This window comes from Mesorhizobium sp. WSM4306 (genome assembly GCF_007003975.1).
Lineage (GTDB): Bacteria > Pseudomonadota > Alphaproteobacteria > Rhizobiales > Rhizobiaceae > Mesorhizobium.
Genome location: NZ_VFTC01000002.1, coordinates 53813 through 108976 on the forward strand (window position 1 = coordinate 53813; position 55164 = coordinate 108976).

Annotated in this window: 60 protein-coding genes and 1 tRNA gene (2 of these 61 only partly in view); 40 read left to right on the plus strand and 21 right to left on the minus strand. The window is 62.3% G+C overall.

Annotation, left to right across the window (positions count from 1 at the left end):
* Together FJV77_RS03905 and FJV77_RS03910 are read left to right on the plus strand one after the other, a co-directional pair.
* Positions 1-284 carry the final stretch of an NAD(P)/FAD-dependent oxidoreductase gene (locus FJV77_RS03905; RefSeq protein ID WP_142865559.1) on the plus strand. 982 nt of this gene lie to the left of the window's left edge, so 284 of the gene's 1266 nt are visible here — the last part of the coding sequence; its start codon lies beyond the left edge, outside the window; the stop codon is at positions 282-284.
* Positions 285-413: 129 nt separating this feature from the next.
* Positions 414-2393 (plus strand): bifunctional 2',3'-cyclic-nucleotide 2'-phosphodiesterase/3'-nucleotidase, encoded by a 1980-nt coding sequence (locus tag FJV77_RS03910; RefSeq protein WP_142865560.1) that lies wholly within the window; start codon positions 414-416, stop codon positions 2391-2393.
* A gap of 41 nt (positions 2394-2434) precedes the next feature.
* Here FJV77_RS03910 and FJV77_RS03915 read toward each other — a convergent pair whose 3' ends face one another.
* Positions 2435-3685 (minus strand): cyclopropane-fatty-acyl-phospholipid synthase family protein, encoded by a 1251-nt coding sequence (locus tag FJV77_RS03915; RefSeq protein WP_142865561.1) that lies wholly within the window; start codon positions 3683-3685, stop codon positions 2435-2437.
* 259 nt (positions 3686-3944) lie between these two features.
* On the opposite strand from FJV77_RS03915, the gene FJV77_RS33230 reads away from it, so the two are divergent.
* The 6 genes from FJV77_RS33230 to FJV77_RS03940 all read left to right on the plus strand — a co-directional run bounded on the left by FJV77_RS33230 (position 3945) and on the right by FJV77_RS03940 (position 7119).
* Complete coding sequence (locus tag FJV77_RS33230; protein WP_281401903.1) at positions 3945-4079, plus strand: hypothetical protein; 135 nt, start codon at positions 3945-3947, stop codon at positions 4077-4079.
* A 115-nt stretch (positions 4080-4194) separates the two neighbouring features.
* A complete protein-coding gene (locus FJV77_RS03920) occupies positions 4195-4485 on the plus strand; it encodes a Dabb family protein (RefSeq protein WP_142865562.1) in 291 nt (96 codons plus the stop codon).
* A gap of 173 nt (positions 4486-4658) precedes the next feature.
* Complete coding sequence (locus tag FJV77_RS03925) at positions 4659-5531, plus strand: VOC family protein (protein ID WP_142865563.1); 873 nt, start codon at positions 4659-4661, stop codon at positions 5529-5531.
* Positions 5528-6376 (plus strand): 3-deoxy-8-phosphooctulonate synthase, encoded by an 849-nt coding sequence (gene kdsA / locus FJV77_RS03930; RefSeq protein WP_142865564.1) that lies wholly within the window; start codon positions 5528-5530, stop codon positions 6374-6376. Before FJV77_RS03925 ends, kdsA begins: the two co-directional genes overlap by 4 nt.
* Before the next feature lie 86 nt (positions 6377-6462).
* A complete protein-coding gene (locus FJV77_RS03935; protein ID WP_142865565.1) occupies positions 6463-6666 on the plus strand; it encodes a dodecin family protein in 204 nt (67 codons plus the stop codon).
* Positions 6667-6753: 87 nt separating this feature from the next.
* Positions 6754-7119, plus strand: a complete 366-nt coding sequence (locus tag FJV77_RS03940) for a PRC-barrel domain-containing protein (protein ID WP_142865566.1) — start codon at positions 6754-6756, stop codon at positions 7117-7119.
* Positions 7120-7189: 70 nt separating this feature from the next.
* On the opposite strand, the gene FJV77_RS33235 is transcribed toward FJV77_RS03940, so the two are convergent.
* Together FJV77_RS33235 and FJV77_RS32200 are read right to left on the minus strand one after the other, a co-directional pair.
* Positions 7190-7312: a hypothetical protein gene (locus FJV77_RS33235; RefSeq protein WP_142865567.1), complete on the minus strand. Its 123-nt coding sequence runs from the start codon at positions 7310-7312 to the stop codon at positions 7190-7192.
* Between the two features lie 108 nt (positions 7313-7420).
* A complete protein-coding gene (locus tag FJV77_RS32200) occupies positions 7421-8788 on the minus strand; it encodes a hypothetical protein (protein ID WP_185970182.1) in 1368 nt (455 codons plus the stop codon).
* A gap of 314 nt (positions 8789-9102) precedes the next feature.
* Between FJV77_RS32200 and eno the strand changes: the two genes are divergently transcribed.
* Positions 9103-10377 (plus strand): phosphopyruvate hydratase, encoded by a 1275-nt coding sequence (eno, locus tag FJV77_RS03955; RefSeq protein ID WP_142865568.1) that lies wholly within the window; start codon positions 9103-9105, stop codon positions 10375-10377.
* Positions 10378-10470: 93 nt separating this feature from the next.
* Here the strand turns inward: eno and FJV77_RS03960 are convergent, their stop codons facing one another.
* Positions 10471-11067: a gamma carbonic anhydrase family protein gene (locus FJV77_RS03960; RefSeq protein ID WP_142865569.1), complete on the minus strand. Its 597-nt coding sequence runs from the start codon at positions 11065-11067 to the stop codon at positions 10471-10473.
* Positions 11064-11582 carry a MarR family transcriptional regulator gene (locus tag FJV77_RS03965; protein ID WP_142865570.1) on the minus strand — a complete coding sequence of 173 codons (519 nt, stop codon included), beginning with the start codon at positions 11580-11582 and terminating at the stop codon, positions 11064-11066. Before FJV77_RS03965 ends, FJV77_RS03960 begins: the two co-directional genes overlap by 4 nt.
* A gap of 198 nt (positions 11583-11780) precedes the next feature.
* Here FJV77_RS03965 and FJV77_RS03970 point away from each other — a divergent pair, with 198 nt between their 5' ends.
* From FJV77_RS03970 to FJV77_RS04015, 10 genes are all read left to right on the plus strand, one after another.
* Positions 11781-12104 carry a septum formation initiator family protein gene (locus FJV77_RS03970; RefSeq protein ID WP_142865571.1) on the plus strand — a complete coding sequence of 108 codons (324 nt, stop codon included), beginning with the start codon at positions 11781-11783 and terminating at the stop codon, positions 12102-12104.
* A 195-nt stretch (positions 12105-12299) separates the two neighbouring features.
* Positions 12300-13346 carry a pyruvate dehydrogenase (acetyl-transferring) E1 component subunit alpha gene (gene pdhA / locus FJV77_RS03975; protein WP_142865572.1) on the plus strand — a complete coding sequence of 349 codons (1047 nt, stop codon included), beginning with the start codon at positions 12300-12302 and terminating at the stop codon, positions 13344-13346.
* A 15-nt stretch (positions 13347-13361) separates the two neighbouring features.
* Positions 13362-14753 (plus strand): pyruvate dehydrogenase complex E1 component subunit beta, encoded by a 1392-nt coding sequence (locus FJV77_RS03980; protein WP_142865573.1) that lies wholly within the window; start codon positions 13362-13364, stop codon positions 14751-14753.
* A gap of 21 nt (positions 14754-14774) precedes the next feature.
* Positions 14775-16148, plus strand: coding sequence for a pyruvate dehydrogenase complex dihydrolipoamide acetyltransferase (locus tag FJV77_RS03985; protein ID WP_142865574.1), 1374 nt, complete (start codon positions 14775-14777; stop codon positions 16146-16148).
* Between the two features lie 14 nt (positions 16149-16162).
* Positions 16163-16588, plus strand: a complete 426-nt coding sequence (locus FJV77_RS03990) for a hypothetical protein (RefSeq protein WP_142865575.1) — start codon at positions 16163-16165, stop codon at positions 16586-16588.
* Positions 16585-17226, plus strand: a complete 642-nt coding sequence (locus FJV77_RS03995; RefSeq protein WP_142865576.1) for an SGNH/GDSL hydrolase family protein — start codon at positions 16585-16587, stop codon at positions 17224-17226. Before FJV77_RS03990 ends, FJV77_RS03995 begins: the two co-directional genes overlap by 4 nt.
* A gap of 25 nt (positions 17227-17251) precedes the next feature.
* Positions 17252-18700, plus strand: coding sequence for a dihydrolipoyl dehydrogenase (gene lpdA, locus FJV77_RS04000; protein ID WP_142865577.1), 1449 nt, complete (start codon positions 17252-17254; stop codon positions 18698-18700).
* A gap of 102 nt (positions 18701-18802) precedes the next feature.
* A complete protein-coding gene (locus FJV77_RS04005) occupies positions 18803-19060 on the plus strand; it encodes a GlsB/YeaQ/YmgE family stress response membrane protein (protein ID WP_142865578.1) in 258 nt (85 codons plus the stop codon).
* Positions 19061-19268: 208 nt separating this feature from the next.
* Positions 19269-20234, plus strand: a complete 966-nt coding sequence (gene lipA / locus FJV77_RS04010; RefSeq protein WP_142865579.1) for a lipoyl synthase — start codon at positions 19269-19271, stop codon at positions 20232-20234.
* Positions 20235-20300: 66 nt separating this feature from the next.
* Complete coding sequence (locus FJV77_RS04015; RefSeq protein WP_142865580.1) at positions 20301-20762, plus strand: type II toxin-antitoxin system RatA family toxin; 462 nt, start codon at positions 20301-20303, stop codon at positions 20760-20762.
* On the opposite strand, the gene FJV77_RS04020 is transcribed toward FJV77_RS04015, so the two are convergent.
* Together FJV77_RS04020 and FJV77_RS04025 are read right to left on the minus strand one after the other, a co-directional pair.
* Positions 20738-21247, minus strand: coding sequence for a CinA family protein (locus FJV77_RS04020; RefSeq protein WP_142865581.1), 510 nt, complete (start codon positions 21245-21247; stop codon positions 20738-20740). The genes FJV77_RS04015 and FJV77_RS04020 overlap by 25 nt on opposite strands.
* Positions 21244-22467 carry a bifunctional 2-C-methyl-D-erythritol 4-phosphate cytidylyltransferase/2-C-methyl-D-erythritol 2,4-cyclodiphosphate synthase gene (locus FJV77_RS04025; protein ID WP_142865582.1) on the minus strand — a complete coding sequence of 408 codons (1224 nt, stop codon included), beginning with the start codon at positions 22465-22467 and terminating at the stop codon, positions 21244-21246. The genes FJV77_RS04020 and FJV77_RS04025 overlap by 4 nt, the downstream gene beginning before the upstream one ends.
* 140 nt (positions 22468-22607) lie before the next feature.
* On the opposite strand from FJV77_RS04025, the gene dusB reads away from it, so the two are divergent.
* The 8 genes from dusB (at position 22608) to hflX (ending at position 32757) form a co-directional block, all read left to right on the plus strand.
* Positions 22608-23636, plus strand: a complete 1029-nt coding sequence (gene dusB / locus FJV77_RS04030) for a tRNA dihydrouridine synthase DusB (protein ID WP_142865583.1) — start codon at positions 22608-22610, stop codon at positions 23634-23636.
* The gene (locus FJV77_RS04035; protein ID WP_112561770.1) at positions 23633-24775 is read left to right on the plus strand and encodes a nitrogen regulation protein NR(II); all 1143 of its coding nucleotides are present in this window, start codon (positions 23633-23635) and stop codon (positions 24773-24775) included. Before dusB ends, FJV77_RS04035 begins: the two co-directional genes overlap by 4 nt.
* Positions 24772-26229, plus strand: coding sequence for a nitrogen regulation protein NR(I) (gene ntrC / locus FJV77_RS04040; protein WP_112561769.1), 1458 nt, complete (start codon positions 24772-24774; stop codon positions 26227-26229). Before FJV77_RS04035 ends, ntrC begins: the two co-directional genes overlap by 4 nt.
* Positions 26230-26371: 142 nt before the next feature.
* Positions 26372-28660 (plus strand): PAS domain-containing sensor histidine kinase, encoded by a 2289-nt coding sequence (locus FJV77_RS04045; RefSeq protein ID WP_185970183.1) that lies wholly within the window; start codon positions 26372-26374, stop codon positions 28658-28660.
* Positions 28650-30011, plus strand: coding sequence for a sigma-54 dependent transcriptional regulator (locus FJV77_RS04050; RefSeq protein ID WP_112561767.1), 1362 nt, complete (start codon positions 28650-28652; stop codon positions 30009-30011). The genes FJV77_RS04045 and FJV77_RS04050 overlap by 11 nt, the downstream gene beginning before the upstream one ends.
* A gap of 102 nt (positions 30012-30113) precedes the next feature.
* Entirely contained in the window at positions 30114-30974 is an 861-nt protein-coding gene (locus FJV77_RS04055; protein WP_142865584.1) for a D-amino-acid transaminase, read from the plus strand.
* A gap of 145 nt (positions 30975-31119) precedes the next feature.
* Complete coding sequence (gene hfq / locus FJV77_RS04060; protein ID WP_006202172.1) at positions 31120-31365, plus strand: RNA chaperone Hfq; 246 nt, start codon at positions 31120-31122, stop codon at positions 31363-31365.
* Entirely contained in the window at positions 31366-32757 is a 1392-nt protein-coding gene (gene hflX, locus FJV77_RS04065; RefSeq protein ID WP_142865586.1) for a GTPase HflX, read from the plus strand. It begins immediately after the preceding gene.
* A 6-nt stretch (positions 32758-32763) separates the two neighbouring features.
* Here the strand turns inward: hflX and mazG are convergent, their stop codons facing one another.
* Together mazG and FJV77_RS04075 are read right to left on the minus strand one after the other, a co-directional pair.
* A complete protein-coding gene (gene mazG / locus FJV77_RS04070; protein ID WP_142865587.1) occupies positions 32764-33588 on the minus strand; it encodes a nucleoside triphosphate pyrophosphohydrolase in 825 nt (274 codons plus the stop codon).
* A 97-nt stretch (positions 33589-33685) separates the two neighbouring features.
* A complete protein-coding gene (locus FJV77_RS04075; protein WP_142865588.1) occupies positions 33686-34870 on the minus strand; it encodes an amino acid aminotransferase in 1185 nt (394 codons plus the stop codon).
* A gap of 190 nt (positions 34871-35060) precedes the next feature.
* Here FJV77_RS04075 and FJV77_RS04080 point away from each other — a divergent pair, with 190 nt between their 5' ends.
* Positions 35061-36221 (plus strand): TIGR03364 family FAD-dependent oxidoreductase, encoded by a 1161-nt coding sequence (locus FJV77_RS04080; RefSeq protein ID WP_142865589.1) that lies wholly within the window; start codon positions 35061-35063, stop codon positions 36219-36221.
* Positions 36221-37033: a phosphonoacetaldehyde hydrolase gene (gene phnX / locus FJV77_RS04085; RefSeq protein ID WP_142865590.1), complete on the plus strand. Its 813-nt coding sequence runs from the start codon at positions 36221-36223 to the stop codon at positions 37031-37033. Before FJV77_RS04080 ends, phnX begins: the two co-directional genes overlap by 1 nt.
* A gap of 61 nt (positions 37034-37094) precedes the next feature.
* Here phnX and FJV77_RS32770 read toward each other — a convergent pair whose 3' ends face one another.
* Positions 37095-37328 carry a DUF3592 domain-containing protein gene (locus FJV77_RS32770; RefSeq protein ID WP_246691131.1) on the minus strand — a complete coding sequence of 78 codons (234 nt, stop codon included), beginning with the start codon at positions 37326-37328 and terminating at the stop codon, positions 37095-37097.
* Positions 37325-37531 carry a hypothetical protein gene (locus tag FJV77_RS32775; protein ID WP_246691132.1) on the minus strand — a complete coding sequence of 69 codons (207 nt, stop codon included), beginning with the start codon at positions 37529-37531 and terminating at the stop codon, positions 37325-37327. Before FJV77_RS32775 ends, FJV77_RS32770 begins: the two co-directional genes overlap by 4 nt.
* Before the next feature lie 174 nt (positions 37532-37705).
* On the opposite strand from FJV77_RS32775, the gene FJV77_RS04095 reads away from it, so the two are divergent.
* From FJV77_RS04095 to FJV77_RS04115, 5 genes are all read left to right on the plus strand, one after another.
* On the plus strand, positions 37706-38227 hold the full coding sequence (locus tag FJV77_RS04095; protein ID WP_185970184.1) for a sigma-70 family RNA polymerase sigma factor: 522 nt from the start codon (positions 37706-37708) through the stop codon (positions 38225-38227).
* Entirely contained in the window at positions 38224-39000 is a 777-nt protein-coding gene (locus FJV77_RS04100; RefSeq protein WP_142865593.1) for an anti-sigma factor, read from the plus strand. The genes FJV77_RS04095 and FJV77_RS04100 overlap by 4 nt, the downstream gene beginning before the upstream one ends.
* 24 nt (positions 39001-39024) lie before the next feature.
* The gene (locus FJV77_RS04105; protein ID WP_142865594.1) at positions 39025-39741 is read left to right on the plus strand and encodes a Bax inhibitor-1/YccA family protein; all 717 of its coding nucleotides are present in this window, start codon (positions 39025-39027) and stop codon (positions 39739-39741) included.
* A 175-nt stretch (positions 39742-39916) separates the two neighbouring features.
* Positions 39917-40789: an aldose 1-epimerase family protein gene (locus FJV77_RS04110; protein WP_142865595.1), complete on the plus strand. Its 873-nt coding sequence runs from the start codon at positions 39917-39919 to the stop codon at positions 40787-40789.
* A 110-nt stretch (positions 40790-40899) separates the two neighbouring features.
* Complete coding sequence (locus FJV77_RS04115) at positions 40900-41670, plus strand: DUF2066 domain-containing protein (RefSeq protein WP_185970185.1); 771 nt, start codon at positions 40900-40902, stop codon at positions 41668-41670.
* Positions 41671-41807: 137 nt separating this feature from the next.
* Here the strand turns inward: FJV77_RS04115 and FJV77_RS04120 are convergent, their stop codons facing one another.
* Positions 41808-42179 (minus strand): hypothetical protein, encoded by a 372-nt coding sequence (locus tag FJV77_RS04120; protein WP_142865597.1) that lies wholly within the window; start codon positions 42177-42179, stop codon positions 41808-41810.
* Positions 42180-42326: 147 nt separating this feature from the next.
* Between FJV77_RS04120 and FJV77_RS04125 the strand changes: the two genes are divergently transcribed.
* The gene (locus tag FJV77_RS04125; RefSeq protein WP_142865598.1) at positions 42327-42653 is read left to right on the plus strand and encodes a Rid family hydrolase; all 327 of its coding nucleotides are present in this window, start codon (positions 42327-42329) and stop codon (positions 42651-42653) included.
* Positions 42634-43395 carry a GNAT family N-acetyltransferase gene (locus FJV77_RS04130; protein ID WP_142865599.1) on the plus strand — a complete coding sequence of 254 codons (762 nt, stop codon included), beginning with the start codon at positions 42634-42636 and terminating at the stop codon, positions 43393-43395. The genes FJV77_RS04125 and FJV77_RS04130 overlap by 20 nt, the downstream gene beginning before the upstream one ends.
* Before the next feature lie 13 nt (positions 43396-43408).
* Here the strand turns inward: FJV77_RS04130 and FJV77_RS04135 are convergent, their stop codons facing one another.
* The 9 genes from FJV77_RS04135 to FJV77_RS04170 form a co-directional block, all read right to left on the minus strand.
* The gene (locus FJV77_RS04135; RefSeq protein WP_142865600.1) at positions 43409-44227 is read right to left on the minus strand and encodes an MBL fold metallo-hydrolase; all 819 of its coding nucleotides are present in this window, start codon (positions 44225-44227) and stop codon (positions 43409-43411) included.
* A gap of 3 nt (positions 44228-44230) precedes the next feature.
* The gene (locus tag FJV77_RS04140; RefSeq protein WP_142865601.1) at positions 44231-45019 is read right to left on the minus strand and encodes a TatD family hydrolase; all 789 of its coding nucleotides are present in this window, start codon (positions 45017-45019) and stop codon (positions 44231-44233) included.
* Positions 45019-46569 carry a methionine--tRNA ligase gene (gene metG, locus FJV77_RS04145; RefSeq protein WP_142865602.1) on the minus strand — a complete coding sequence of 517 codons (1551 nt, stop codon included), beginning with the start codon at positions 46567-46569 and terminating at the stop codon, positions 45019-45021. The genes FJV77_RS04140 and metG overlap by 1 nt, the downstream gene beginning before the upstream one ends.
* Before the next feature lie 92 nt (positions 46570-46661).
* A complete protein-coding gene (locus FJV77_RS04150) occupies positions 46662-47717 on the minus strand; it encodes a DNA polymerase III subunit delta' (RefSeq protein WP_142865603.1) in 1056 nt (351 codons plus the stop codon).
* Positions 47714-48388 carry a dTMP kinase gene (gene tmk / locus FJV77_RS04155; protein WP_185970196.1) on the minus strand — a complete coding sequence of 225 codons (675 nt, stop codon included), beginning with the start codon at positions 48386-48388 and terminating at the stop codon, positions 47714-47716. The genes FJV77_RS04150 and tmk overlap by 4 nt, the downstream gene beginning before the upstream one ends.
* A gap of 76 nt (positions 48389-48464) precedes the next feature.
* Positions 48465-49631, minus strand: coding sequence for a D-alanyl-D-alanine carboxypeptidase family protein (locus FJV77_RS04160; RefSeq protein WP_185970186.1), 1167 nt, complete (start codon positions 49629-49631; stop codon positions 48465-48467).
* Positions 49632-49724: 93 nt separating this feature from the next.
* Positions 49725-50930, minus strand: a complete 1206-nt coding sequence (locus tag FJV77_RS04165; protein ID WP_142865605.1) for a septal ring lytic transglycosylase RlpA family protein — start codon at positions 50928-50930, stop codon at positions 49725-49727.
* Between the two features lie 206 nt (positions 50931-51136).
* A complete protein-coding gene (locus FJV77_RS32620) occupies positions 51137-51229 on the minus strand; it encodes a putative RiPP precursor (RefSeq protein ID WP_210246357.1) in 93 nt (30 codons plus the stop codon).
* A gap of 143 nt (positions 51230-51372) precedes the next feature.
* Positions 51373-51795: a hypothetical protein gene (locus FJV77_RS04170; protein WP_142865606.1), complete on the minus strand. Its 423-nt coding sequence runs from the start codon at positions 51793-51795 to the stop codon at positions 51373-51375.
* Between the two features lie 402 nt (positions 51796-52197).
* On the opposite strand from FJV77_RS04170, the gene FJV77_RS04175 reads away from it, so the two are divergent.
* The 4 genes from FJV77_RS04175 to adh form a co-directional block, all read left to right on the plus strand.
* A tRNA-Ser gene (locus tag FJV77_RS04175) sits at positions 52198-52287 on the plus strand.
* A gap of 436 nt (positions 52288-52723) precedes the next feature.
* Entirely contained in the window at positions 52724-52921 is a 198-nt protein-coding gene (locus tag FJV77_RS32780; protein ID WP_246691143.1) for an ion channel, read from the plus strand.
* Between the two features lie 292 nt (positions 52922-53213).
* Positions 53214-54182, plus strand: coding sequence for a helix-turn-helix domain-containing protein (locus FJV77_RS04185; protein WP_142865607.1), 969 nt, complete (start codon positions 53214-53216; stop codon positions 54180-54182).
* Between the two features lie 144 nt (positions 54183-54326).
* A protein-coding gene (adh, locus tag FJV77_RS04190) for an aldehyde dehydrogenase (RefSeq protein WP_142865608.1) crosses the window boundary here: on the plus strand, positions 54327-55164 show its 5' portion. The gene runs 680 nt beyond the window's last position; 838 of the gene's 1518 nt are visible here — the first part of the coding sequence; its start codon is at positions 54327-54329; the stop codon falls past the right edge of the window.

Here is a 55164-nt window from a genome sequence, read left to right on the forward strand (position 1 = left end):
CGGCGACCATCAAGGCGCGGCTGGCCGGCGATAGCGAGCCGCGTCCTTTCCGCTACAAACATGCCGGCGATCTGGCAACGATCGGCAAGTGGGCCGCCGCGATCGATTTCGGCTGGATCAAGCTTACCGGCTGGCTCGCCTGGTGGCTGTGGGGTGTGGCGCACATCTACTTCCTGATCGGCTTCCGCAACCGGCTGTCGGTGTCGCTTAGCTGGCTATGGATATATTTCACCGGCCAGCGCAGCGCCCGTCTGATCACCCAGGGCGATGACGACAAGGGCTGACGCCCTCCCGGCAATTCATCCAGCCGTCACCTTTTGCTGATCGATTGACTTCCCGATGGACATGGCCAGTTTTCGGCGCGAAGCTTTCGGCCGGGGCTGGGATGTTCACATCGCTGGGAAGGAAAACCAATGTCGCCTTTGCTCCACCCTGTCTCACGTCGCGGTTTTCTTGCCGGCGCCGCCGCCAGCGGGGCGCTGATCATGCTGCATCCGTTCTCCGCCCGCGCTGAGGCCAATCAGGCGCATCTGAGGATCATGGAGACGACGGACATCCACGTGAATGTTTTGCCGTACGATTACTACGCCGACAAAGCGAACGACACGATGGGCCTGTCGCGGACGGCCTCGCTGATCGCTGCGGTGCGCCAGGAGGCCACCAATGCGATGCTGATCGACAATGGCGACCTTTTGCAGGGCAATCCGATGGGCGACTACATCGCCTACGAGAGGGGACTGAAGGACGGCGACCTGCATCCGATCATGAAGGGCATGAACCTGCTCGGCTATGAATGTTCGACGCTCGGCAACCACGAGTTCAATTACGGTCTGTCGTTTCTCGACAAGGTTCTGGCCGGGGCCAATTTTCCGTTCGTCTGCGCCAATCTGATCCGCGGCACCGAGCTCGCCGCCAGCCCGCGCGACGACAAGCTCTATCTCAAGCCGTACGTCATCCTCGACAAGAAGATCAAGGACGGGTCGGGCGCCGAGCAGCCGATCAAGATCGGTATTGTCGGTTTCGTGCCGCCGCAGATCATGGTCTGGGACCTGAAGAACCTGGAAGGAAATGTCCGGACGCGCGACATTGTCGAGGCGGCCAAGGCCTGGGTGCCTGAGATCAAGGAGGAGGGCGCCGACATCGTCATTGCGCTCTCGCATTCCGGCATCGACGTCAAGCAGGGCGACGGAATGGAGAACGCCTCGTTCTTCGTTGCCGGCGTCGAGGGCATCGATGCGGTGTTTACCGGCCATCAGCATCTGGTCTTCCCCGGCAAGAAGGATTTTCAGGCGCTTGACGGGGTCGACACGGAGAAAGGCACGCTGCAAGGCAAACCGGCGGTGATGGGCGGGTTCTGGGGTTCGCATATGGGCTTGATCGACCTTTTGCTGGAACGCGATGGATCGAAATGGCGCGTGGTCTCGGCGACCTCGGAGGCACGGCCGATCTACGAACGCGTCGACAAGGCGAACAAGCCGACGGTCGCGGATGACCAGCGCATCGTCGATGCGCTGAAGGCGGACCATGAGGCGACACTTGCCTATGTCCGCCGTCCGGTCGGCAAGACCTCGGCGCCGCTCTATTCCTATTTCGCGCTGGTGGCCGACGATCCGTCGGTGCAGATCGTCAACCAGGCGCAGAGCTGGTATCTCAAGGACATTCTGAAGAGCACGCAGTGGAAGGATGTGCCGCTGCTGTCGGCGGCAGCGCCCTTCAAGGCCGGCGGGCGCAACGGGGCCGACTACTACACCGACGTGCCGGTTGGCGACATCGCCATCAAGAACGTCGCTGACCTTTATCTCTATCCCAACACGGTGCGCGCGGTTGAGATCACCGGGGCTGAGGTCAAGGAATGGCTGGAAATGTCGGCCGGCATTTTCAAGAAGATCGAGGCCGGGAAAGCCGACCAGGCGCTGATCGACACCGAATTCCCGTCCTACAATTTCGATGTGATCGACGGCATCAGCTACAAGATAGACCTGTCGCAGCCGCCGAAATACGATGCCAAGGGTGGCGTCGCCAATGCCGGCTCCAGCCGCATCGTCGACCTCAGCTTCGATGGCAAGCCTATTGATCCAGCAGCGAAATTCGTCGTCGCCACAAACAATTACCGCGCCGGCGGTGGCGGCAGTTTCCCTGACATCAACGCCTCGAAGATCATCTATGAGGCGCCGGACACCAACCGCGACGTGATCGTGCGTTATATCGTCAGCGAAGGCACGATCAATCCCTCGGCCGACGACAATTGGTCGTTCACGCCACTGCCCGGAACCAGCGTCGTGTTCGAGACCGGTCCCAAGGCGAAGGATTTTATCGCGGGGGTCAAATCGCTCAAGATCGAGCCGGTCGGCGAGGGCGAAGCCGGGTTTGCGAAATACCGCATCCTGTTTTGAGGGAACGGGCGGGCAGGCGCTCGATACCGTTTTCCTCGGAACTACGCCTTGTAGACCACCTGGCGAACATCGATGTAGCTGGCGCGGAAGCCGGCTTCGCAATAGTGGAGATAGAACTCCCAGAGCTTCTTGAAGCGGTCGTCGAAGCCAAGTGGGACGATCTTTTCCCACGACTGCCAGAAGCGGTTGCGCCATTCGGCAAGCGTGCGGGCATAGTCGTCCGGAAAGACGCGCTCGCGCAGATGGGCGAGGCCATGGTCGCTGCCCAGCGACTTCAGGATCGACGGCGTCGGCAGCATGCCGCCCGGGAAGACGTAGCGCTGGATGAAGTCCGGCCGCGCGCGATAGGTGTCGTAGGCGGACTCGTTGATGGTGATGATCTGCAGGCCGGCGGTGCCGCCGGGGCGCAGGCAGGCCTTCATCTTGCCGAAGAACACCGGCCAGTATTTTTCACCGACCGCCTCGAACATCTCGATCGACGCGATGCGGTCGTAAGTGCCCGTTTCGTCACGATAATCCTGCAGCTTGATGTCGACCTTGTCGGCAAGGCCGGCCTTCTGGATACGCTCCTTGGCGAAATCGTGCTGTTCGCGGCTGATGGTCAAGCCGGTGACGCGGCAGCCGATCTCGCGCGCGGCAAATTCGGCAAAACCGCCCCAGCCGCAGCCGATCTCCAGCACATGATCCTTCTTGCCGATGCCGATGTCCTTGGCCAAAGCGCGATATTTGGCGGCCTGCGCGCTTTCCAAATCGTTGGCTCCGGTCGCATAGAGCGCCGACGAATAAGTCATGCTGGGATCAAGCCATTGCTTGTAGAAGGCATTGCCGAGGTCGTAATGCGCCGAAATGTTGCGCTTCGAGCCGGTTCGGGTGTTTTCGTTGAACCAGTGGCGGATGCGCTGGACGGTGTTGATGAGCCAGTTGGCGCCGCCGGCGACGCGTTCGCCGATGGCCGAGTTGACGACGAACAGTTCGAGAAAGCTGGTCACGTCAGGGCTTTCCCAGTCGCCGTCCATGTAGGATTCGGCAACGCCGATGGTGCCGCCGGAAAAGGCGCGGCCGGGCAAGCGCCAGTTCTTCAGCACCAGTTCGGCGTCGGGACCGGGCGCATTGCCACCGACAAGAACGGCGCGGCCGTCCGGCATCCTTACCTTGAGCGAGCCGCGCGGCAGTTTCATCGCCGCCGACAGCACCATGCGCGCCTTGGCCGGCAAGCCTTTGACGATCTCGGCGAAGTTGAGCTCGTCCAGCCTGATGGCGTCGCCGACGCCCTTGTGTTCCCTGGCAGCCATCCCACATCCCCCTGGACTTCCGCGGGGACGGCGCAAGATCTGCCGGCCTCCACATCCTCCACATTTCATTCGCAGGCGCGAACGCCGCAGCCTGCGTGAATTTTCGCCACAATCTTCCATGGCATTGGCCGAAACTTCAAGAGGCAAGCTTTGCCCGGCACTGACCCAGGTCGCCGGCCTGAGGCCAGAATCCGCGGGAGAGCGCGGCCCTCGGCGAAATCACTATGGTTCCGAACAGCCACATACGTTAGCTTCAGTCATGCGTTACGTCGTCGTCATCATGGCCATCGCCTTTTTCCTGATCTGGGACGGCCTCTATAATCAGGGCCGCTATCTCGACACGACGGTCAGGGAGATGTCGCGCATCGTGCGCTACGTCACCGGCGGGGGCTAGCTTCTTGCGCCTCTGCAAAGTCGCCTTCCGGCGCTGCCGGGCGCGACATCGTGGCGGTTGACGCGACTGATCCGCTCACACAAAACATGCCGGCAAATCGATCGAGGAGGCAGGCGTGATCCGGCATATCGTTTTCTTCAGCGCGCGGCGCAAGGACGATGTCGAGGCCGTGCGCATGGGCTTGCTCGCGCTGGGCAAGATCCCGCATTCAAACCTGTTCGAGGTGACGCTCAACACCAAGGTCGACCCGCTGTCGGACGCGATCGACGTGGTCGTCTATGCCGAGTTCGAGGACGAGGCGGCCTTGGCCGCCTACAAGGCGCACCCGCTCTACGCCGAGACGACCAGCCGGGTCAAACCATTGCGCGAATTGCGCTATTCGGCCGACGTCGTGGCGGTGGCCTGATCAGTCCGGCAAGAGGCCTCGCTTCTTCACAGGCGGAATTGGCTTCCGATTGGGGAAAATCGCAGGAAACGGTGCCGGAATGGCATGGTCATTCATGGGCGGACTCCGCCGCGATCCGGGCCACCGGCGGAAACGCTTGAACCGATATCCGGAATGATGCACACCGCGCCGGCATGACCCGCACAACCCATCCGCTTGACCATCTGGTGCTGCCGACGGCGAGCCTCGCCATGGCGCGGGCGCGGCTGACGTCGCTTGGCTTCATCGTCGCGCCAACCGGCATACACCCCTTCGGCACCGAAAATTGCTGCGTCTTCTTCGCCGACGGCACCTATCTCGAACCGCTGGCGATCGGCGACGAACAGACGGCAGCGCGCGCGATTGCCGGCGGCAATGTCTTTGTCGCGCGCGACCGGCTTTATCGCGCCAGCCTGGGCGATGAGGGCTTTTCCGCCGTAGTGCTGGGCACCGGCGACGCCGATGCGGACCATGCACGCTATGTTTCTGCCGGCCTGTCGGCCGGAGACGTGTTGAGTTTTTCCCGTGCCTTCACGGATGCGGCGGGAAAGAGCGATATGGCGTCGTTCAAGCTGGCTTTCGCCTCCGGCTCTCGGGCAACAGACGCGTTCCTGTTCGCCTGCGAGCGGATCAATGCGCCGAAAATCGACCGCACGGCGCTGCAGGCCCATGCCAATGGCGTGGCCGGCATCATCGAAATCGTTGCGGTCAGCGATGCGCCTTCCGCACAGGCTCTGCTGATTTCGGCAGTGGCTGGCTCGAAGCAGGAGAGCGGCGCGGTCTTCGATCTGCCGAATGCGTGTCTGACCATTCTCGATCCTGCGGCTTTCACCGCGCGCTTCAAGATTGCGGCCGGCGCGCCGACGAAACTTCGCTTCGCGGCGATCGTCTTTTCGGTCCGCAGTGCCGACGCCACGGCAAGCCTGCTTGCACACAACTCCATCGAGCACGATATAGCGGGCAATGATATTGTCGTGCAGCCGGCATCCGGGCAGGGCGCGGCTTTCATCTTCCGGGAGATCCCATGAGCAAGCCCCTGGCGCCCAATTCGGCGGTAACCGTCGGCAATGTCGTTTTCGACAACAACGCAGCTCTGGCGCTGATTGCCGGCCCATGCCAATTCGAATCGCGCCAGCACGCCTTCGACATGGCCGGCGCGCTGAAGGAGCTGACCGGCAAGCTCGGCATAGGCCTCGTTTACAAGACCAGCTACGACAAGGCCAACCGCACCTCGCTGTCGGCAACGCGCGGCGCCGGGATGGATGCCGCACTTCCGGTCTTCGACGAGTTGCGCAAGGAATTTTCGCTTCCCATTCTGACTGACGTCCACACCGAGGAGCAGTGCGCGATCGTCGCGCCGCATGTCGATGTCCTGCAGATCCCGGCCTTCCTGTCGCGTCAGACCGACATGCTGGTCGCGGCCGCCAAGACCGGCAAGGTGATCAACGTCAAGAAGGGGCAGTTCCTCGCCCCCTGGGACATGAAGAACGTGGTCGCCAAGATCACCGGCTCCGGCAACGCCAATGTGCTCACCACCGAACGCGGCGCTTCCTTCGGCTACAACACGCTGGTGTCGGACATGCGGGCTTTGCCTGTGATGGCCGAGATCGGCGCGCCGGTGATTTTCGATGCCACTCATTCGGTGCAGCAACCGGGCGGGCATGGCGGTTCTTCCGGCGGTGAGCGCCGTTTTGTCGAAACACTTGCCCGCGCTGCCGTTGCCGTCGGCGTCGCCGGCGTCTTCATAGAGACCCACCAGGATCCGGACAATTCGACCTCCTCCGACGGTCCGAACATGCTGCCGCTGAAGGACATGCCGGCCTTGCTCGAAAGACTGATGGCGTTTGACCGCATCGCCAAGAACGCCGCCTGACTGGCCACCGTGATGGTCAGCTTGAAGTCGGCAAAGGCCAGCTGTAGGCTCCTCCTTGCAAATGAGCGTCTTGGCAGGAGGAAGCCATGTCTGTTGCCCGCGTCACCGAAATCACATCGTCGTCACAAAAGAGCTTTCAGGACGCCATCGAGAAGGGAATTGCGCGCGCCTCACAGACCCTGAAGAACGTCGAAGGCGCCTGGATCCAGGACCAGAAGATTGTCGTCGAGGACGGCAAGATCGCGGCCTATCGCGTCAACATGAAGGTCACGTTCATCCTCGCGGAATGACCGTCCAACGTTTCAAAAAAGTCGGGAACTTTCGCCCGCGCCCCTCATTGTCAAAGTACGACCAACGACAAAAGAGGAGCATCAGACATGACCACTCAGACAGGTCACACCGAAGCCATCGCCGCTTCGCGCGTCATCGGCACGTCGGTCTACAACACAGAAGGCAAGACCATCGGCAGCATCGAGGACGTCATGCTCGACAAGACGTCGAACGGTATCATGTTCGCAGTGATCGGGTTTGGCGGTTTTCTTGGTATTGGCGAGAAATATCACGCCATTCCGTGGGCAAGCCTCGACTATGACGAGAATAAGGGCGGCTATGTCGTGCCGTTTTCCAAGGACCAGTTGAAAGCGGCTCCGTCCTATTCGATCAATGAACTGACCGGCGCCGATGGCGAGACCGCACGTGACGCTTCCTATGACTACTACAAGGTCACGCCTTATTGGCATTGATCCGGCGCGCTGACGCCTGACGTGGAAAGGCCTCCGAAATCGGAGGCCTTTTCACTGCAATACTCGGTTCCTATTCTGCGGCGTAAAGCGTCGACAACTGCGCTGCCGCCTTTGGCGGCTGCTGGTTGTCGCATGACGTCAGGAACGCCGCCGCGATCAGGAACAAACTCACAATACCGCTCAACTCAGACATGGCGAAACTCCTCCTGTTTCGCCCCGCGCGGCATGATCCTAATCGACGCCTCGAATGTTGCTCGTGAATTATCGTGACGCCACGTTGTCGAACGTGATCAAGGCGTGCTCAACCGAGCAGTCCCGCATTCTTGACCGCCTTGAAAATCTTCTCGTGCCAGGCAATCCGGTCCGCCTCGCCATTGGCCGGCGTGGTCGAATTGGCGTTGCCGACGTTGATCGCGCGCGAGATCTTTTTGATCAGACCGGAATCGGCAAAGGCATTGCAGCCTGACGCTTTCCATTCGGCGCAAGCTGCGAGCAGAGAAATCTGCGGGTCCTCGATCAGCTCAGGATGATTTGCGAGGTCGACCTTGGCGAGCTTGCCTTTGGCCGTGTACGCGTCGCGCCCCGTGGTCTGGAACGTGCCGCCGCCGCGGAAATTGAAGCCGTCCAATGTTCCTTTCACATTGCCCATCCGCCCGCCATACGCCCAGTCGCCCAGCGCTTCCGGCTTGCGGAGCAGATTGTCCTTGATCCACTGATCGGTCTTGCTGGCGGCTCGCGATTTCCACGCCTTCCGGATCGCAGCCACGGTCGTGTAGGTTAGGGACTCGCGAATGAGGGTGAAGCCACCGGTTTCCATCGCCGCTTGTGCGAAGAAATGCATCAGCCGATCATAGTTGTTGCACACGCCATGATCGCCGAGCGTTTTGAGGCCTTTGTCGGAGGTAAAGGCGCCGATGTAACCGTCATAGGTCGCCCGCCTGGACCCGCTTGCCGGTCTCGGCGCGAATTTCTGGAAGACCGCTGCGGGTAAGCCCTTCTTCGGATCGCCCGCAACCGCTTCGAGCACGCTCTCGACGCTCTCGGTCGACAGCACCGGTTCGCCTTCGATGACGACCGAAGCTTTGGGAATTGACTTGCCGTTGGTTTTCGGGAAACCACTGCCGGCAAAGGCTTTCAGATCGTCGATGAGGGCGATCACCCGGGTTCGGCTCTCCGTGAAGTCCATGTCGGAAAGCGGACCGCTCACCTTCTTCGTCGGATTGATGCATCCGACGCTGGATAGGAAATTGACGCCTGGATGAATAAGGATTTCGGTGCGCTTGTTGGTCTTAAGCAGTTCGAGTCCAGGTTTGGGTGGCGTCTTGCCGCCAGTGTAACCGATCGTCACATACTTGCCTCCGGCCTGTGTCGCCAGTGGGTAAGTGCCGGGCTCGATGCGCCTGCCGTTGTCTTCTTTGGAATTGTCGCCTGGGCCGCGAGATTCACACACGAACCCCGATAAGCCCGTGACTGCCGTGCCGTTGTGAAAGACTTTATAGGTTCCAACCGTTCTGCGCCTGGCACCCCTCATATGTTCGACTTGCCGGTTAATAAGAAGTTCCCAGCCAGTACCTGAAATTGTTGCCATTTCCACCTCCCCAAAGATTTCTAGTTTATTGATTTCATTGTTGTCGTCAAATAGTTCGCATTGTAGATGCGACCCTAACATCTTCGATGTCTCTGCATTGTGATGTTTGTCACATTGGCGGCAGCCTCTTTTGAAGCATCGGCTGGAGTTTGTGTGCCGCCTAGTATTTCGTGACAAAGGCATTGCCGCATAAAAGGGGAGGGCGCGCGCCTCATGCGGCGCCAGACATATGAGGTCAGGTCGGGCTGTTTGCGTTCAGATGTCGTCGCCGGTGCGCCCAGGCCTGGAGGCGCATGGGCGACTGTCACTATTATTTCATGCCATTCCCAATTGCCTTTTACGGCGCTTTGGCTAAGAGGGGCGCGACGCTTAATCGATCAATCGGGGACATCGCAATGACCGCCATCATCGACATTATCGGGCGTGAAATCCTGGATAGCCGTGGAAATCCGACCGTCGAGGTCGACGTCGTTCTCGAAGACGGCTCAATGGGCCGCGCCGCAGTGCCGTCCGGCGCCTCGACCGGCGCGCATGAAGCCGTCGAACTGCGCGATGGCGGCGCCCGCTATCTCGGCAAGGGCGTGCTCAAGGCAGTCGAGGCCGTCAATGGCGAGCTGTTCGAGGCGATCGGCGGCATGGAAGCCGAAAACCAGATCCACATCGACCAGACCATGATCGAGCTCGACGGCACGCCCAATAAGAGCCGGCTCGGCGCCAACGCCATTCTTGGCGTGTCGCTGGCGGTGGCCAAGGCGGCCGCGGAAGCCGCCGGCCTGCCGCTCTATCGCTATGTCGGCGGCACCAAGGCGCATGTGCTGCCGGTGCCGATGATGAACATCATCAATGGCGGCGCGCACGCCGACAATCCGATCGATTTCCAGGAATTCATGATCCTGCCGGTCGGTGCGCCGACGCTGCGCGAAGGCTTGCGCTGGGGTTCGGAAATCTTCCACACGCTGAGGAAGAAGCTCAAGGACGCCGGCCACAACACCAATGTCGGCGACGAGGGCGGTTTTGCCCCGAACCTGAAGAGCGCGCCGGTGGCGCTCGATTTCATCATGGAATCGATCGAGAAGGCCGGCTTCAAGCCGGGCGAAGAGATCGCGCTCGGCCTCGATTGCGCGGCGACCGAATTCTTCAAGGACGACAACTACGTCTATGAGGGCGAGAAGAAGACCCGCGATCCCAAGGCGCAGGCCAAGTACCTGGCCAAGCTCGCTGCCGACTATCCGATCATCTCGATCGAGGACGGCCTGGCCGAGGACGACTGGGAGGGCTGGAAGTACCTGACCGACCTTATCGGCAAGAAGACCCAGCTGGTGGGCGACGATCTGTTCGTCACCAACACGGCACGTCTGCGCGACGGCATCCGCATGGGCGTCGCCAATTCGATCCTGGTCAAGGTCAACCAGATCGGCTCGCTGACCGAGACGCTCGACGCCGTCGAGACCGCGCACAAGGCCGGCTATACCGCTGTGATATCGCACCGCTCGGGTGAGACAGAGGATTCGACCATCGCCGATCTCGCCGTCGCCACCAATTGCGGGCAGATCAAGACCGGTTCGCTGTCGCGCTCCGACCGCATGGCCAAGTACAACCAGCTCATCCGCATCGAGGAAGAGCTCGGCAATCAGGCGCGCTACGCCGGCAAGTCGGTCGTGAAAAGCTGATCTGGGCGTCCTCGGTCAGGCCCTTGGGCAAGATCTGGGCGACATGCACCAGCGAGCTTGAATCGGAACGCTTTCTGCGGCGGCGGAAAGCGCTCAAGCGTTTCCCGTGCGATGTACGCCTAGCGCCACCGAGAGATTTGCAGTGATTTTCTGCATTACATCCGGCAAGTTTCGGTCGACACCGTAGACGAAGCCCGGGAAATCGAGCGGTTTCTGGTGAGACCAGATGGCCTCATGCTGGTCCGGAGGCAGGAGCTGAGCCGGATCGCCCACGGCAATCCAGCCGATCGGTACGACCGTACCAGGCTCGAGGCGGGTGCGCAGGTGAACGATGCCATTGATGCGGACTTCCGATCCGCGCCCTATGTGCGCACCATGGAAAACCGCCGCACCTGTGGCGATAAAAACTTCATCGCCGACCTCTGCGCCAACCATGTGGCTGTTGGGGCCTACGAGGCAATAATTCCCGATAGTACAAGGATGACTTGCTGTGGCCCGGATCACCGCATTCTCCAACACGATACAGTTGCGGCCAATTCGGATCGATCCGCCAGACTCCGCCACAAGGCGGGCGCCATGCATGACCCGGCTGCCGGCGCCAATGACGACATCGCCGGATATTGTGGCATCCGGAGCGGCCCAAGCATCGGGATCGATGGCAGGCGAATGCCCCGCATAGGAAATGATCACCGCTCGCTCTCCTTTCTCTCGATCTCAGCCGCTCGGCAGCCGATCGGGCAAATTTGGGGTCCGCAAAGATCATGCTCGCAGAGGCGACAGGTTGTTCTCGCGAAAGGACGGGAAGTAGTCGCGCCCGCAAGAATCTCGTCCAGCATGGAAACAAAGCGCCGCCGCTCATCCGGTTGCAGCACAGACAGCAATCCGTCGAGCGCGGCGAGCCGGAGGGCTTGCATTTCCCTTACCTGTGCGTGGCCAGTCTCCGTCAGCGTCAGCGGAGTGACACGACCCTCCGGTTTGCCGCGTCCTATCAGCGCCTGCCGTTCCAGCCCGTCGATCAAACGCACGGCAGTCGGTTGACTGACGCCGACGACCTCGGCGAGCTCCGTCGTCATTAACCCCGGTTTGAAGTGCAGCATCGACAGCACCGCCGCCGCGCTCGGCGAAAGCTCTCTCAAGGACGCTTCCGTCCTGTCGCGAATCATGGCGCCGAGCGCGCCAAGTTTGTTGGCGTCTAACAATTGCATAGCGTATGCATATATTACTTGAGGAGAACGTCAACTGCTTTTCGCGCATGCAAGCTGTGACGCAAAGGATGGAGAAGAAAAATCGACGAGGTGGACGCAACTTGCCGGGTGGGCCATTTCCCGCTCGCAAAATCCCGGGGTCCGTAACCGTCCATTAAGCACAATCGGGCGAGATAAGGAGGTCAAAGGATTGCGAGCATGTGGACACGCCAGCACAAGCAGAGAAACACCGGCCGGCTGATCATCCCCTCGCTTTGCGTGGCGTTCCTGGCGTATTTCGGCTTCCATGCCTATCATGGCGAGTTCGGCATCTATTCCAAATACCAGCTCGAAGCGCAGACCGTCGAATTGCAGGCCAAGTACGATGCCATCAAAGCGCGCCGGGTCGATCTGGAGCGGCGCGTCCAGCTGATGCATGAGGGCACGCTTGAGAAGGATATGCTTGACGAGCAGGCGCGCAGGGCGCTCAATCTGTCCCAGGCGGATGAAATTACCATCATGCTGCCGGCTAACTCGGAATAACCTGAATTCAGTTAATCTCCGTTATTTCTAATGATTTTAATCGCTTAGACGCATGACAGCCATGCATTTTTCAGCATGGCGAAACGCTTTCTCGCGTGTTAGCCTCTTCAAATCGGTGGGGAGAGCTGATCTCCCTCGGAGCAGATTTTCGTGCTGCTCTCGTGTCCGCAAAGAGACGCCAACAGGGAGTGATGCATGGCCACCGCCGCCAAAAAAGCGCCTGCCAAATCCGTCAAATCGACATCCGCCAAATCCACGGGGTTTTCCGCCCCCAAGCCAGCCGACTTCACCAAGGACGAGGAGCTTGCCGCCTACCGGCACATGCTGCTCATCCGCCGCTTCGAGGAAAAGGCCGGCCAGCTTTACGGCATGGGCTTCATCGGCGGCTTCTGTCACCTCTATATTGGCCAGGAAGCGGTCGTCACCGGCATGAAGATGGCGCTGATCGACGGCGACCAGATGATCACCGCCTATCGCGACCACGGCCACATGCTGGCGATGGAGCTTTCGCCGCGCGGCGTCATGGCCGAACTGACCGGACGCCGCGGCGGCCTGTCGAGGGGCAAGGGCGGCTCCATGCACATGTTCTCCAAGGAGAAGCATTTTTACGGCGGCCACGGCATTGTCGGCGCGCAGGTCTCGCTCGGCACGGGCCTCGCCTTCGCCAACCGCTACCGCGACAACAACAATGTGTCGCTGACCTATTTCGGCGACGGCGCGGCCAACCAGGGCCAGGTCTATGAAAGCTTCAACATGGCCTCGCTGTGGAAGCTGCCGGTGATCTACATCATCGAGAACAACCGCTACGCCATGGGCACGTCGGTGTCGCGCTCGTCGGCCGAAACAAATTTTTCGCACCGCGGCGCCTCGTTCAAAATCCCTGGCATCCAAGTCGACGGCATGGATGTGCGCGCGGTCAAATCCGCCGGCGACCAGGCGACCGAATGGTGCCGTGCCGGCAACGGACCGATTATTTTGGAAATGCAGACCTATCGCTACCGCGGCCATTCGATGTCGGACCCGGCGAAATACCGCTCTAAGGAAGAAGTGCAGAAGATGCGCTCCGACCATGACCCGATCGAGCAGGTCAAGGCACGGCTGACGGCCAAGAAGTGGGCAAGCGAGGACGAGCTCAAGAATATCGACAAGGAAGTCCGCGACATTGTCGCCGACGCCGCCGAATTCGCCCAGCACGACGCCGAGCCGGATCCGTCCGAGCTCTGGACCGACATCGTATTGTAACGGGAGGGCAAGGACATGCCGATCGAAATTCTCATGCCCGCTCTCTCGCCGACCATGGAAGAGGGCAATCTTTCCAAGTGGTTGAAGAACGAGGGTGACAAGGTTGTCGCCGGCGACGTGATCGCCGAGATCGAGACCGACAAGGCGACGATGGAAGTCGAGGCCGTCGATGAAGGCACGCTGGCCAAGATCGTGGTTCCCGCCGGCACCGAAGGCGTCAAGGTCAACGCGGTGATCGCCGTGCTTGCGGTCGACGGCGAAGACGTCGACAAGGCCGGCGAAGGCGTCGGCGAGGAGCCCGCCAAGGCTGAAGTAGCCGCACCCGCGCCGGCGCCTGCCGCGGCCAAGAGCGAGGCCGCGGCACCTGTCGCGGCGGCCCCGAAAACCGAAGTCGCCACCGATCCAGACGTGCCGGCCGGCACCGAGATGGTTTCGACCACGGTGCGCGAAGCGCTGCGCGACGCCATGGCCGAAGAGATGCGCCGCGACGGTGATGTCTTCGTCATGGGCGAGGAGGTCGCCGAATACCAGGGCGCCTATAAGATCACGCAAGGCCTGCTGCAGGAATTCGGGCCGCGCCGCGTCGTCGACACGCCGATCACCGAACACGGTTTTGCCGGCGTCGGGGTCGGTGCGGCAATGGCCGGCCTGAAGCCGATCGTAGAGTTCATGACCTTCAACTTCGCCATGCAGGCGATCGACCAGATCATCAACTCCGCCGCCAAGACGCTCTATATGTCGGGTGGCCAGATGGGCGCACCGATTGTCTTCCGCGGACCGAACGGGGCCGCCGCCCGCGTCGGCGCCCAGCATTCGCAGTGCTATGCCGCATGGTACAGCCATATCCCCGGGCTGAAAGTGGTGATGCCGTATACGGCGGCGGATGCCAAGGGGCTGCTCAAGGCAGCAATCCGCGATCCGAACCCGGTCATCTTCCTCGAAAACGAAATCCTCTACGGCCAGTCCTTCGACGTGCCGAAGCTCGACGATTTCGTGCTGCCGATCGGCAAGGCGCGCATCCACAAGCAGGGCAAGGACGTCACCATCGTGTCGTTCGGCATCGGCATGACCTACGCAATCAAGGCCGAGGCCGAGCTGCGCGGGATGGGCATCGATGCCGAGATCATCGATCTCAGGTCCATCCGCCCGCTCGACCTCGACACCGTCATTGCCTCGGTGAAGAAGACCAATCGCCTGATCGTGGTCGAAGAAGGTTTCCCGCAGAGCTCGGTCGGCGACCACATCGCCAACCAGGTGTCCCAGCGCGCCTTCGATTTCCTCGACGCGCCGGTCATCACTATCGCCGGCAAGGACGTGCCGATGCCTTATGCGGCGAACCTCGAAAAGCTGGCTTTGCCCAATGTCGGCGAGGTCATCGAGGCGGTCAAAGCCGTCACGTATCGCTGAGCCCGGCGGGAGGACAAACAGATGCCAATCAACATCACCATGCCGGCGCTCTCGCCCACGATGGAAGAGGGCAATCTTTCCAAGTGGCTGGTCAAGGAGGGCGACAAGGTTTCGCCGGGCGACGTGATCGCCGAGATCGAGACCGACAAGGCGACGATGGAAGTCGAAGCGGTCGATGAGGGCACGGTCGCCAAGTTGGTCGTTCCGGCCGGCACCGAAGGCGTCAAGGTCAATGCGCTGATCGCCATTCTGGCCGGCGAAGGCGAGGATGCCGGGGTTGCGGCGAAGGGTGACGGCGATGCCGCGCCCAAGGCCGAGGCTCCGAAAGCCGATGCGCCAAAGGCCGAAGTGCCGAAGCCGGCAACCGCTGCCGCGGCGCCTGCGCCGACGAAAGCAGAAGCGGCGCCAGTTGCTAACGGTCACGCCGCAGGCGATCGTACCTTCGCCTCGCCGCTGGCTCGGCGCATCGCCAAGGATGCCGGCGTCGATGTGTCCGCCGTGACAGGCACCGGCCCGCATGGCCGTGTGGTCAAGGCCGATGTCGAGGCAGCGATTGCCGGCGGTGGCGCCAAGGCGGCACCTGCGGCGAAAGCAGCACCTGCCGGCGCTCCGGCGCCTGCCGCTCCTGCTGCCGCGCCCAAGGCGATGTCGGACGAGCAGGTGCTGAAGCTGTTCGCGGAAGGCTCATACGATCTCGTCCCGCACGACAATATGCGCAAGACCATTGCGCGGCGGCTGGTCGAGGCCAAGTCCACCATCCCGCATTTCTACCTGACGCTCGACTGCGAGCTCGATGCGCTGCTGGCACTGCGCACCCAGCTCAATGCCGCGGCGCCGACGAAGAAGACGGACAAGGGCGAGGCTCCCGTCTACAAGCTGTCAGTCAACGACATGGTCATCAAGGCGATGGCGATGGCGCTGATGGCGGTGCCGGACGCCAATGCTTCGTGGACCGACAGCGCAATGGTCAAGCACAAGCATGCCGATGTCGGCGTTGCGGTGTCGATCCCCGGCGGCCTGATCACGCCGATCATCCGCCACGCCGATGAAAAGACGCTGTCCACCATCTCCAACGAGATGAAGGATCTGGCGAGCCGCGCCCGCAGCCGCAAGCTGAAGCCCGAGGAATATCAGGGCGGCACCACGGCGGTGTCCAATCTCGGCATGTTCGGCATCAAGGACTTTTCCGCCGTCATCAACCCGCCGCATGCGACGATCCTGGCGGTGGGTGCCGGCGAGCAGCGCGCGGTGGTCAAGAACGGCGAGATCAAAATCGCCAACGTCATGTCGGTGACGCTGTCGACCGATCATCGCGCCGTCGATGGTGCGCTCGGCGCCGAACTTCTGGTCGCCTTCAAGCGCATGATCGAAAATCCGATGGGCATGCTGGTCTAGGAAGGGAAAAGGCGGTGCGGACATTCTTCACCTCCTTCATGGCCTTCTTCCTGTCCTTGCTTGTTGGTGCCATCGTTGCGGTGGGACTGGCGATAAACACAGACGCGCACGAGGAATACATTCTCGTTTTCTTCGCGTGCGGGTTAGTCACCACTGTCGTGACGATATTGTTTTTCATTGCACAGTTTTTTCCCAATCCGCTCAAGGCCATCAATTGGGTGGGGTTCGGCACATTCGCCTTGTTCGTGCTGATCGGTTTCGGCTTGATCGGCTGGACTTTTTCCCAACCGCCCGAGGGACGCGATTGGGGAGAGAAGCTGCCAATCATCGCGGGTTTGGTTCTGCCGAGCCTGGTTACGATTGTGGTGCATTGGCTATTCGTAGGCTGGCGGGTTATGCGCGGGCAGCCGGGTTTTGGCAGAGGCGAGGCAAGGGCGTGAAGACAATTCTCTGCTACGGCGATTCCCTGACCTGGGGTTATGACGCTGCGAGCCTCGGCCGCCACGCTCTTGCAGACCGCTGGCCGAGCGTGCTCAAGGCGGCGCTGGACGACGATGATATCGAAGTCATCGCCGAGGGCCTCAACGGCCGCACCACGGCCTTCGACGATCACCTGGCCGGCGCCGACCGCAACGGCGCCAGGCTTTTGCCGACAATCCTGACCAGCCATGCGCCGATCGACCTGATTGTCATCATGCTCGGCGCCAACGACATGAAACCGTGGATCCACGGCAATCCGGTGGCGGCCAAGCAGGGAATTAGCCGGCTAATCGATATCGTGCGCGGCCATGATTATCCGTTCGACTGGGATGCCCCGCAGATCCTGATCGTGGCACCGCCGGCGGTCAGCCGCACGGACAATGCCGAATTCAAGGAAATGTTTGCCGGCGGCGATGAGGCCTCGAAGCGGCTGGCGCCTCAATATTCCATCCTGGCCGACGAGGCCGGCTGCGGCTTTTTCGATGCCGGAACCGTGGCCACGACCACGCCGCTCGACGGTGTCCATCTCGATGCGGAAAACACGCGCAATATAGGTGAGGCATTGGCGCCGCTGGTGCGCGTGATGCTGGAACTCTAGACAAAGACAATCAGGGAGAAACCCCGTGGCAGAATCCTACGACGTCATCATCATCGGCTCCGGCCCCGGCGGCTATGTCACGGCTGTGCGTTCCGCCCAGCTCGGCTTCAAGACGGCGATCGTCGAGCGCGAGCATCTCGGCGGCATCTGTCTCAACTGGGGCTGTATCCCGACCAAGGCGCTGCTGCGTTCGGCCGAGATCATGCACTATTCGGACCATCTCAAGGACTTCGGCCTGAAACTCGAAGGTGGCAAGGTCAGCGCCGATACCGCGGCCGTGGTCGACCGTTCGCGCAAAGTGTCGCTGCGACTGAATGGCGGCGTCGCTTTCCTGATGAAGAAGAACAAGGTCGATGTCATCTGGGGCGAGGCCAAGCTGTCGAAGCCGGGCGAGATCGTCGTCTCCAAGACGGCAAAGAAGCCGATGGAGCCGCAGCCGCCGGTGCCGAAAGGCGTCAAGGGCGAGGGCACCTACACCGCCAAGCACATTATTCTCGCCACCGGCGCCCGGCCGCGCGCGCTGCCCGGCATCGAGCCGGACGGCAAGCTGATCTGGACCTATTTCGAGGCGATGGTGCCGAAGGAGATGCCGAAATCGCTGCTGGTGATGGGCTCCGGCGCCATCGGCATCGAATTTGCCTCCTTCTACCGCACCATGGGCGCCGAGGTGACGGTGGTCGAATTGCTGCCGGCGGTGATGCCGGTCGAGGACGCGGAAGTTTCCAAGTTCGCGCAAAAACAGTTCGAGAAGCAGGGGATGAAGATCATCCTCGAAGCCAAGGTGACCAAGGTTGAAAAAGGCGCCAATTCCGTGACCGCGCATGTCGAGATGAAGGACGGCAAGGTCGAGAAGATCACCGCCGACCGCATGATCTCGGCCGTCGGCGTGCAGGGCAATATAGAGAATCTCGGGCTCGAGACGCTCGGCGTGAAGACTGACCGCGGCTGCGTCGTCGTGGACGGTTATGGCAAGACGAACGTTCCCGGCATCTACGCCATCGGCGATGTCGCCGGACCGCCGATGCTCGCGCACAAGGCCGAGCATGAGGGCGTGGTTTGCATCGAGAAGATCGCCAATTTCCCCGGCGTGCACGCCACCGACAAGCTGAAGATCCCGGGCTGCACCTACTGCAACCCGCAGGTCGCCTCGGTCGGCCTGACCGAAGCCAAGGCCAAGGCCGAAGGCAAGGACATTCGCGTCGGCCGCTTCCAGTTCGGCGCCAACGGCAAGGCGATCGCGCTCGGCGAGGACCAGGGTTTCATCAAGACCATTTTCGACAAGAAGACCGGCCAGTTGCTCGGCGCCCATATGGTCGGCGCTGAGGTGACCGAACTGATCCAAGGCTTTGTCGTGGCAATGAACCTGGAGACGACGGAAGAAGAACTGATGCACACAATCTTCCCGCATCCGACGCTGTCGGAGATGATGAAGGAAAGCGTGCTCGACGCCTATGGGCGCGCGCTCAACGCATGATAAATTGCTGCCGCGAGACTCAGACGCATGCGCCGGAGGAACCTTGCGGCAAGACAGTTCGTTTCCGGGTGCATTTTCACCTGACGCAGGAGGAGTTGGCATATGCATATGAATGGCGTCGGCTGGATATCAGCCATTATCATCGGCGGCCTGGCCGGGTGGCTGGCAGAGATGGTCATGAAGAGCAACACCGGCATCTTCATGAACATAATAATGGGCATTGTCGGCGCGGTGGTTCTGAACGCGATATTGCAGGCTCTCGAAGTCAGCGACTTCGGTGTCGGCCGGTGGGCTTATCTGATTACGGCCTTCATCGGCGCCTGCCTGCTGATCTTTGCAGGGCGACTCATTCGCCGATAAAACGGCTCGCCGTTTTATCTCCTTCTTCAGACGCAATTCCGGACGGAAAACCGTGTCACACTTTTCCTGGAATTGCTCTGGATCCCCGCTATGCGAAAACGGCTGTGGCGGCATGCGCCGCCGCGGCCTTTTTCTTTGCCCCGAAAAGTCTTAAGTGACGTTCTAAAGGCTGACGCCGACGGGCGGACGCCAACAAGTCAGGTTTGAGATGGTCACCGTCCTCGACACGATCGCCAACGCGCCGCGCCTGCGGCATCCCGAGAAGGCGCACAAGCCCGACCAGGATGTGCTGCGCAAACCCGACTGGATCCGCGTCAAGGCGCCGGTGTCCAAGGGCTATGCCGAAACACGCGAGATCGTGAAATCGCATAAGCTGGTGACGGTGTGCGAAGAGGCCGGCTGCCCCAATATCGGCGAGTGCTGGGAAAAGAAGCACGCCACCTTCATGATCATGGGCGAGATCTGCACGCGCGCCTGCGCCTTCTGCAATGTCGCCACCGGCATCCCGACCGCGCTCGATGCCGATGAGCCGGCGCGCGTTGCGCATGCCGTCAAGCAGATGGGGCTGACCCATGTCGTCATCACCTCGGTCGACCGCGACGATCTCGCCGATGGCGGCGCGCAGCATTTCGCCGAGGTCATCCGGGCGATCCGCGCGGCGACGCCTTTGACCACGATCGAAATCCTGACGCCCGATTTCCTGCGCAAGGAAGGCGCGCTGGAGATCGTCGTCGCGGCAAAGCCCGACGTCTTCAACCACAATCTGGAAACCGTGCCGTCGAACTACCTGACGGTGCGGCCGGGTGCGCGCTATTTCCACTCGATCCGGCTGTTGCAGCGGGTCAAGGAACTCGATCCCTCGATCTTCACCAAGTCCGGCATCATGGTTGGTCTCGGCGAGGAGCGGAACGAGATTCTGCAGCTGATGGATGATTTGCGTTCGGCAAATGTCGACTTCATGACCATCGGTCAGTATCTGCAGCCGTCGAAGAAGCACCATCCGGTGATCCGCTTCGTCACGCCGGAAGAGTTCAGCTCCTTCGCGACGATCGGCAAGACCAAGGGTTTCCTGCTGGTGGCGTCGAGCCCGCTGACGCGCTCCTCGCATCACGCCGGCGACGATTTCGCCAGGCTGCGGGCGGCGCGCGAGGCGCAGCTCAAAAAAGCCAGCTAACGCTCTGCTTTAAGTTATGCATGTCGTTTTCTCAAAACCGGGGCCACTTTTGAGCGACATGCATTAATGCCGAAATTCGAAGCCACTCGCCGCGTTGCCCACACACCGGAGCAGATGTTTGCGCTGGTCGCCGATATCGAGACCTATCCTGAATTTCTGCCGCTGTGCGAGGCACTGACGGTGCGCTCGCGCAAGGAGCGCGACGGCCGCACCATTCTCGTCGCCGATATGAGCATCGGCTACAAGGCGATCCGCGAGACCTTTACGACGCAGGTGCTGCTGAAGCCGGACGAGAACACCATCGACGTCAAATACATCGATGGGCCGTTCAAATATCTGAGCAATATCTGGCGCTTTGAGCCGGCAGACGGTGGCGGATGCAGCGTCCGCTTCTTCATCGACTACGAGTTCAAGAGCCGCATTCTCGGCGCGCTGATGGGCACCATGTTCGACCGCGCCTTCCGCATGTTTTCCGAGGCGTTCGAGAAGCGCGCCAACGTCGTCTACGGGACCACGCCCATTTCGTGAGTGTCGCCGAGCGCACGCAGGCCGATCTCCAGCGCATGCCTGACCGTCTCTCGGCGGATGAAGTCGCGGCCATTGTCGGCAAACATATTGAGCTCGGCGGCCACCGGCCCACCCCTCAGGGCAACCCCGAACCAGACTAGGCCGACCGGTTTTTCCGACGAGCCGCCGCCCGGGCCGGCAATGCCGGTGACGGCAAGCGCCAGGCCGGCGCGCGAGCGGGCCAATGCACCGGCAGCCATTTCCAGAACCGTTTCGCGCGAGACGGCGCCGTGCGCCTCGAGCGTGGCCGCCGAGACGCCGAGCATCTCCATCTTGGCTTCGTTGGAATAGGTGATGAGGCCGCGGTCGACGACGGCCGACGAGCCGGCAATGTCGGTGAGGGCGGCGATGATCATGCCACCGGTGCAGCTTTCGGCGGTCGCCAGCATGATGCCGCGCTGCTGGCAGGCCTGGAGCAGGGCGTTGGCGAGATCGCTATTGCTCATGCCGGCACGTCCCCGGGGAAGACGACGCTCGCGGTGGCGATGGCGGCGATGCCTTCCTCGCGGCCGACAAAGCCGAGTTTTTCATTGGTCGTCGCCTTGATCGAGATGCGATCGCCGGAAATGCCCAGCATTGCCGACAGCGCTTTCGTCATGGCCTCGCGATGCGGGCCGACGCGCGGCGCTTCGCAGATCAGCGTGATGTCGGCATTGGCGATGCGCCCGCCGCGCGCCCGCACCAGCTTTGCCGCATGTTCGACGAAAATTCTTGAAGCCGCTCCCTTCCATTGCGGATCGGAGGGCGGGAAATGCGTGCCGATGTCGCCGGCGCCGCAGGTGGCAAGCAGCGCGTCGGTCAGCGCATGCAGGCCGACATCGGCATCCGAATGTCCCGACAGCTTTTTGCCGTGCGGAATGGCGACGCCGCACAAGGTGACATGGTCGCCGGGTTCGAAGGCATGCACATCATAGCCATTGCCGGTACGGATGTCGGGAAAACGTTCGCCGGTAAGCCGCTGGTCCGCCATCGCAATATCCCTTGCCCAGGTGAGTTTGACATTGTCCGGCGACCCCTGGACGATTTTGACCGGAATATGCGCCCATTCGGCGATCGCGGCATCGTCGGTGAAATCCGTCTTGCCGAGACGATGGGCCTTTTCGTGCGCCGCGAGCAGCGGCCAGAACGGAAAGCCTTGCGGTGTCTGCGCGGCATGAAGACCGGCCCTCGGCACCGTCTCCTCGATCATGCCGGTGGCCGATTCGCGCTTCAGCGTGTCGGCGACGGGGAGCGCCGGCAATGCACCCTGGCGCTCGCCAATGGCCGCGATGGTGCGGTCGATAAGGGCCGCGTCGACAAACGGCCGCACGGCGTCGTGCACGAGGACACGGCCCGGCGCCTGGCTCCTCAGTTCGAGCAGTCCCAACCGAACCGAAGCTTGGCGCGACTCGCCGCCGACCACCGTGGTGACCCGTTCGGGGTTGGTGCCGGCTGCTTTGTCAAAGAGCTGGCGATCATCGGCATGGATGGCGACGACGACGGGGCCGATTGCCGGATGCGCCAGGAATGTCTCCAGCGTGCGCGCAATGACGGCGCGGCCGCCGATGCGTTGATACTGCTTCGGCCCGTCGGCCTGCCCGGCGCGCGCGCCGCGACCGGCAGCGACGATGACCACGCCGACCTTGCCGTCGTCGCCCAAAGCCCGATTATCACTGGTGTCTGTCATTGCGATTGGTGGTAGTCGGGGTAAAAGCCGAAGGCCAGCATTTTCCCAAATGCGCCGCAATGTGACGTCATTGCGCGTTGCACAATGCCTTTCTTATGGCTAGAGAATGTGCAGCAATCCGATATGCTTGGTTTTTGTGCATGCCTGAAGTGACAAAATTGGCTTTGCCGCTTGATGTCGGCGGCGTGACGATCCGCAACCGCGTGTTCCTCGCGCCGATGTCGGGGATAACGGACGAGCCGTTCCGGCAGCGCGCCTACGCGCATGGCGCGGGCCTTGTCGTGTCGGAAATGGTGGCGAGCGGTGAGCTTGCCAAGGGCCGGGCCGGATGCGACCTGCGCATCCGTCATTCCGGGCTGCCCGTCCATATGGTTCAGCTTGCCGGCCGCGAGGCGGTACACATGGCCGAAGGCGGGCGGATCGCCGCCGGTGAGGGCGCCGACATCATCGACATCAATATGGGCTGCCCGGCCAAGAAGGTGACCGGCGGCTATGCCGGCTCGGCGCTTATGCGCGATCTCGACCACGCGCTGTCACTGATCGAAGCGGTGGTTGGAGCGGTCGAGGTGCCGGTCACGGTCAAGATGCGGCTCGGATGGGATGAGAATGCGCTGAACGCGCCCGCTTTGGCGCGCCGCGCTGAAGAGGCCGGCGTCAAAATGGTGACGGTGCATGGCCGCACGCGCTGCCAGTTTTATCAAGGCAAGGCCGATTGGGGCGCGATCGCCCGGATCAAGGACGCCGTCTCAATTCCCGTCGTCGCCAATGGCGATGTCGGCTCGCCGGGGGAGGCTGCCGAAATCCTGGAGCAGTCGGGCGCCGATGCGGTGATGATCGGCCGGGCGCATTACGGCGCGCCGTGGACGGCGGGCAGGATCGCTGCGACGGCTGCGGGCGAGGTGCCGTCCGGCGTGCTGGAAAGCCCGCAAGCCATGGCCGACTACATTGCCGCCCATTACGAGGACATGCTGGCGCTTTACGGCATCGAAAGCGGCTTGCGCCAGGCGCGCAAACATCTCGGCTGGTATCTCGACCGACACGCCGCCGGCGTCACTAACGACCGGCGCAAAGCCATCCTCACCTCGTTCGAGCCTGCCCGCGTCATTGCCCTGTTGCGCGAGGTGTTTTCCGGCGATGGCGACGCCGCACCGTTGCGGAGTGCCGCATGAACGCGCCTGCTGCACCGGGCACCGAGATGGCGGATGCCGCTCATATCGTGCTCAACACCATCCGCCGACCGGTGATCATGGTCGATCCCGACGGGTTCATCACCTACGCCAATGCCGATGCGGAAGATTTCTTCCGCTCGAGCGCGACCATGCTGGCGCGCAACACGCTGTCCAAGCTCATCCCGTTCGGCAGCCCGCTGTTACAACTGGTCGACCAGGTGCGCGAACGCCGCGCGCCGGTCAATGAATACCGTGTCGACGTGTCGTCGCCCCGTCTCGGCATCGAGAAGGTCGTCGATCTCTATGTCGCGCCGGTGCCGGAATTCCCAGGCTCGATCGTGGTGATGTTCCAGGAGCGCTCGATGGCCGACAAGATCGACCGGCAGATGACGCATCGCGGTGCCGCACGTTCGGTCACCGGCCTTGCCGCCATGCTGGCGCACGAGATCAAGAATCCGCTGTCGGGCATACGCGGTGCGGCGCAGCTGCTCGAACTCTCGGCTTCCGACGAGGATCGCGCGCTGACCCGGCTGATCACCGACGAGACCGACCGCATCGTGTCGCTGGTCGACCGCATGGAGGTGTTTTCCGACGAGCGGCCGATCGACCGTTACCCCGTCAACATCCATGTCGTGCTGGATCACGTCAAGGCGATCGCCAAGAACGGTTTTGCCAAAAGAATCAGGATATTGGAGGACTATGATCCATCATTGCCTCCGGTTTTCGCCAACCGCGATCAGCTGATCCAGGTGTTTCTCAACCTGGTCAAGAACGCCGCCGAGGCCATCGGCGGCGACCCGCAAGGCGAGATCGTGCTGTCAACCGCGTTCAGGCCGGGCATCCGCGTTTCCGTCCCGGGAACGCAGGACCGTGTGTCGCTGCCGCTGGAATTCTGCGTGCGCGACAATGGGTCGGGTGTTTCGGAAGACATCCTGCCCATCCTGTTCGACCCGTTCATCACCACCAAGCCGAACGGCTCGGGGCTCGGGCTGGCGCTGGTGGCGAAAATCGTCGGCGAGCATGGCGGCATCATCGAATGCGATTCGACGCCGCGCGGCACCACCTTCCGCATCCTGATGCCGGCCTGGAAAGAAGCACCGAACGACACTGCAGATGAAGGCGAAGGAGACCGCAAATGACGGTTCGCGGCAATATTCTCGTCGCCGACGACGATGCGGCCATCCGCACCGTGCTCAACCAGGCGCTGTCGCGCGTCGGCCATGAGGTGCGCGTGACCTCCAACGCCTCGACGTTGTGGCGCTGGGTGGCGGCGGGCGAGGGCGATTTGGTCATCACCGACGTCGTCATGCCTGATGAAAACGCGTTCGACATGCTGCCCCGCATCAAGAAGGCGCGGCCCGAGCTGCCGGTCATTGTGATGAGCGCGCAGAACACCTTCATGACTGCGATTCGAGCTTCCGAAACAGGAGCGTACGAGTATCTGCCGAAGCCGTTCGACCTGACCGAGCTGCTCAGCATCGTCAACCGGGCGCTGTCCGAGCCGCGGCGGCCGAAGATCGATACGCGGCCGGACGAACAGCCTGACGCCATGCCGCTGGTCGGCCGCTCGGCCGCCATGCAGGACATCTACCGCATGCTGGCGCGCATGATGCAGACCGATTTGACGGTGATGATCTCGGGCGAATCCGGCACCGGCAAGGAATTGGTGGCGCGCGCGCTGCACGAATATGGCCGCCGCCGCGGCGGGCCGTTCGTCGCCATCAACATGGCGGCGATCCCGCGCGACCTGATCGAATCGGAACTGTTCGGTCACGAGAAGGGCGCCTTCACCGGAGCGCAGAACCGCTCGACCGGCCGTTTCGAGCAGGCCGAGGGCGGCACGCTGTTCCTCGACGAGATCGGCGACATGCCGATGGAGGCGCAGACACGGCTGCTGCGCGTCCTGCAGCAGGGCGAATACACCACAGTCGGCGGACGCACCCCGATCAAGACGGATGTGCGCATCGTTGCCGCCACCAACAAGGATCTGCGCACGCTGATCAACCAGGGGCTTTTCCGCGAGGATCTGTTCTATCGCCTGAACGTCGTGCCGCTGCGGCTGCCGGGCTTGCGTGAGAGGTCGGAAGACATTCCCGATCTGGTGCGGCATTTCTTCAAGATCGGCGCCAGCGAAGGCTTGCAGACCAAGCGCATTTCGACCGGCGGCATCGAACTGATGAAGCGCTATCCCTGGCCGGGCAATGTGCGCGAACTGGAAAACCTGGTGCGCCGGCTTGCCGCGCTCTACTCGCAGGACGAAATATCCGCCGAGATCATCGAAGCCGAGCTGAAGACAGGCGAAAGGCCGGTCGTTCCCGGCGGCGGCAACCTGATCCCGGACGATCTGTCCATCGGCCAGGCGGTGGAGCACTTCCTGCAGCGCTATTTTGCCTCTTTCGCCGGCGAATTGCCGCCGGCCGGCCTCTATCAGCGTATCCTGTCCGAGGTCGAATATCCGTTGGTGCTGGCTTCCATGACGGCAACGCGCGGCAACCAGATCAAGGCGGCCGAATTGCTGGGTTTGAACCGCAACACGCTGCGCAAGAAGATTCGCGAACTCGGGGTCAACGTCTACAAATCGTCGAGATCGTGAGCGCGTACCGCTCGAAGTGACGCGTGGTCATCCCCTTTTCAGGGGATCGGCGGCCGAAAGTTTCCCTCGCGGCCACACTTGTTGCATAATCGCCACAATGCGTTGCATACATCCGACGCAATCACTGGCTTTAGACGGCGACATGGCTTCGCAGGCTCTTACATCAAACGAACCGCTTTTCAGCAGACCCGGCGGAAGGGATGGACGCCGGTTGCTTGCGCTGCCCGGTGTCGTCGCGATCGCCGGTGCGCTGGTTACGGCGGCAATCTCATTTGCGATCCTCGTCGGCGCGACGCCGATCACGCCGGACGCAAACACGACGCTGACGCTGATCGCGGTCAACGCCGTGTTTGTGCTGGCGCTGATCGCCCTGGTCGGCCGCGAGGTGCATCGCATCGTCATGGCGCGCCGGCACGGCAAGGCGGCATCGCGGCTGCATGTGCGCATCGTGGCGATGTTTGCGCTGGTCGCCGCCATCCCCGCCATCATGGTGGCCATCATTGCCTCGATCACGCTCGATATCGGCCTCGACCGCTGGTTCGAGATCCGCACCAAGACGATCGTCAACTCGTCGCTGTCGATCGCCGACGCCTATGTCCAGGAAAATGCTCGCAATCTTCAGGGCACGACGCTGTCGATGGCTTACGATCTCGACGCTTCACGTACGCTTTACGGCCTCGATCGAACCGGTTTTCTCGACCTGATGAACAAGGAAGCCGTGGGCAGGACCCTGGCGCATGCGGCGCTGATCAAGCCGGATGGCTCCTTCGTCATGAGCGCGAAGACCGATACGAATTTCGCCATGCCGGAGCCGCCGGAAGGGGCTGTCGCGAGCGCGGCCGACGGCAAACCGGTGCTGATCGAGCCGAAGACGCGCAACATCATGGGCGCCATCGTAAAATTGCGGGAGATCGAAGGCCTCTATCTCTACACCATTCGCCTCGTCGACCCCCAAGTGATCAAGGCGCGGCAGATCGTCCAGTCCAACACCGCGGAATATCGCGGCCTGGAAGATAACAGGCGGACCTCGCAGGTGGCGTTCGCGCTGCCCTACCTGTCGCTGACGCTGATCATCATCCTGTCGGCCATCTGGACCGGCATAGCGGTGGCCGACCGCCTGGTGCGGCCCATTCGCCAGCTCATCGGCGCGGCTGACGAGGTTGCCACCGGCAATCTCGATGTCGCTGTGCCGGTGCGGCCTTCCGACGGTGATGTCGCCTCGCTTGGCGATACGTTCAACAAGATGCTGCTCGAGCTGAAATCGCAGCGCAACGAGATCTTGTCGGCCAAGGATTTGATCGACGAGCGGCGGCGTTTCTCGGAAGCGGTGCTGGCCGGCGTCACTGCCGGCGTCATAGGCGTCGATCCCTACGGTATCGTCACCATCGTCAACAAGTCGGCCGAAACGATGCTGGCCATATCGGCGACGGCAGCGCTCGGGCAGAACCTGTCGGCCGTGCTGCCGCATGTCGGCCGCGTCTTCGAGATCGGCCGCAAATCCGGCAAGCCGGTCTATCGCGAGCAGGTCACCTTCTATCGCGCCGGCGCCGAGCGGACCTTCAACGTACAGATCACCATCGAGGCCGGCGATGACGGCTCGGAGGAGAAATCCTATGTGGTGACGGTCGACGACATTACCGACCTGGTCCAGGCGCAGCGCTCGTCTGCCTGGGCGGATGTGGCGCGGCGCATCGCCCATGAGATCAAAAACCCGCTTACGCCGATCCAGCTCTCGGCCGAGCGCATCAAGCGCCGCTACGGCAAGGTCATCACCGAGGACCGCGAGGTTTTCGACCAGTGCACCGACACCATTATCCGCCAGGTCGAAGATATCGGACGCATGGTCGACGAATTCTCCGCCTTCGCCCGTATGCCGAAGCCGGAGATGAAGGCGATCGATCTGCGCGAGGCGCTGCGTGAGGCCTCTTTCCTGGTGGAAGTCAGCCGTGCCGACATTGCTTTCGAGCGCGTTTTCGGCAGCGAGCCGCTCAAGGGCACCTTCGACAGCCGGCTGATGGCGCAAGCCTTCGGCAATGTCATCAAGAACGCCGCTGAGGCCATTGATGGACTTGATTCAAAGGATCGTTCGGACGGCACAATTCGGATTCAAGCCCGGCGCCAAGATGGCGCCATACGAATCGACGTTATCGATAATGGCAAAGGGCTGCCGCGCGAGAATCGCCAAAGGTTGCTCGAGCCCTATATGACGACGCGCGAGAAGGGGACCGGGCTCGGTCTCGCCATCGTCAAGAAGATCGTGGAAGACCACGGCGGCCGACTCGAACTGCACGATGCGCCGCCGGATTTCCATGGTGGGAGAGGTGCGATGATCTCGATCATCCTGCCACCCGCTGCCGCAACCGCGCCGCCACGCGGTCAAGGCGAAACGGGACACGAAAGAGAAACTGAAAAGGTCGGTAATGGCGTCTGATATTCTCATCGTCGATGACGAGGAAGACATCCGTGAACTCGTCGCGGGCATATTGAGCGACGAAGGGCATGAAACCCGCACGGCATTCGATGCCGACAGCGCGCTGGCGGCAATAGCCGATCGTGCGCCGCGGCTGATTTTCCTCGACATCTGGCTGCAGGGCTCGCGCCTGGACGGGCTGGCGCTGCTCGACGAGATCAAGACGATGCATCCGAGCCTGCCGGTGGTGATGATCTCCGGCCACGGCAATATCGAGACGGCAGTGTCGGCCATCCGCCGCGGCGCCTATGATTTCATCGAGAAGCCGTTCAAGGCCGACCGGCTGATCCTGATTGCCGAGCGGGCGCTCGAAACGTCGAAATTGCGGCGCGAGGTCTCCGACCTCAAGCAGCGCAGCGGCGAAACCTTCGACCTGATCGGCATGTCGTCGGCAATGAGCCAGTTGCGCCAGACCATCGAACGCGTTGCGCCGACCAACAGCCGTGTCATGATCATCGGCCCGTCCGGTTCGGGCAAGGAGCTCGCCGCGCGCGCCATCCACACGTTGTCGGCGCGCAAGGGTGCGCCGTTCGTGACGCTGAGTGCTGCCAACATCACGCCCGAACGCATGGAGATCGAGCTGTTCGGCACCGAATCCAACGGCACCGAGCGCAAGGTCGGCGCGCTGGAGGAGGCCCACCGCGGCATTCTCTACATCGATGAAGTCGCCGACATGCCGCGCGAGACGCAAAACAAGATCCTGCGCGTGCTGGTCGAGCAGCAGTTCGAGCGGGTCGGCGGCACCAAGCGGGTCAAGGTCGACGTCCGCATCATTTCCTCGACCTCCCAGAACCTCGAAGCGATGATCGCCGACGGTCGTTTCCGCGAAGACCTCTATCACCGTCTGGCGGTGGTTCCGGTCATGGTGCCGGGCCTGGCCGAGCGGCGCGAGGACATTCCGTACCTCGTCGACAATTTCATGAAGCAGATTGCGCGCCAGGCCGGCATCAAGCCGCGTCGCATCGGCGACGACGCGCTTGCCGTGCTGCAGGCGCACAACTGGCCGGGCAATGTCCGCCAACTGCGCAACAATGTCGAACGGCTGATGATCCTGGCGCGCGGCGACGATGTCGATTCACCAATCACCGCCGACCTGTTGCCATCCGAGATCGGCGATGTCATGCCGCGTACGCCGAACCAGTCCGACCAGCACATCATGGCGCTGCCGCTGCGCGAAGCCCGCGAACAGTTCGAGAAGGATTATCTGATCGCCCAGATCAACCGCTTTGGCGGCAACATCTCGAAGACGGCGGAGTTCATCGGCATGGAGCGTTCCGCGCTGCACCGCAAGCTGAAGTCGCTGGGGGTCTGATCCCCATTGTTATTGGGCCAGCGAGCTGTGGCCCAGCAATTGCCGGTTACGGCAGCGGCGGAATCGCCTAAAAATACCGGGACTGTTCTGAGGGATCACTGAATGCCGCGCATTGCCTATGTGAACGGGCGCTATGTCGCCCATGCCGACGCTGCCGTGCATATCGAGGATCGCGGCTACCAATTCGCCGACGGCGTCTACGAGGTCTGCGAGGTGGCGCAAGGCTTTATCGTCGACATGCCGCGGCATCTTGCCCGGCTGAACCGCTCGCTCAGCGAACTGTCGATCGACTGGCCGGTCACCAAGGGCGTGCTGCCGCTTCTCCTGCGCGAAGTCGTGCGGCGCAATCAGGTCGTCAACGGCCTGGTCTATGTCCAGGTCACGCGCGGCGTCGCCAGCCGCGACTTCGTTTTCCCTAGTGATACACTGTCGTCGCTGGTCATTACGGCCAGAAAGGCCGACCCGGCGGCGGCCGCAAAGCGGGCCGAGACCGGCATCAAGGTCATCACTGTGCCGGAAAATCGCTGGGATCGGGTCGACATCAAGAGCACCGGCCTGCTTCCCAATGTGCTGGCCAAGCAAAAGGCGAAGGAAGCCGGCGCGCAGGAAGCATGGTTCGTCGACACCGACGGCAACGTCAAGGAAGGCGGCTCGTCGAATGCCTGGATCGTTACGCGTGACGGTGTTCTGGTGACCCGGCCGGCCGAGCACGGCATCCTGCGTGGCATCACCCGCACCACCATGTTCGAGGTGGCGGCCAAGCTCGGTTTGAAGATCGAGGAACGCGGTTTTTCGGTCGCCGAGGCCAAGGCGGCGCGCGAAGCTTTCATCAGTTCGGCAACGACAATCGCCATGCCGGTGGTGGCAATTGACGGCGCCTCGGTCGCCAATGGCCATCCGGGTTCGGTAACACTTTCCTTGCGGCAGGCCTTTTTTGACGTTGCGGAAAAAAGTCCAGCCTGATAACCGCACAGATGGACTGCACATCAATATATCTCGTTCTGGTTGTCGTTACTGACGGCAAGGGGGTGTTTGCAAGCTTGACATGTGCCCGCTAATTTGGCGCACTGGCCTGCAAACCGAAGGGGATCGGCGAAAGACAAGAACAATGGCGGAACGATCGCAAAACCTTCAGGACCTGTTCCTGAATTCTGTTCGCAAGAGCAAAAATCCACTCACCATCTTTCTCATCAACGGCGTCAAGCTGACCGGCGTGGTCACTTCCTTCGACAATTTCTGTGTTCTGCTGCGGCGCGACGGCCACTCCCAGCTCGTCTACAAGCATGCCATTTCCACGATCATGCCGAGCCAGCCGGTTCAGATGTTCGATGGCGAGGAAAGCCAGGGCGCCTGATTGCCACGTGAGAAAGACGCGGACCGAAGCGTTCGCGGGAAACCAGCGCATCACCCCGGGACGGAAGCCAATGGTCCGACCCGGGCGGTTGTTATTGTGCCGGTGCTTGCCCGGCACCAGCGCAGCGATGACGACACAAATCGTCCGCGGCTGACGCGTTCGGCGGACGCGCGCCACGACGAAGCGGTCGGCCTTGCCCGCGCCATCAATCTCGATCTGATCCACACGGCTGTGATGACCGTCAACGATCCACGCCCCGCAACCTTGCTCGGCAGCGGCAAGGTCGCGGAGTTCGCCGAGATCGTCAAAGAAGGTCACGCGGAGGTTGTCATCGTCGACCATCCGCTGACGCCGGTGCAACAGCGCAATCTCGAGAAGGAATTCAACGCCAAGGTGCTCGACCGCACCGGGCTGATCCTTGAAATCTTCGGCGAGCGTGCGCGCACCAAGGAAGGCACGCTGCAGGTCGAGCTTGCCCATCTGAACTACCAGAAGGGCCGCCTGGTGCGCAGCTGGACCCACCTTGAACGCCAGCGCGGCGGCGCCGGCTTCCTCGGCGGCCCCGGCGAAACCCAGATCGAGTCGGACCGGCGGCAGTTGCAGGAAAAGATCATCAAGCTCAAACACGAGCTGGAAACGGTGCGCCGCACCCGCGACCTGCACCGCGCCAAGCGCAAGAAAGTGCCGTTCCCGGTGGTGGCGATCGTCGGCTACACTAATGCCGGCAAGTCGACGCTGTTCAACCGGCTGACCGGAGCCGACGTGCTGGCCGAAGACATGCTGTTTGCCACGCTCGACCCGACGCTGCGACGCGTACGCCTGCCGCACGGGACGCCGATCATCCTGTCGGATACGGTCGGCTTCATTTCGGACCTGCCGACGCATCTGGTCGCCGCCTTCCGGGCCACACTGGAAGAGGTGGTCGAGGCGGACCTGGTCATCCATCTGCGCGATATTTCGGATCCGGACACCGCCGCGCAGGCTGAGGACGTTGAACGCATCCTGGCCGATCTCGGCGTCGATGCCGGCAATGCCAAGCGGGTCATCGAGGTGTGGAACAAGGTCGACCTGCTCGACGACGGCAACCGGGAGCGCCTGCTTGCCGATGGCGCCGATGCCAACAAGGCGCCGCCGATCGCCATCTCCGCCATCACCGGCGAGGGGATCGATGCGCTGAAGGCGCTGATCGAGATCAGGATGTCGGGCGAACTGGAAGAGCTGACGGTGACGATCGAGCCAGCGCAGTTCGGGCTCGTCGACTGGCTCTACCGCAATGGCGACATCGTTTCGCGCACCGACAATGAGGATGGCAGCGCGACCATCGCGCTCAAGGCCACGCACACAGCCCGGCAAGAGATCGAAAGCCGATTGCACCGCAAAAACAGAGCGTAAGCCTGCTTACGTCTTGCCCTTGGCCTGCTGCCAGAGCGCTTCCATTTCGTCCAGCGTGGCTTTATCCAAGGTGGTTCCCGACGCCTGCAGCGCGCGCTCGACATAGTGGAAGCGCGAGCGGAATTTTTCGTTGGTGCTGCTGAGCGCCGCTTCCGAATCGAGCTTGAGGTGACGCCCGAGATTGACGACGGCAAACAGCATGTCGCCGAACTCGTCCTTGATCTCAGCCGTTTCGCCCTTGGCCAGCGCCTCGCGCAACTCGCCGATCTCTTCCTCGATCTTGTCGAGAATCGGCGCTGCCTCGCTCCAGTCGAAACCGACCCGGGCTGCCTTCTCCTGCAGTTTGAGGGCCCGGGTTAGGGCGGGCAGGGCGACTGGTACGCTGTCCAGAAAGCCCTTCCCATTGTCTTCCGGGTCGAGGCCACGGGAGAGGCGCGCGCTTCGCTTTTCGGCCTTCTCCTCAGCCTTGATCTTTTCCCACATGCCCTTGGCCATGCCGGCACTGCGCGCATCTTCGTCGCCGAAGACATGCGGATGGCGGCGGATCATCTTGGTGGTGATGGCCTCAACCACATCGCCGAAGGCGAAGTCGCCCGTCTCCTGCGCCATCTGCGCGTGGTAGACGACCTGGAGCAGGAGATCGCCGAGCTCGTCGCGCAGATCGTCGAGGTCGCCGCGCGCAATGGCGTCGGCGACCTCGTAAGCCTCCTCGATCGTATAGGGCGCGATGGTCGAGAAATCCTGCTCGATGTCCCAGGGACAGCCGGTCTTCGGCGCCCGGAGCGCTGCCATGATCTCGATCAGCCGGGAAATGTCTTTGGATGGCGTCATGCGGCGAATGCTATCCCGCTCCCCGTCGCTCGGCCAACGCTGTCAGCCGGTAGCCTAGCCTTGTCCACAGCCTAGCCTTGTCCACAGCCGAGCCGTATCAGTCGAGCACCGAGACAACCGCCTTGGCGAGATCGTCCATGCCGTCCTCGGGCAGGCCGGCGACGTTGATGCGGCTGTCGCCAACCATGTAGACGCCATACTCGGCCCGCAGCCGTTCGACCTGTGCCTCGGTGAGGCCGAGCCTTGAAAACATGCCGCGATGGCTGGCGATGAAATCGAAGCGGTCGGAATTGGATTGCCGGCGCAGCGCGTCGGCGAACTGGACGCGCAGCCTCAGCATGCGCAGCCGCATCTCCTCGAGTTCCGCCTCCCAATCGGCGCGAAGACCATCGTCTTCCAGCACCATGCGCACCGCGGCGGCGCCATGGTCCGGCGGCATCGAATACATGGCGCGCGCCGCCGCCAGCATCTGGCTCATCGCCACATCGGCCTCGGCACTGTTCCTGGCCAGGATCATCGCCGCGCCGACGCGGTCACGGTAGACGGCAAAATTCTTCGAGCAGCTCGAGGCAACAACCATTTCCGGCACCTTCGAGGCCAGCAGGCGCAGACCGGCGGCATCGGCATCGAGGCCCTCGCCAAAGCCCTGATAGGCAATGTCGACAAAGGGCAACAGTCCGCGCTCGACGACGAGATCGGTGACCTTGGCCCATTGCGCGGCGTCGAGATTGGCGCCGGTCGGGTTATGGCAGCAGCCATGCAGCAGCACGATATCGCCGGCCTCGGCAGTACCCAGCGCCGCCAGCATGGCGTCGAAGCGCACCGCGCCGGACGCCGCATCGAAGTAGGGATAGTCGCGCACCTTGAGGCCGGCGCCGCGCATCACCGGCGGGTGGTTCGGCCAGGTCGGATCCGACAGCCAGACGGTTGCGTCGGAGCGGGTCCGCTTCAAAAGCTCGGCCACCAGCCGTAGCGCGCCGGAGCCGCCCGGCGCCTGCGCCGCGCGAATGCGCGTCATGTCGGCTGCGGGGCCGAAGGCCAGCTTGACCATCGCCGTGTTGAAGCCGGTGTCGCCGGGAAGACCGAGATAGGTCTTGGTGTCCTGGCCCTGCAACAGCCGCTTCTCGGCCTCGCGCAAAGCGCGCATGACCGGTGTCTTGCCGTCGCGGTCCTTGTAGACGCCGACGCCGAGGTCGATCTTGCCGGGCCGCGGATCGGCGCGATAGAGGCCGATCAGGGCGATGATCTTGTCGGCGGGAGCAGGCTGCAGCGTTTCGAACATGGAGATCGGTTCCGGTGGCGGCGGATTGATACGCAAATCGGGCGGGCTTCGCCAGCGCTTTCATGTGCACCAGACGGAAAGCCGGGCGAGGACCATCGTCGCCGCCTGAATCGCGCCTACACGTTCCTGTCACATGGTCGTAGTTTGAATAGCTTGGCCGGAACAGCCGAGGCGCCGCGGCGAAAGGACAATGATGAGCCAGCAAGACAAATTCGATCTCGCCATTGTCGGCGCCGGCATTGTCGGTCTTGCGCATGCGCTCGCAGCCGTCCGCCGTGGCCTTTCCGTCGTCGTCGTCGACCGTGACGCGCAGGCCAATGGCGCCTCGGTGCGCAATTTCGGCTTCGTCACGGTGAGCGGCCAGGAACGCGGCCAGGTGTGGCGGCGCGCCATGCGCTCGCGCGACATCTGGCAGGAAGTGGCCGGGCCGGCCGGCATCGACATCATCCAGCGCGGCACGGTCGTCGTCGCGCGTCGTCCCGAGGCGCGCAGCGTCGTCGAAGCGTTCCTGCGGACCGAGATGGGCGAGGGGTGTTCGCTGCTCGAACCGGACGATTTGCGCCTCCAATACCCACAGCTTGCCGGGCAGGACTTTGCCGGCGCCCTGTGGAGTTCGCATGAGGTGCGCGTCGAGTCGCGCCAGGCGATCCCCCAGCTTGCCGCCTTCCTTGCCGAACGGCACGGCGTCCAATTTCGCCGCGAGACGGCAGTGCGCGCCATCGAGCCGCCAGCCATCGAGACCAGCCGCGGCACAGTTCGCGCGGACAAGGTGATTGTCTGCCCCGGCGACGATCTGGCAACGCTCTATCCCGAGCGTATTGCGCTCTACGGCGTCCGGCGCTGCAAATTGCAGATGATGCGCCTTGCCAATCCCGGCTTCCGGCTTCCATCTCCGGTGATGTCGGATCTCGGGCTTGCGCGCTATTCCGGCTTCGGCGCCCTGCCTGAAGCGACAGCCTTGCGCCGCCGGCTCGAGAGCGATCAGCGCCATGCGCTGGACAATGGCGTGCATCTGATCGTCGTGCAGAGCGCCGACGGCACTTTGGTGGTCGGCGATTCGCACCATTACGCAGCGACGCCCGACCCGTTCGCCTCGGAGCGGGTCGACGAAATCATCCTGGAGGAGTTCAGCGCCGTCTTCGGCGGCACGCCGCCGCGCGTGCTGGAACGCTGGACCGGCATCTATGCCTCGGCTGCCGACCACACGATGTTTGCCGACGCCCCGCAGGAGAATGTGCGCATGGTGATGATCACCAGCGGCACCGGCGCCTCGACGTCGTTCGCCATCGCCGAAGAGGTGATCGACGAACTCTTCGGTTCAACCACTGCAGACGCCAGAAAGATCGCCTGATGACCCCCCAGCACCTGCTTCGCGCCGTCGTTTTCGACTGGGCCGGAACCGTTGTCGATCATGGCTCACTGGCGCCGATGGGCGTCTTCGTCGAAGCGTTCCAGGAATTCGGCGTTGCCATCAGCATCGAGGAGGCGCGCGGACCGATGGGCATGGCCAAGCGCCCGCACATTGCCACGCTGATGGCGCTGCCGAGGATTTCGGCCGCCTGGGCCAAACAACATGGGCATGCGCCGACCGAGGCCGACATCGACGCCGTCTACGACGTCTTCGTGCCGAAGAACCGGGCGGTGGCGGCGCGCTTTTCCGATGTCATTCCCGGCGTTGCCGACGTGGTCGCGACGCTGCGGGCGCACGGCCTCAAGATCGGCTCGACCACCGGCTACACACGCGACATCATGGCCGAGATCCTGCCGGGGGCGGCCGCGCACGGTTTTGCTCCGGATTGCCTGGTCTGCACCGGCGACACGCCGGACGGCAGGCCGACGCCGTTCATGCTGTGGAAGGCGCTGACCGAACTCGGCGTCTACCCGCCATGGCTCAGCGTCAAGGTCGACGACACCGAGGTCGGTATTTCGGAAGGCGTCAATGCCGGCGCCTGGACGGTCGGAGTGTCGGTCACCGGCAACGTCTTCGGCCACACACTGGCGGAAACGCAGGCAATGGCGCCGGAAGTTTTCCGCACCAAGCGCGCCGAAGCCTCGGCCAGGCTCAGTGCCGCCGGCGCACACTATGTCGTAAACGGGGTTGCCGATCTGCTGCCGGTCATTGCCGCAATCGAGGGCAGGCTTCGGCGCGGCGAGCGACCCTGAGGGCGCCGCCAGAAGTCTTTTCATGCAGGATGGGTGACCGGAAACGTCACCAGGACAGCTATTAGCGCCCCGAATTCGTGGTGACCCGCCGCATAAGGCTCCGCCCAAGCACGGTGAGCACGATGCCGATCAGCAGGAAGAAGCCGCCGAGCAGGCCTGCCAACCCGGCAAGGAACCAGCGTCCGGCGAAGCTGTCGACGGAGGCATTTTGCGGATCGGTTGGATCGTAGGCGACAGGGACGCTGTCGCCATCGCCCCAAGACGAGCTGTGGACGGCATTGTTGAAGCGGATCACGGTGCCGTCGGCTGTCGAGAACTCGATAGGGGATTGTATTCGGCGGCGACAATCCTGCCGGTCGCCGAAGCGGTGCGGGGGCCTTGCATCTCGACGATGGCCAGCACGCCGGAAACGATCAGTCCGACAATGCCAAGGACCATGAAGACCCTGCCGACGATCGGCAGCGCCGCGGCACCCGTCACCCGATCCCCACCGACCATCTTTTGCTCCTTGAAAAGACGGGAAGGCTAAGCCGTCAGCATAAAGCAAACATCTGCCGTACGGGAGATGGGCGTTGCGAGGCCGGATTTTGGCACCCATGCGACCAACCAAAAGTTTTTGCGGCAATGGATTAAAGTTCGCGCCTGTTCCGTAAACAGGGCATGAAACGATCGATGCCACGCTTCGATATAGTTGGACAGCTGGGTTCGCTGCGGCGCTATGCACGTTCGCTGACGCGCGACGGCAGTGACGCCGAGGACCTGGTGCATGACGCGCTTGTGCGCGCCTATGAGCGGCGCGGCACGTTCCGTTCCGGCGGCAATCTGCGGGCATGGTTGCTGTCGATCGTCCACAACGCATTCATCGACAAGATGCGCTCGCGCCGTTCGGAAGCGGCGCGCGTCGAGCAGGCCGGCTATTTCACTGATGCCAGCACGCCGGCGCCGCAGGAACATTCCGTGCGCCTGGCGCAGGTGCGCGAGGCCTTTTTCAGCCTGCCGGAAGAGCAGCGTTCGGCACTGCATCTGGTCGCCATCGAGGGCCTTTCCTACCAGGAGGCTGCCAACGCCAGCGGGGTGCCACTGGGCACGCTGATATCGCGTATCGGCAGGGCGCGCGCGGCGCTGCGCTCGATGGAAAGCGCTGTCCCTTCGCCGGCCAAGAACCATCTGAGGATCGTGGGAGACCCGTCATGACCGATCTGTTGCGGGACCCGGTGACCGATACCGACCTCGACGCCTATGTCGACGACCAGCTGGATGTCGCGCGCCGCATCGAGGTCGAAGCGTTTCTGTCGGCTCGTCCGGAGGCAGCGGCGCGGGTGATGTCCGATTTGAGGACGCGCGACGAGTTGCGCCTCGCGCTGGCCGCTTCCACCGGGATGGCGCGGCCGGCGACGACTGAAGTTGCGCGCCGGCTGGGCAGGGGGCTGGCCAGTCGCCGCGTCTTCGCCGTGCTGCAACGAGCGGCCGCGGTTGCCGTCTTTGTCGGCGCCGGCTGGCTGGCGAACGGGCTGCTCGGGCCGCTGCTGGTGACCAAGGTGGTGGCTTCGCCGACGCCGCCCGCCTATGTCGAAGAAGCGATCCGGGCGCACAGGACGACGCTCATGCGCGAGGCGATGCCCTCGCAGCTCGAGGCGCCGAACTACAATGTCGATGAAATTCGCGCCGCGACCGCCATCGTCATGCCGTCGCTGCCGAAAGACTGGAAGATCCGCGACGTGCAGATCTATCCCTCGCGCTTCGGGCCGAGCGTCGAGGTGGCGCTGGAGGCGAAGGATATGGGGCTGGTCTCGCTGTTTGCGATCCGGCCGGGAACCTTCGACGTGGTCAAGCCGGCAATAGCGCCCTCGGGCGAAATTTCCTCGGCCTATTTCCAGATCGGCGAGGTCGCCTACGCGGTCGTCGCGCGCAGCGATGTCCATGACCTCGACCGTGCCGCCGAAACGCTCGCCAAAACGCTTTACTAGAGACCTCACATAAGGAGAACCCGCATGAACACCCCTGACCTTGGCTACCGCATGGGCGCTGGCGCCCGCGCCGGCGCCGTCTATGACGAGGGCCTGCGCAGTCACATGCTGCGCGTCTACAACTATATGGGAATCGGCCTGGTCGTCACCGGCCTCATCGCCTTCATGGTCGCCTCGACGCCGGCCCTCTACGTGCCGATCTTTTCCAGCCCGCTGAAATGGGTGGTGATGCTGGCGCCACTCGGCTTCGTGCTATTGTTCTCGTTCAAGATGCAGACGATGTCGGCGGCTAGCGCCCAGGCGATGTTCTGGGCCTTCTGTGCGGTCATGGGCCTGTCGCTGGCTTCGGTGTTCCTGGTCTTCACCGGCACCAGCATTGCGCGCACCTTCTTCATCACCGCCACCATGTTCGGCGCGACCAGCCTCTACGGCTACACAACCAAGCGCGACCTGACCCAGTTCTCGTCGTTCCTGATCATGGGTCTGATCGGCGTGGTGATTGCCAGCGTCGTCAACATCTTCCTCGGCTCGACCGCGCTGCAGTTCGCCATTTCGGTCATCGGTATCGCCGTGTTCGTCGGCCTGACCGCCTGGGACACGCAGACGATCAAGGAACAGTATGCCGAGAATTTCGACGCGGAATCGCAGCAGAAGCTCGCCGTCTTCGGCGCGCTGTCGCTCTACCTGAACTTCGTCAACATCTTCCAGCTGTTGCTGAATTTCACCGGCGAACGCGAGTAGGCCGGACCGTAGCAGGCATCATTTTCAAACTGTGGCCGGAGGGAAACCTCCGGCCATTTTTGTCTCTGGCGGTGTATGGGTTAGCCATCGCGGCAGAAGAGCTGCCTGCCTGCTCTTGAGTTCACAGGCGGCCCTTTGCTAGCCTGCTGCCGGATCAGCCAGCCGCGAGAAATTTATGGAACAGGTGACCCTTCACGGCGACGGCATCTCGGCGACCATTGTCGGGCAGGGGGCCGAACTGGTCTCTCTGCGCAACGCCGACGGGCTGGAGTTCTTGTGGCAGGCCGGACCGGAATGGCGCCGGCATTCGCCGGTGCTGTTTCCGATCGTCGGCCGGCTGAAGGGCGACCAGCTGCGCCATCGCGGCAAAGTCTATCCGCTGACGCAGCATGGATTTGCGCGCGACAAGCCGTTTGTGTGGGCGCAGACGAGCCCGCGATCCTGCACCCTGGTGCTGACCGACGATGCCGACACGCGCGCGCGCTATCCCTTCGCGTTTCGACTGGCCATCACCTACACGCTGGAGCCTCAACAGGTCGGCGTGTCATTCGAGATCACCAACACCGGCGACGAGACGCTGCCTGCATCGATCGGGGCACATCCGGCCTTCAACTGGCCGTTGCTGCCGGGCTTCGCCAAGACCGATTACCAGCTGACCTTTGCTGCTGACGAGCCGGCGCCGATCCGCCGGCTGAAGGATGGCCTGATGCTGGCAGCACCCCAGCCGACGCCCATCGAAGGCAAAACGCTGGCGCTCTCCGAACGTTTGTTCGACGCAGACGCCGTGATCCTAGACCGGCCAGCCAGCGCGAGCATGCATTATGCCGCCGCGCACGGTCCGGCGATCGAGGTGTCATGGCAGGGCTTCAAAGAGTTGGGTGTCTGGTCGAAGCCAGGCGGCGCGCCGTTCCTGTGCATCGAACCCTGGCACGGCCTTGCCAGCCCCGTCGATTTCGACGGCGACTTCGCCGAAAAGCCGGGAGTGATGCTGATCGCGCCCGGTGAAAAGCGTATGCTGAGCTATCAGGTAAGGCTGATATCCACCTGAACTGACGCAACGCCTCCAGCCGCTTGAATTTCCCTGAAATGACCGGGAATATGAGCCAACGGATGTTCCGGACCGTTCGGGAGGGTTAGCGGATGCCTGGATGCTTGAAGTTGGCGGCAGCTGTGCTCGCTGTGGTGTTTGCCTTTCCCGTCGCCGCCGCCGATATCGACCGCGCCGACCTCTACCGTGCGCAATCGGTGACCAGCGGCACCGGCGAGGAGAACCGTGCCTGGGGCCTGGCGCCGTGCCTTGAAGAAGTGCTGGTCAAGGTTTCCGGCGACCCGCGGCTGATTGGCGATCCGCGCGTTGAGGAGATGAGCCGGCACGCAGCCGACTACGCCACCGATATCGGCTACCGCGACCTGCTCAACAACCGCCCGCCGCATGACGAGCAGGGCACTCACGACCGGCCGCAATACATCACCGCCGATTTCGATCCGGACAAGATCGATGCCTTGTTGGCGTCGCTGGGACATAAGCCATGGCCGTTGCCACGGCCCGCAATCGTCGCGTTGCTCGACATAAAGCCGATGAAGGGCGACGACTTCACGCTTGTGCGCGACGGTGGCGGCGAGCTTGCAACCAATATGCGGGTTGCGTTGGCCGCCGCTGCGCTCCGTGCCGGCTTGCCGCTGGAGCTGCCCAAAGCGCAGGACGTCGTACTTGCCGACGTGACCCAAACCATGGGTGGTGATGTCCTGCTTGCCGGCACCCTCGCATGGCGCCAGGAGGCACTCGGTTGGGTCGGCGACTGGCGGCTCGCCTTCAAGGGCAAGGAGTATCGCTGGCAGGTGCGCGGCGTCAGCTTCGATGACGCGTTCCGCAATGCCGTGCGCGGAACCTTGCAGATCCTGTCGGGCAATGGGCAGCCGGAGACATAGTCATGCATAGTATCGGACGTTTCCTTGTGATGGCGATCGCTACCTGCCTTTCCATCGCCACTGCTGGCGCTGCCGAAGTCGCGCCTACCCAAGCATCGGACCATATGTGTATGCACAATCATTCGAGGCGACGGAATTCACTCTCTTTGTGCATGAATGTATGTTTCAAATTTTGCCCAGAAATCGCCGTCGAAGGTTGGATTTTCATCAAGTTTGAGAAGCCGCGCCATTGCTTCGCACTCGTTGAGATTTAGCGCTATCGGCGGTCTTTTTGACTTGAAAAGATCGATGAACAAGCCCTCAAAAGCCATCTCAAATTCTCGCGCATCCAAAAAGTGCGCTACTGCACGATCCGTCTCCGTCCCAAGGTTCGCCTGTTTGAGTGTCGTGCGTATGAAATGATCGATCGATTCGAACTGTTCCAGATTGTCAATATAGCTTTCTGTCGATGGCGAGCTATTCTCCGTCATAAAAGGTGTCGATCCCACTGTACCATCGCCGTCGTTCAATTAGAGCTCCTACCGCGAGGATTATAGCTCGTAGATTCGTAGATAGAACCTCGCACCTGCAAACCCGCCAGTTCCCGACACCCACAACAAGAGGCGTATGCGACGACGCTCGAATGCATAAATCCCAGGGATCTGCCGATCCCTGAAATGTACACCCAGGTCGTCATCGCGACAGGAAGCAAGATGGCGTTCGTCTCGGGCCAGCAGTCGGAAGATATAGACGGCAAGCTGGTCGGCCTCGGTGATTTCGCGGCCCAGGCGCGCCTGACATTTGGCAATCTTGGGCGCGCGCTTGCTGCTGCCGGCGCCAGGCCGGAGGACATCAGAAAGTCGCATAAGATAGATTATGGAACTTGTGCGTTAGGTTTCTGCCGGAAATTGCTGCTGATTTTCATGGGCTTGGCACGATCGATGCGTGTTGCCTTGAGCGAACAGCCAACGCTACGCTATGTCGATGACGACAGCAAAGCGTGAGATCGAAGCGGCGATCGAAGTGTTCGTGCATGGCTTCAGCACCGACAAGAGCCGCACCTTTCCTTACGAGGCCAGCCGCGTCGGGCCTTTGTGGCTGATGCGCGATGCCGAGCGCAAGAATGCACGCTACTATCGCGGCGAAGAATGGGTCGTCCATGATGTCACTGCCGAGGAAGCCGATGCGATCGTGCGGCAGCATGCGCGGCCGGGCTTTGCTGTTTCCGTCGTGATCGCGAACGACGACCCGGATCAGCCGGTGCGAACCGCCTACAAGGCCCTCGGCTATCGGCTGCTGCGAACGGAAGGTTTCTTCGTCCAGCCATTGCGCCAGATCCCGGATGCGCCAGCCACAGTCTCGATCGAGCGCGTGCAGACAGTCGAACGGGCGGCGCAGCTGGCAAAGGTCGTGCGCAGGCGGCCGATCGCGGCCGATCTGCTCGGCGACAGCGCGCCGTTCCGCCAGTATGTGGCGCTCGATGGCGACGCTATCGTCGGGCGTGTGCGCAGCATAGACGCCGTCGGCGCCACATGGTGCGCTGCCATGTATGTAGAGCCTTCGCACAGGCGTCGCGGCATCGGCCAGGCATTGATGTCCACAATGCTGCAGGACGACCGGGCTCGTGGGGCGCGATGCTCGATGCTGTTGGCGACGCATGCCGGAGCGCTGCTTTATCCCCGCATGGGCTATGAACGAATTGGAACGCTGCTGATCTTCGGACCAAAGAGCCGAACGCCCTTATGAAAAGCTGTTCGCATCATGCTGATTCATAAGGGATTTCGATTGCCATGCCATCATAGGCCGGGGTGACGTTGGCCGGCACCTCGGCCTCGACCGTGGCATAGTCGAGCGGCACGTGCATATGCGTCAGCACAGCCTGTTTCGGCGCCAGTTTTTCGATCCAGCCGAGCGCCTGGCCGAGCGACAAATGGCTGGGATGGGTGTTGTGCTGCAAGGCGTCGATGACCAGCATTTCCAGGCCGCGCAGCCGCTCGGCGGTGGCGTCGGGGAAGTCGCTGACATCAGGGCAATAGGCGAGCCTGCCAATGCGGAAGCCGAGCGAAATGATGTCGCCATGGAACTGCGGCAGCGGCTCAAGGGTGAGGGCACCGCCCTCGCCTTCAATCGTCACGGGCTTGGCGTGATCGATGATATGCGGCCTGACGATCGGCGGATAAGAGCTGCCCAGCGGCGTCTCGAAGCAATAGCTGAACGCTTCGCGCAGCCTAAGCATCGTCGGCTGGTCGGCGTGGACATCGATCAGATGGCGCTGTTCGAGCACGTAGCCGCGCAGATCGTCGATGCCGTGGATATGGTCGGCGTGCGGATGCGTGTAGACGACGGCGTCGATGCGCTTGACCGCCGCCATCAGCATCTGCTCGCGAAAATCAGGCCCGGTATCGATGACGACCGTGGTTCTGGAGCCGTTGGCTGCAATCCGCTCGACCAGTGCCGCTGAGCGTGTGCGTCGGTTCTTCGGATTGGCCGGGTCGCAATTGCCCCAGTCGCCGGTGATGCGCGGCGTGCCGGGCGACGAGCCGCAGCCGAGAATTGTAAGGCGCAGCCGGCTGCTCACGCGTCAGAGCCCGGAAGGCCGCGGCATCTTGCCGAACAGCCGGAAGAAATTCGCCGTCGTCAGCGTCGCGATCTCGGCCTCGTCAACGCCGACCGTTTCGGCCAGCACCTTGGCGGTATGTGCGACGTAAGCGGGCTCGTTGCGCCTGCCGCGAAACGGCACCGGCGCGAGATAGGGCGCGTCGGTTTCGACCAGCAGCCGGTCGTGCGGCACATCGGCTGCGATGGCGCGCAATTCGGCTGAGTTCTTAAAGGTCAGTATGCCCGAGAACGACACATAGCCGCCGAGCTTCACGCCGACTTCGGCCAGCCGGCGCCCGGAGGAAAAACAATGCAGGATGAAGGGGAAGGCGCCCTTCCCTGTTTCGTCCTCCAGGATGGCAGCCATGTCGTCATCGGCGTCGCGCGAATGGATGACCAGCGGCAGGCCGGTCTCGCGCGCGGCTGATATGTGGGTGCGGAATCCCTGCGCTTGAGCATCGCGCGGCGCCTTGTCGTAGAAATAGTCGAGCCCGGCCTCACCGATCGCCACCACTTTGGGATGCGCGGACAGGCGCACAAGCTCCTCGGCCGTCACATCCAGCTCTTCGCCGGCATTGTGCGGATGGGTGCCGACCGAGCAGTAGACCTCGTCGAAATTCTCTGCGATCTCAAGCACTTGCTGAAACCGCTTCACGCGCGTCGAGATCGTCACCATGCGACCTATACCGGCGGCCTTGGCGCGGGCGACGATGGCCGCCCGCTCCTCGGCGAAGTCCGGAAAATCGAGATGGCAATGGCTGTCGACGAGCATCAGGCGCTCGCCTCCGACTTTTCGACATAACGCGGAAACACGCCCTCCGGCACGGGCAATGGCGTGCCCGGCACCAGCGCGTGGTCGGCATGGACATGCGCGAACTGGCGCGTGTCCGCCGGCACCGCCAGCAGGTCGAGCAGCTTCGTTGCCGACCCCGGAATGTAGGGCTGGCACAGCAACGCCACGCGACGCACCAGCTCGGCTGTCGTCCACAGCACCGTTTCCATGCGCGTCGGATCGGTCTTCTTCAGCGCCCAGGGTGCCTGCGAGGCGAAGTAGCGGTCGGCCTCCGCCACCACACTGAAGATCGCCGCCAGTGCCAAATGGATGCCTTGCTCGGCCATCGCCTTGCGCGCCGTGCCCAGCGCTTCCACTGCCTGGTCGAGGATCGCGCTGTCGGCCTCGGTCAGATCACCCCGCTGCGGCACCACGCCGCCGCAGTTCTTGGCGATCATCGACAGCGAACGCTGCGCCAGATTGCCGAGACCATTGGCGAGATCGGCATTGGTGCGGTTGACGATCGCTTCATGGCTGTAGCTGCCGTCCTGGCCGAACGGAACCTCGCGCAGGAAGAAATAGCGCATCTGGTCGAGGCCGTAATGCTCGACCATGGTGAAGGGGTCGACAACATTGCCGACCGACTTCGACATCTTCTCGCCGCGGTTGAACAGGAAGCCATGCGCGAATACGCGCTTTGGCAGCGGGATACCAGCCGACATCAGGAAGGCCGGCCAGTAGACAGCATGAAAGCGCACGATGTCCTTGCCGATGATGTGCGTGGCCGGCCAGTAGCGCCATTGGTCGGCCTTTGTGTCGGGATAGCCAGCGGCGGTGATATAGTTGGTCAAGGCATCGACCCAGACATACATCACGTGCTTGTCATCGCCGGGCACCGGCACGCCCCAATTGAAGGTCGTGCGCGAGACCGAGATATCCTTGAGGCCGGACCTGACAAAGCTCATCACCTCATTTCGGCGCTCGGCCGGACCGATGAAATCGGGCTGGTTTTCGTACAGCGCAAGCAGTTTGTCCTGATAGGCGGAAAGCCGGAAGAAATAACTTTCCTCCTCGTTCCACTCGACTGGCGAGCCAAGCGGCTCGCGCCGCACACCGTCGTCGCCGAGCGTGGTTTCGCTCTCTTCGAAATAGGCTTCCTGGCGGACCGAATACCAGCCGCTATAGCGGTCGAGATAGATATCGCCATTGGCGGCCATCGCCTTCCAGATCGCCTGGCAGGACGCGTAGTGGCGCGGTTCCGTCGTACGGATGTAGTCATCATTCGAGCCACCCATTGCCTCGGTCATCGAACGGAAGATCGCTGAATTGCGGTCGGCCAGCGCCAGAGGCGTGATGCCATCCTTCTCGGCTGTCTGCTGCATCTTGAGGCCGTGTTCGTCGGTACCGGTAAGGAAAAATACATCCTTGCCGTCGAGACGCTGGAAGCGAGCCAGCGCGTCGGTCGCGATAACGGTATAGGCGTGGCCGATATGAGGCTTGCCGTTCGGATAGAAAATCGGTGTCGTGATGTAGAATGTGTCGCGTGACATGAATGAACCGTCATGAATGTCCGAATTGAATGTGAGGCGGTGGATATCGCATCGAGACGGCGATTGCCATCCCGACCCGAAGCCGGATCCGGTCACATTCGCATTGCGGAATTCAGGCGGTCGATCATGGTCAAGGCGTGCTGCTTCTTGTCGAGATTGTAGGTATCTGTCTCAGATATAGCGTTCAACGCCTCGTGCCAAGTGTCGGACAGGGTTTTCGCCCGCTGGAGATCACCGGCGAGTGCCGCTTCGCTGGCCCCCGCCGAGAGCAAATCCAGCGCACGACGGTTGAAGATGTCGAACTGGATGGCCTGGTCGCGGCCGGCGACAGCCTCGGCAAGGCGATAGGCGCCGGCGACGTCGCTCTTGCCTGCGGTCACCAGCGCGTCGAGCGTCCCGGCAATCTCCAGCCCGCCATATTGCGTCAGAAGGATCGCGTTGCGGGCGCTGCCCCCTGCCCGCTCAGCCAGTGCCGTGCGCGCCGCCGGATCGGCTGGCGGCGGCGGCTCCACAGTTTCCAGAACGCTCATAAGGCTGCCGGCATCGAGCGGCGCCAACCGCACCACCTGGCAGCGCGAGCGGATCGTCGGCAACAGGCTGCCCGGCGCATGGACAATGAGGATGAACAAAGTGCGCGCCGGCGGCTCCTCGAGATTTTTCAGCAGGGCATTGGCGGCGTTGGTGTTCATGTCGTCGGCCGGATCGACGATCACCACCCGGTAGCTGCCATCATGCGAGGTCAGCGACAGGAAGCGGTTGACCTTACGGATTTCATCGACGGTGACGACCGTCTTGAAGCTCTTGGTCTTGTCGTTCAGCGGCCGCGTCAGATGCAGCACGCCGGGATGCGCCCCGGTGGCGATCTGGCGAAACAGCGATGAGGCCGGGTCGGGAACGGCAAATATTTCTGGCGCCGTTTCGAAGGCCGGATACTTCAACAGATGATGCGCAAGGTGAAAGGCAAGCGTTGCCTTGCCGATGCCGACCGGTCCCGCAAAGATCAGAGCATGCGGCAGTTTTCCCGAGCGATAGGCGGCAGCGAGCATCGCGGCCGCCTGCTCATGGCCGACCAGGCGCAGCGTTTCGGACGGCTCCGGCACGCCGTCCAGCGTGTCGTGCTGTTCGGGAGCAATGCGTTCGAAGATCATGCCGGCGCCGCCTGTCTGCTGCGCGCGGGCGCCCTCGCCTCAAGTGCTGCGAACACGGCCGCGGTGATGACGTCCTCCACCGTATCGGGAGGCGCCGACGCGTCGATGACGATGCAGCGCTCCGGCTCGGCGGCGGCAATCGCCAGGAAGGCGTCGCGGCGGCGCTGGTGGATGTCCAGCGTCTCCTTTTCGAAGCGGTCAGGACCGTCGCCGGCGCCACGCCGCGCGGTGGCGCGCCGCAAGCCTTCGGCGGGGTCGATGTCGAGGATCAGCGTCATATCAGGCACCATGCCGTTGATGGCGACCTCTTCCAGCGCCTCCATGAAGGCCGGATCGAGGCCCCCGGTGACGCCCTGGTAGACGCGGGACGAGTCCAGGAAGCGGTCGCACAGCACGATGGAGCCGCGCTCGACCGCCGGCCGGATGACCTGCTCGACATGGTCGGAACGCGCGGCGGCGAACAGCAGCGCCTCCATCTTCGGCCCGAATGGCTCGGCGGCGCCGGACAGCAGGACATGCCTGACCGCCTCGGCGCCGGGTGATCCCCCGGGCTCGCGGGTGACGAGAACATCATATTTCTTGGCGCGCATCTTCCTGGCCAGCCGATCGATCTGCGTCGACTTGCCGGCGCCCTCGCCGCCTTCGAAGGTGATGAAAAATCCGCGCGCCAACCGAAAGGCCTTTGTCCTGTTTTGCGCTGACGTCATAGTCCGGACCTTATCAAAGGTCCACGATTCTAACGCTGCTTTAACGCAACCAGCCGACGGCCAGTTCCTTGGCGGCATCGAACGCGCGTTGCGGCAGCGTGCCGACGCCGACCGATTCGGCGGCGAAAAGCGGTGTCTCCTGGCTCAGCGTGTCGCCGATCCAGACGCGCAGCGTACCGACGGGCTGGCCCTCCTCCACCGGCGCCGACACTGGCCCCTGATAGACAATCTTGGCGGTCAGCTTGTCGCGGTTGGCGATCGGCAGCAGAACGTTGATCGGCGCCTTTGCCTTCAGTGCCACGCCGGATTTGGCGCCGCCGAACACCTGGGCCTCGCCGACCACTTCATCGCTGGCGAAAATCTCGGTCTTCTCGAAAGAACGGACACCCCATTCGAGCAGCTTTCGCGCTTCCTCGGCGCGCTCGCGATCGTTCGCCAATCCGCTCATCGCAGCGATCACCCGCGTCCCGTCATGGCTGACCGAGCCGACGATGCCGAAACCGCCCGCCTCGCTTGCCCCGACCGCCAGCCCGTCGGCGCCGATGCCCATGGCCAGCAACGGGTTGCGATTCCTTTGCGAGATCTTGTTCCAGGTGAAATCGGCCCGGCCATAGTAGAGGTAGAGCTCGGGGTATTCGCGCCACAGATGCAGGCCGAGCTGCGCCAGTTCGCGCACTGTCGTCTGCTGTCCGTCGGCCGGCAGGCCGGTCGAATTGACGAATGTCGATTTCGCCAGCCCGATCTGGCGGGCGCGATCGTTCATCTGTGCGGCGAAATTTTCTTCGGAGCCCGCCATACCCTCGGCCAGCACCATGCAGCCGTCATTGGCGGCCTGTATGGTGACGCCCTGGATCAGGTCCTCGACCCGGACCGCTGATTTGAGCTTGGCGAACATGGTCGACGTTCCCGACGGGGCGCCGCCCTTGCGCCAGGCATTCTCCGAGACCACGAAAGTGTCGTCGAGGGTCATGCGCTTCGACTTGATGGCGTTGAAGACCATCTCCATGGTCATCAGCTTGGCCATCGAGGCCGGCGGGATCGGTTGGTCGGCGTCCTTGGAAAACAGCACCGTGCCGGTTTCGGCGTCGATCATGAAAGCCTGCGTGGCCTTGGTCTCAAAAAGCTGCGCGTTGGCCGGAACCAGCGCGGCGAACAAAAGGCCAAGACCCAAAAGCCCGGCAAAAGGGTGGACAAGGCGAAATCGCATGAGAGGCTCGACCCATTGGCCTGCAGGAAACGTGCTGCAAAGCTATCAGGCTTCTTCCCGGCGGATCAACCGCGCAATGGCAAAGCTTGTTGATCAGTCGCGCACAGCCAGCGCATCCGGCGCGCCATGCGACCATGCCGCGCGCAGGAGGTCGTCGACATTGCCGTGGCCATCCGGATAGACATTGACCGCGTACCAGTCATTGCCGTCGAGGTCGGTGCTCTGGATTTCGGTCCTGCCGAAGGGTTTGAGGGCTTCAGCCACCCGCCTCGCCTCGGCGGCATCGTCGAAGGAGCCGGCGGCGACATAATCGGAAGTTGCCGGTGCGGCCTGTGGATTGGATTTTTTCCACGATTGCAGAATGTCGGCCGGCGACATGCCCTGGTGGTCCAGTGCGGCAAAGACGTCGGTGCGCTGCACGCGTTCATCCGCATAGGACAGCGAGGCCACAGCAAAAGGTGGCTCAGGCCGCTGAGGCACGATCGGTCCGAATTCGGGCAGCGTGATGTCGCCGAAAGCCGGCGCCTGCACCGACATTACGGGCTGCGCCTCGGTGCCGGAATTGGTCAGTTGGCCGGGGAACGGCACAGCGGCGGCGCCGACCGGCAGGCTTGGCGAAGGTCCGTTCATGGCAACCATGACGCCGGTCGGCAAACCATCCGACGGGTCCGGTATGCGGCTGCCAGGATGGTAGGAAGCCATCAGATACTGGTCATCGTCGCCATCGAGCGGCGCGCGGCCGACATATTCGACCTTGACCTTGGCGGTGCCGACCTTGGCGTAGTCGAGCATCTGCGCGGCACGCTCCGAGACGTCGATAATGCGGCCTTCATGGTACGGGCCGCGGTCGTTCACGCGCACGATAACCGAGCTGCCGGTTTCGAGGTTGGTGACGCGGGCGTAGCTCGGCAGCGGCATGGTCGGATGCGCCGCCGTCAGATGCGTCATGTCATAGACTTCGCCATTGGCGGTGAGACGACCGTGGAAGGCGTCGCCGTACCAGGAGGCCAGACCGACCTTGGCGTAGCGCTTGTCTTCCTTGGGGTAATACCACTTGCCGCGCACCTGATAGGGCCTGCCCAGCTGGTCACGGCCGCCGCCGCGCCGCATGTATTGCACGCGCGGGCTGGCCTTCACGCCATATTCGGTCTCGGCAAAATATTCCTTCGAGCGTGGCTTTCGGGTGTCGACCATGGCCTTCGGCTGCGGCGACGCGCAGGCCGCCAGCAACGCAGCCGAAAGAGCGCACAAGACCAAAGCAGGAGCGCGACGAAGACGCCGATGCGTCGTGGTCTGCATGTTTTCAGATGTCCCCTACCGTGTCGACACAGGCACCGTTTTTAGAATTTCGGCGGAGCCAGAGCAGCAATGCCTGCGACGCGCCAATCCCCATCCCCTTGTGCGCAGGAATTGCTTATCAGCGTATTAACCGATTGTGTCCGGAACCGGGCAGGATTGTGGCGGCGCACTGGCGGCTGCACCGAGGCCTGTCGACGTCAGACCTATCATTGCGGCTCGACGGACGAGACTTCCTGCGCAGTCACTCGCGAAAGCTTCTGGCGCTTTACCAGGATCGGCTTCTCATAGGTCTTCTTCATCGTTTCCCCCGTTTGCTATTATTTTAGGAAACACAGATTGGCCGGTGTCTGGCGGTATTGTCAATGTTCGGGGCAGGCCGGCGGGATCGCCCGCAACAAGCCCCCGGCCAGGACTCGATTGCCCCGACCGGGAGAAGTATGGGCTAGACAGGTATCAAAACGGCGATGCGATGTATGCCGACCACCTTGCTTGTATTGGTCGCCTCGTCGATCTTGCCCTTGGAGCACGTGTATATGCCGCCTTCCTCGAGCTTGAATTCCTTGTCCGCTTTCTTGATCGTGAATGCACCTGCGGTGATCGTGCAGACCATGTCGTTGTCCATCATCGTTGCGGGAGCGTGTGCCCCGGGCTGAAACACGACGTCGACGATTGAAATGCTCTTGTAGGCAGGAATGTCGGAGTTTCCTGTGCCGACCTCAACGACTCTGACGCCTGGGGCAATCTCCTTGCCCTCGTTCGGGCCATATTTCTTGGTCTTCGCAGACGCTACCAGGGTGAACAGAGGCGTTACCGCAGCGGCCGTAACACCGAGCGCAATTGCAGACCTGCGATTCATGGTTTTCATCGCGTCCTCCCATATGTCGGTCACGCTTGAATGTGCGGGACGCCTCGTATTTTAGCAGATATGCATGTACTTGGCGCTGGCTATTTGTCACCCACCGTGCGCGCGCAGCATGAAGCGAGCCTGAGCCGCACGAACCGATCGGGCTTGATAACCTGCCACTTCTGACCACGACGGATACACGCCCCGTGCCGGCCATGCCGATCCGTCGGTCACCCCGAACATTTTGCGCACCCGCCCGCAGGACAGCAGGAAGGTGCCGCAGCGGTGGTTGACGCGGCCCTCAATGCCGCTTTACAGGAATGAAGCGCGAACCGGTCGGGAACGCCTTCGGTGCCAAATCCGGTGCCAACCGCTCAAAATCGGCCGATAGCGATGATCCTAAGTGATTTGAAAAATCACGACGGAGGGATGGCCGAGCGGTTTAAGGCACCGGTCTTGAAAACCGGCGTGGGTGCAAGCCCACCGTGGGTTCGAATCCCACTCCCTCCGCCAAGTTTCAAATTTATCCCTTAAAGAACAGCCACTTAATAGTGTCTCTATTCTAGACCTGCCATTAGACCCACCATTAATTTGACAGTGGTATGTCAGTTCTGAACGACGCCTGTGACCATCTTTGGTTTTGGGTGATGCAGTTCGAGCGAGCAGGTCCCGTGCCAGCTACTCGCCCGGCCTGCCCGGTTAATCGCACACCCCTCCCGCGGTTTATATCTGAAGAGGCCCAGGTCTCGGTTGTTGGCCTTGATCCTGCACAATATATGCATCGATTTTTGTCCTTACGCTCCGCCCATGATTCAAAATCTGCTCATCGGCAGCGTGGTCATAAGTCTGACGGTCTTGATCCATGCCTTTGGTTCGATCGGCGTTACCCTGCGATGGGATATCTCGTCGCCCGGTTTCGTATGCACGGGCGCCTCAGCCGCACGTGGCGATGATCAGCGTGGTGATGGGCCTCTTTGCCGTCATGACCGCAGAGGGGTGGCTGTGGGCAGGACTATATCGATTGCTCGATATCTTCGCCGATTTCGAAACCGCCCTTTACTTTTCCCCCATCACTTTCTCGACGATTGGCTACGGCGACATCGTGCCCGCCCATGTGTGCCCTGTCCTGTCGGCACTCGACGCGTGAACGCGTTCCTACTCACCGGCTGGTCGGCGGCCTACCTGATCGCAGCAGGCACCCGCTTCGGGCCGTTCAAGGCCGGCGAACAATTTTTGACAGCAGCAGACCGATTTGCTCCCGATCAATGAACGCCCGGCAATCTGTCGGTAGGCTCTTTCTCGATGGGTAACCTTGAATTGTTCAAAGACAGGCGACAGGAAGACATCTGCTTTCTGCTTCTTTCGACGAATTGACTATGTGCTACGGGAACTGCAGACCGGCAGATCAGGAGGAAAGACACAGGGTTGGGAGGACTAGCATGGGCGAAGATCTATACGGCCATCATGCCGACCGCATCCAGGCAGCGATTGGCTCGGACGCTGCAGCGAAGTCCGCGCTGGTTGCCTCCTGGCGACGGTCTTCCAATTTGCATCGGCTCGATCCAGCTGACTGCAGTCCTCCACGTTACCTGACGGAGGCCGAACTGGGACAGGCCCGACAACGCATCGAACCACTCGTCCGAGCTGCCCAATCGAGTCTCGACCGTCTCTATCTTGCAGTTGGCGGCGTTGGATGTTGTGTCCTGCTCGCCGATGGTGATGGCGTGCCGGTCGAACGGCGCGGAGCGGCCGTTGATGACGAGACGTTTCGTTCCTGGGGTTTGTGGACTGGCTCCATCTGGAATGAGGAAAGCCAAGGGACCAACGGGATCGGCACCTGTCTGGTCGAGCGGCGCACGCTGACAATCCACCGTGACCAACATTTCCACACGCGCAACACGTTGCTCAGCTGTACCACCGCACCGGTCCACGATCATCAGGGGAATCTTGTAGCCGCGCTTGATGTGTCGTCCTGCCGGGCTGATTTGACCGAAGCCTTCGCCAATCTTATTTCGATGGCTGTCGTCGACGCGGTGCGTCGGATCGAAAGTGAAAACTTCAAGATGGCATTCCCAAAGGCGCGAATTTTGCTCGCGCCAGTGACTGACAAAGGTTCCGGAGCGCTGATCGCCGTTGATGGCGACGATCTCGTAGTCGGCGCGACCCGTTCGGCGCGCCTGGCGCTTGGAATTACACAGCAGTGTCTCGACAAGCCGATGCCCGCCGCCGATCTGTTCGGTTGGGCTGAGAGCGGCTCCAAAATTCTCGCTGAGGCGGAGCGCGGAGCTCTCCAGCGAGCGTTGGCACGGGCGGACGGAAATGTCTCCGCTGCGGCTCAGGCGCTTGGCATCAGCCGCGCGACGCTTCACCGCAAGCTCAACCGCCTGGATGTCCACAGGTCTCACTGAACTCCCTTGGCGATCATGACTGTCGCAATTCTGCGACACATCATATCCAACCGCGGTGACCGGTGCGGTGACAATTACGGGCGGAAATCGCAAGTCTCTTCCGAAGCGTCGCATCCCGCGACGTCAGCTTTGGGAGGAAGACACATGAACAAGGTTGAATTTTCACGCTCGGTCAAGGCGCCTTTCGACAAGCGCTATGGCAATTTCATTGGCGGCAAATGGGCCGAGCCGCGGTCCGGCCGCTACTTCGAGAACCACTCGCCGGTAAACGGTCAACTGCTGTGCGAGGTGGCACGCTCGGACGCTCAGGATATCGAGGCGGCCCTGGATGCAGCACATGCCGCCAAGGACGCCTGGGGACGCACCAGCGTGGCAGAGCGGTCGCTTATCCTCAACCGCATCGCCGACCGCATGGAGGAGAACCTCGATCTCCTCGCCTGTGCCGAAACCTGGGATAACGGCAAGCCGATCCGGGAAACGACAGCGGCCGACCTGCCTCTGGCTATCGACCATTTCCGCTATTTCGCCGGTGCTGTGCGCGGCCAGGAGGGCAGCCTTTCGCAGATCGACGACGATACCGTCGCCTATCATTTCCACGAGCCACTCGGCGTGGTCGGCCAGATCATTCCGTGGAACTTCCCGCTGCTGATGGCATGCTGGAAGCTTGCTCCCGCGCTTGCGGCCGGCAACTGCGTCGTGCTGAAGCCCGCCGAGCAGACACCGGCCGCCATCCTTCTCTGGGCCGATCTTATCGGCGATCTGCTGCCGGCGGGCGTGCTCAACATCGTCAACGGCTTCGGCCTCGAGGCCGGCAAGCCGCTCGCGTCGTCGCCGCGCATTGCCAAGATCGCCTTTACCGGCGAGACCACGACGGGCCGGCTGATCATGCAGTATGCCAGCCAGAACCTGATCCCCGTGACGCTCGAGCTCGGCGGCAAGTCACCCAACATCTTCTTCAAGGATGTCGTCGCCGAAGACGACG

What these genes read in the sequence shown, in the direction of transcription:
- FJV77_RS04015 (WP_142865580.1), top strand. Translation starts at nt 20,301, where the DNA reads ATGCCGAAATTCGAAGCCACTCGCCGCGTTGCCCACACACCGGAGCAG.
- FJV77_RS03940 (WP_142865566.1), top strand. Translation starts at nt 6,754, where the DNA reads ATGACCACTCAGACAGGTCACACCGAAGCCATCGCCGCTTCGCGCGTC.
- phnX (WP_142865590.1), top strand. Translation starts at nt 36,221, where the DNA reads ATGACCCCCCAGCACCTGCTTCGCGCCGTCGTTTTCGACTGGGCCGGA.
- FJV77_RS33230 (WP_281401903.1), top strand. Translation starts at nt 3,945, where the DNA reads ATGCGTTACGTCGTCGTCATCATGGCCATCGCCTTTTTCCTGATCTGG.
- FJV77_RS04185 (WP_142865607.1), top strand. Translation starts at nt 53,214, where the DNA reads ATGGGCGAAGATCTATACGGCCATCATGCCGACCGCATCCAGGCAGCG.
- FJV77_RS04020 (WP_142865581.1), bottom strand. Translation starts at nt 21,247, where the DNA reads ATGAGCAATAGCGATCTCGCCAACGCCCTGCTCCAGGCCTGCCAGCAG.
- FJV77_RS04095 (WP_185970184.1), top strand. Translation starts at nt 37,706, where the DNA reads ATGCCACGCTTCGATATAGTTGGACAGCTGGGTTCGCTGCGGCGCTAT.
- FJV77_RS03925 (WP_142865563.1), top strand. Translation starts at nt 4,659, where the DNA reads ATGACCCGCACAACCCATCCGCTTGACCATCTGGTGCTGCCGACGGCG.
- FJV77_RS03980 (WP_142865573.1), top strand. Translation starts at nt 13,362, where the DNA reads ATGCCGATCGAAATTCTCATGCCCGCTCTCTCGCCGACCATGGAAGAG.
- FJV77_RS04055 (WP_142865584.1), top strand. Translation starts at nt 30,114, where the DNA reads ATGCCGCGCATTGCCTATGTGAACGGGCGCTATGTCGCCCATGCCGAC.
- FJV77_RS03935 (WP_142865565.1), top strand. Translation starts at nt 6,463, where the DNA reads ATGTCTGTTGCCCGCGTCACCGAAATCACATCGTCGTCACAAAAGAGC.
- FJV77_RS03915 (WP_142865561.1), bottom strand. Translation starts at nt 3,685, where the DNA reads ATGGCTGCCAGGGAACACAAGGGCGTCGGCGACGCCATCAGGCTGGAC.
- FJV77_RS04105 (WP_142865594.1), top strand. Translation starts at nt 39,025, where the DNA reads ATGAACACCCCTGACCTTGGCTACCGCATGGGCGCTGGCGCCCGCGCC.
- FJV77_RS03970 (WP_142865571.1), top strand. Translation starts at nt 11,781, where the DNA reads ATGTGGACACGCCAGCACAAGCAGAGAAACACCGGCCGGCTGATCATC.
- lipA (WP_142865579.1), top strand. Translation starts at nt 19,269, where the DNA reads ATGGTCACCGTCCTCGACACGATCGCCAACGCGCCGCGCCTGCGGCAT.
- FJV77_RS04160 (WP_185970186.1), bottom strand. Translation starts at nt 49,631, where the DNA reads ATGCGATTTCGCCTTGTCCACCCTTTTGCCGGGCTTTTGGGTCTTGGC.
- FJV77_RS33235 (WP_142865567.1), bottom strand. Translation starts at nt 7,312, where the DNA reads ATGTCTGAGTTGAGCGGTATTGTGAGTTTGTTCCTGATCGCGGCGGCG.
- FJV77_RS04150 (WP_142865603.1), bottom strand. Translation starts at nt 47,717, where the DNA reads ATGATCTTCGAACGCATTGCTCCCGAACAGCACGACACGCTGGACGGC.
- FJV77_RS03910 (WP_142865560.1), top strand. Translation starts at nt 414, where the DNA reads ATGTCGCCTTTGCTCCACCCTGTCTCACGTCGCGGTTTTCTTGCCGGC.
- FJV77_RS04130 (WP_142865599.1), top strand. Translation starts at nt 42,634, where the DNA reads ATGACGACAGCAAAGCGTGAGATCGAAGCGGCGATCGAAGTGTTCGTG.
- hfq (WP_006202172.1), top strand. Translation starts at nt 31,120, where the DNA reads ATGGCGGAACGATCGCAAAACCTTCAGGACCTGTTCCTGAATTCTGTT.
- ntrC (WP_112561769.1), top strand. Translation starts at nt 24,772, where the DNA reads ATGACGGTTCGCGGCAATATTCTCGTCGCCGACGACGATGCGGCCATC.
- FJV77_RS04005 (WP_142865578.1), top strand. Translation starts at nt 18,803, where the DNA reads ATGCATATGAATGGCGTCGGCTGGATATCAGCCATTATCATCGGCGGC.
- FJV77_RS04170 (WP_142865606.1), bottom strand. Translation starts at nt 51,795, where the DNA reads ATGAAAACCATGAATCGCAGGTCTGCAATTGCGCTCGGTGTTACGGCC.
- FJV77_RS03965 (WP_142865570.1), bottom strand. Translation starts at nt 11,582, where the DNA reads ATGCAATTGTTAGACGCCAACAAACTTGGCGCGCTCGGCGCCATGATT.
- FJV77_RS03985 (WP_142865574.1), top strand. Translation starts at nt 14,775, where the DNA reads ATGCCAATCAACATCACCATGCCGGCGCTCTCGCCCACGATGGAAGAG.
- FJV77_RS04100 (WP_142865593.1), top strand. Translation starts at nt 38,224, where the DNA reads ATGACCGATCTGTTGCGGGACCCGGTGACCGATACCGACCTCGACGCC.
- FJV77_RS32780 (WP_246691143.1), top strand. Translation starts at nt 52,724, where the DNA reads ATGATCAGCGTGGTGATGGGCCTCTTTGCCGTCATGACCGCAGAGGGG.
- dusB (WP_142865583.1), top strand. Translation starts at nt 22,608, where the DNA reads ATGCCTGAAGTGACAAAATTGGCTTTGCCGCTTGATGTCGGCGGCGTG.
- FJV77_RS04025 (WP_142865582.1), bottom strand. Translation starts at nt 22,467, where the DNA reads ATGACAGACACCAGTGATAATCGGGCTTTGGGCGACGACGGCAAGGTC.
- FJV77_RS04050 (WP_112561767.1), top strand. Translation starts at nt 28,650, where the DNA reads ATGGCGTCTGATATTCTCATCGTCGATGACGAGGAAGACATCCGTGAA.
- FJV77_RS04140 (WP_142865601.1), bottom strand. Translation starts at nt 45,019, where the DNA reads ATGCTCGTCGACAGCCATTGCCATCTCGATTTTCCGGACTTCGCCGAG.
- FJV77_RS04080 (WP_142865589.1), top strand. Translation starts at nt 35,061, where the DNA reads ATGATGAGCCAGCAAGACAAATTCGATCTCGCCATTGTCGGCGCCGGC.
- metG (WP_142865602.1), bottom strand. Translation starts at nt 46,569, where the DNA reads ATGTCACGCGACACATTCTACATCACGACACCGATTTTCTATCCGAAC.
- FJV77_RS32620 (WP_210246357.1), bottom strand. Translation starts at nt 51,229, where the DNA reads ATGAAGAAGACCTATGAGAAGCCGATCCTGGTAAAGCGCCAGAAGCTT.
- FJV77_RS04110 (WP_142865595.1), top strand. Translation starts at nt 39,917, where the DNA reads ATGGAACAGGTGACCCTTCACGGCGACGGCATCTCGGCGACCATTGTC.
- mazG (WP_142865587.1), bottom strand. Translation starts at nt 33,588, where the DNA reads ATGACGCCATCCAAAGACATTTCCCGGCTGATCGAGATCATGGCAGCG.
- kdsA (WP_142865564.1), top strand. Translation starts at nt 5,528, where the DNA reads ATGAGCAAGCCCCTGGCGCCCAATTCGGCGGTAACCGTCGGCAATGTC.
- eno (WP_142865568.1), top strand. Translation starts at nt 9,103, where the DNA reads ATGACCGCCATCATCGACATTATCGGGCGTGAAATCCTGGATAGCCGT.
- FJV77_RS04045 (WP_185970183.1), top strand. Translation starts at nt 26,372, where the DNA reads ATGGCTTCGCAGGCTCTTACATCAAACGAACCGCTTTTCAGCAGACCC.
- FJV77_RS32200 (WP_185970182.1), bottom strand. Translation starts at nt 8,788, where the DNA reads ATGTTAGGGTCGCATCTACAATGCGAACTATTTGACGACAACAATGAA.
- pdhA (WP_142865572.1), top strand. Translation starts at nt 12,300, where the DNA reads ATGGCCACCGCCGCCAAAAAAGCGCCTGCCAAATCCGTCAAATCGACA.
- FJV77_RS32775 (WP_246691132.1), bottom strand. Translation starts at nt 37,531, where the DNA reads ATGGTCGGTGGGGATCGGGTGACGGGTGCCGCGGCGCTGCCGATCGTC.
- FJV77_RS04125 (WP_142865598.1), top strand. Translation starts at nt 42,327, where the DNA reads ATGTACACCCAGGTCGTCATCGCGACAGGAAGCAAGATGGCGTTCGTC.
- FJV77_RS04035 (WP_112561770.1), top strand. Translation starts at nt 23,633, where the DNA reads ATGAACGCGCCTGCTGCACCGGGCACCGAGATGGCGGATGCCGCTCAT.
- FJV77_RS04165 (WP_142865605.1), bottom strand. Translation starts at nt 50,930, where the DNA reads ATGCAGACCACGACGCATCGGCGTCTTCGTCGCGCTCCTGCTTTGGTC.
- FJV77_RS04075 (WP_142865588.1), bottom strand. Translation starts at nt 34,870, where the DNA reads ATGTTCGAAACGCTGCAGCCTGCTCCCGCCGACAAGATCATCGCCCTG.